The following is a 56,784-nucleotide window of genomic DNA, read 5'->3' as shown; positions in this document are numbered from 1 at the left end:
CACGTCGGGGTTGGGGCCGCGCAGGGGTCGGCCATTGCTCCACACCTGCCCTTGGCTAGGGGGGATCAAGCCGGCCATGATGCGCAGCAGGGTACTCTTGCCGCTGCCGCTGCGCCCCAGCAGAGCCAAGACTTCCCCTGCCCGCACCTCCAAATCAATCTGGCTTAAGACTGTAAACTCTCCCTTGCCCTCGGGCAAAGGAAAGCGCTTGTAGACGTTCTCAACCTTAATCAAAACAGGGGAAGTTGCCGAGCTCATAGATTGATAAAGAGATTGATAAAGACTAAAGGTGATATTTTTCCTCTGCCAATTGATACAACCGCCGCCAGAAGAGGCGATTGATGCCTACCACAAACAGACTCATCATGCCAATGCCCAAGGTAATCCGGGGCCAATCTCCCCCTGCGGTTGCTTCGGCAATGTAGGTGCCTAGGCCCGTAGCTTTTAGAGTTGTCGCTCCCCAGGTTACAATCTCGGAGACAATGCTGGCATTCCAAGCACCGCCGCTAGCTGTTATTCCTCCAGTGACCCAGGCGGAGAAGATCCCTGGGATGATCAGCTTTTGCCAGAGCTTCCATCCCTGCAGACCCAAATTCATAGCCATTTCTCGCAAATCGGTGGGGATGCTCTGGGCGCCGGCAATGGAGTTGAAGAGAATGTACCACTGCGCTCCCAGAGACATCAGCAAAATGCTGCCCCACTCAATGCTGATCTGGGCGCGGATGAAAAGCAACGTGGCAAAGGGAAAAAGAAAATTGGCCGGAAAGGCCGCTAGAAACTGCACCACCGGCTGCAGCAGCTTCGCTAGGCGTGGATTAAAGCCAATGGCCACCCCAATTGGCGTCCAGACCACAGTGGCTAAAACCAAGAGCACGCTAACCCGCAGCAGCGTGAGGATCCCCAGGCCAAAGACTAGCATCACCTCCCCAAAGCCGACGGTGGTGGATACGAAATAGACAATCCAAACCCCAAGGCCGCCAATAGCCAACCAGGAGAGCCGGGTCAATAGCCGCTCACGGCGCCGCTCAGCCTCGGGGCTGAGGGGATCTCCCCAGCGGGGGCGGGTCAGGTAGGCCAACAGCCGATCCACCCCCTCTGCCAAAGGGGAAAACCCCCTGCCAATTAGCCGCGGGATCCGGGCGGTGGTGAGCAGATCATACAGCCAGGACTCCGGCACAGCCGCCCCGGCGCTCTGTTCCAGGCGAAACTTGTCTGACCAAGCAACCAGAGGCCGCCAGAAGAGCTGATCCACCAGCAGGATCACCACTGCCATGGTTAGGATCGCCCACCCCAGTTTGGGCAAGTCCTCGGCTTGAATGGCGGCTTCCACGTAGGATCCCAGGCCCGGCAGCGTATACTCCTGGTTGAGCACGCTAATGGCCTCGCTGGCGGCCACAAAGAACCACCCCCCGCCAAAGCTCATCATGGCGTTCCAGATGAGACCGACCATTGCCGCCGGCACTTCCAACTGGGTAAAGCGCTGCCAGCCTGAGAGGCGATACAAGGTAGCAGCTTCCACGAGCTCTTGCGGCAAAGTGCGCAGGGACTGGTAGAAGGAAAAGGTCATGTTCCAGACCTGGCTGGTGAAGATGGCAAAGATAGAAGCCGCCTCCAGTCCCAGCAAGCTGCCAGGAAAAAGGGCAATGAAGCCAGTGACAGTAATGGAGAGAAACCCCAACACCGGCACTGATTGCAGGATGTCTAGCAAGGGGATCAAAATTCGCTCTGCCCAGCGACTTTTCGCAGCTACGTACCCGTAGATCAGGGTGAAAAGAGTGGAGAAGGCGAGGGCAATGAACATGCGCAAGGTGGAGCGGGCGGCATAGTAGGGCAGCTTGCGCGGATCCAAGTCGATTCGGGGCACCACAGCTGGCGGCTGAAACTGCTCAAAAGCCCCTGCCCCCACCTGGGCCACTACCGCCAGGAGAACCAACGTGCCGAGAATGATGGCTCCATCGGCAGCCCCTGCTGGCAGCCGTCGAAGCACCTCCGGCGAAGGAAAAGTCCGCATCTCCCTCGAGGCAGCCTACGCCCGCACCCAGTGTACACCTTCCCGCCTAGCCAGAGCGGGAAGCTACCTGACTGGGAGTCTAGTGGCGAAGCTTGGGGCGGAAGAGGTGGGCGTGGTCAGGGCTGTAGAGCCGCGAGCGAGCCAAGCCACCTCCTGCCAGACCCCGCAGCACTGGGCTGATGAGATAGAGCACCGTGCGCTCTAGGCCAGCTTGGCGGCTAAGGGCAGCCATCTCCGCCAGGGATCCCAGCCAGATCTGCTCGTCCGGCCACCCCAAACGGTAGCAAATGGCAACGGGGGTATCGGCGGGATAGTGGGCTAGGAGATCCGCCTGGGCCTGTTCCACGTGGCGGGCGCTCAGGTACAGACACAAAGAGGCGCGGTGAGCCGCTAGACTGGCTAAAGCTTCTGCTTCCGGCACGCGCGTTCGACCGCTGGCACGGGTGAGGATGATGGTCTGCACCACTTCCGGCACCGTCAGCTCTACCCCTAAACGAGCCGCTGCTAGCTGAAAGGCGCTCACCCCCGGCACGATCTCAAAGGGGATCCCTGCCTCAGCCAACCGAACCAGCAGCTCGTGTAGAGCGCCGTAAAGACAGGGATCCCCATCCTGCAGCCGCACCACCCGCAGCCCTGCCTTGACCCGTTCCACAATTTGCGGCAGCAACGTCTCTAGGGTAAGGGAGCGCGTGTCGATGGCCTCAACCCCAGGGCGACAGTGGGCTAGCATTCCCTCTGGCACCAAAGATCCGGCGTAGAAGACTACATCCGCTTGCGAGAGGACTCTCTGGCCGCGCAGGGTTATGAGCTCTGGATCCCCGGGGCCAGCGCCAACAATGTGGACAGGCCAGTAGGGCGAAGGTGACTTGGGCATTGACTCTCTTTCTTTACTCTCGCAGCGTGCCTCCTAACAGTAGGAGCTAGGGGGCTGGGACGAGACGCTGCTGGAGGATTTGGGCTGCCAGCAGCATATCCAAGGGAGTGGTCAGCTTGAGATTGGACTCCTCCCCTTCCACGATGTAAACCGGCCAACCCAGCTTCTCGAATAGGGCCGCATCATCAGTTACCTGCCAACCTTGGGCCAGGGCCTCCCGATGGGCTTGCCACAGCAACGGCAGGCGAAAGCCCTGGGGCGTTTGCGCTGCCCACAGTCGACTGCGCTCTGGCGTCGCTTGGATTTGGATCCCCTTGGGGCCGCTCTCGGTCACTTTAATCGTGTCTTTGACAGGGATCGCCGCAACCAAGCCATCCACCTGCTGTAGGGCAGCGCTGCAGCGATCAAAGAGCGCCGGCGTAGCCAGGCAGCGGGCTCCATCGTGGATCAGCACCCGTTCTACCGTTCCCAGGCTATAGAGATACTCAACTCCCCTGTAAACCGACTCCTGCCGCGTGGCCCCTCCCACCAGAAGCTGTACTGGCTTGGCCGGAGCAACTGCCGCTACGATGGCCTCGATGGCTGGCCAGTCGTGGGGCTGGCAGAGAATGCCAATCCACTCAATGGAGCAGGCCCGAGCTGCAGCTTCCAGCGTCCAAGCCAAAATTGGCCGCCCCAAAAGCGGCAACAGCAGCTTGTTGACCGCCGCCCCCATCCGCTTGCCACTGCCGGCCGCCGGGATCAAGAGGTGCATGAAGTTGCAAGAACATCGAGCCGCCTTCCAGTTTAAAGCAAGGGGGGGCCTCCCTTGGCCCCCTTCAGGATTGCCGGCACAGCAACCCTCGGCCCCGCCTCAAGGCTGCTCCAAATTGGCTGCAGCGCTTACAAAATCCGGGTAGGCCACGTTACCGTGCTCGCCCACATCCAAGCCGGCCAGCTCCTCTTCGGCACTGGTGCGCAGGCCAACGGTTGCCTTGAGGATCAAAAACAGGATCAAGCAGGTGATAAAGGGCCAGAAGAAATAGGCTAGAGCCCCCACGACCTGCACCCCAAATTGCTCCCAGGTCACTCCTGACTCGGCATGGGCAAACCAAGGGATCCCTGCCGCCAACAGCCCCCAGAGGCCACAGGTAGCGTGTACTGAAATGGCGCCCACCGGGTCGTCAACTTTCAGCACCGTATCCAAGATCACCACCGAGATCACCACCAGAATCCCGGCAACCGACCCAATGATCAAAGCTCCCAGCGGGTGGACGGTGTTGCAAGGAGCGGTGATCCCTACCAAGCCAGCCAGCACGCCGTTAGCGGCAAAGGTCATGTCTGGCTTGCCAAAATGCACCCAGCAGGTGATCATCGCGCCAATGGCTCCTGCCGAAGCTGCCAGCAGCGTGTTCATAGCGATCCAGCCAACATCAGGGCTGGCAGCGGTGGTCGAGCCAGCGTTGAATCCAATCCAACCCAAGGTGAGGATGAACACCCCCAGCATCCCCAGGGGCAGGTTGTGCCCAGGAATTGCCCGCGGCTCCCCGTCAGGGCCATACTTGCCAATGCGAGGGCCAACCACCATTGCCCCGGCCAATGCGGCAGCGCCTCCCACCAGGTGCACCACCCCTGACCCGGCAAAGTCGATAAAGCCCAGGTTTTCCAACCAGCCCTTGGTGCCGCCGTTGTAGTCGCCGAACAGGCCATTCCAGGCCCAGCTCCCCGAGATGGGGTAGATCAGCCCAGAGATGACGACAGAGTAGATGAGGTAGGCCACGAACTTGGTGCGCTCCGCCATGGCCCCGGAAACGATGGTGGCAGAGGTGGCGGCAAAGACCATCTGAAAGACGAAGAACGTAAAAGGCCAGTCCCCTGCTTCGTGGGCTTGCTGCCAGCTAAAAGCAAACCAGCTCCTGCCGAAGAAGCCGCCACTCTGGCCAAACATCAGGCCAAACCCAATGAACCAGAAGGCGCAGCAGCCCATGCAGAAGTCCATTAGGTTTTTCATCATGATGTTGGCAGCATTTTTGGAGCGGGTAAAGCCCGTCTCCACCATGGCAAAGCCAGCTTGCATGAAGAACACTAAGGCTGCCCCCACCAGTGTCCAGATGGTGTTGGCGTTTTTCTGGACAGCTTCGGCATCCTGAGCGAAGGCGCTCTCCTGACCAAGTAGAAAAACCAGGGAAATCGTCAGCGCAGCAGCTAAGCCCCACTGAGCTGGTCGCCAGAGCCGCTGCACTACTTGGCCTTTGAGCCTTTGGATCATCATTGTAGACATGTTTTTCGACTCACCTAGCAAGACGGTACTTTTGGCAACGCCATTACAACAAAAAGATACGCCCTGCCACCTCCCAAGCCAAGATGAGGCTGAGGTGAGAGACTGCAAAAACAGCTCCTTCACAGGGCGTCTTGGTTCATTTCACCGGTGCGGATGCGGATGGTTTTCTCGACGGGGCTGATGAAAATCTTGCCGTCCCCAATTTCGCCAGTGCGAGCTGCTGCAATTAGCTTCTCCACCACCGTATCCACCAGGTCATCATCGACCACGATCTCCACCTTTAGCTTCTGCAGGAACTCGACGGTGTACTCGGATCCCCGATAGCGCTCAGTCTGTCCTTTCTGCCGACCAAACCCCCGCACCTCGGTTACGGTCATGCCGACAATTCCGGCATTAACCAGGGCTATCTTCACCTCATCAAGCTTGAAGGGCCGAATGATAGCTTCAATCTTCTTCATTTGCTTTCTCTGCCCCAGATAGCTCGGCTCACTTCTAGCATCGCTATCCCCCGCAAGTTGTAACTTCAGATACAGTCTTGTGACGGCGAGAGGAGCTTCCCTCTGGGACTATTAGACGAAGGCTGAGTCCTGGAGGCAGCCAGCTTGGCTGTAACGAGAGCCACCGCCAGCCACCACAGCATCTGCACCTGAGGGCGGTACCAGATGGTGTCCACCAGCCCGTGGGCCATCATGCCAGTGCAAGCCGCTAAGCCTGCGGCCACCCACAGGCCCTCGGGATCCCGGGAGCTAAGCAACCTGTTCCAGCATCTCCAGCCGTGATCCCAGAGCACCAGCAAAAACCAGGCAAAAGCCAGGGATCCAAGAAAGCCGGTCTCCACGGTAAGTTGCAGCGGCACGGAATAGGCCCCGAGGGCGCTGAAGTTGCCCCGCTGGTAAAGGGGATAGACGCGGCTAAAGGCAACATTGCCGGGGCCGATCCCCAAGATGGGAAAGTCGCGGATCATGTCCAACACTGCCGCCCAGACGTTGAGACGAAAATTGTTGCTGGTATCCAGCCTTCCCCAAAAGAGACTCCGAACCCTTAGCCGCAGGGGGCGTACCGTCAAGATCGCAAGCAGCAGCGCAGCTGCGCCCCCTCCCAACAAGGTCGGCACTGTCCATCGTCGCCAGCGGGCCGGCAGGCGGGGGGTGTGCCATTGCGCCAGCAGCACCGCCATCATTCCCAGCGCTGCTAGGCCGCCAATCCAGGCGCCGCGACTGTAGGTCAGGACCAAGCAGAGGAGGTTGACGGCTGTTGTAAAACCAACTAGGAGCTTTACTCCCCAGCCTGGCCAGAGGAAAACTGCGGCCAGACCTAGAGGAACAAGCGGAACCAGGTAGCCCCCATACAGATTGGGGTTGCGCAGATAGCTGTACACCCGCGTCAGGCCCGCCAAGCCCGACTCCGGATCTACCCAGGTGGCCAGTTCTGCTGCCCCGTAAAAGTATTGCCGCAGGCCATAGACCCCCATCGCCAAGCTGACCAAAAGCAGGGATCCGACAATCCAATCCCGGAACTGGGGCTTGCGCAGCAGACGATGCAACAACAAATAGCCGGCTAGGTACAGTGTCAGTTTCAGCCAGCCCTCCCGTGCTGCGTAGGAAACCGGGGAGAGAATGGTTGCCAAGGTGGCAATTCCCCAGAAAAGGCCCAGGGGCAGGTGCAGCGGCAGACCCATCGGCATTTCCACCAAAGCGCCCAGGCCCACCAGAGCGGCCATGGCCAGCAAAATTAGCCCCAGGATGCCAGTGGAGCTTTGCGCAGAAAAGACCCAGTAGAGCAGCACCAAGCCCAAGCCAAGCCAGTCGCCAGCTTGGACAAGTAAGCTACCTTGGCCCCAGTTTCTTAAGGATCCCAACAGGCCGCCCAGAAAGCTGCCTTGCCACCAGGACTCGATGGGAAAATCCCGCAGCAGCAGAGCTTGCCACGGTTGCCTTGCTTGTTCCACAGCGCCTCTCCTGCCCGCTAGGCACCTCCTCTTCTTTTCCAAAGTCTATATCCCCAACGGCCAGGGGCAGGAAACCAAAGGCCAAAGGCTAGCTTCTTGTGCTTGGTTGGGATCTCTCCACCTCTTCAGAGTTTAGGGGCGCCGCTCCCGACTGACCTGCGTTGAAGGCTTGGGAATTGCAGTAGTGAATTTGCACGCGGGTGGGCCGTCCTAAAGCCAGAGCGGATCCCAGGCAGCGGGCCAAAACTTGGACTTTGAACTCCAGTTCGCCCCTGCTGTCCATTGCTTGCAATCCTCCCTCGGATCCCATCTCTCAGGATTAATTTAGGAAAAGATTGATGACGGTTCTTCAGTGGGAATACAGAATTTGCCCACCTAGGGAAAAGGTAAAGATCTGCAAAGCTGACACCTTGTTCCAGAGAGGGAAGAAGCTTGAACTTGGCCAGGCTTTCTCTGGGAGGTTTCGGACAAAGCATGATTTAGGTAAAATAACGCCTAGAGAAACTACGGAAAAGGGCAGTATGCCCGTTTACCTTTACTGGGGGGATGACAGCTATCGCTTGATGCAGGCGGTGCAAGAGCTGCGCGATCAAGTGCTGGATCCCAACTGGTCAGCCTTTAACTACGATCGCCTGCCTCCGGAAGCCACGCTTGCTGGTCTCAACCAAGCCATGACGCCGCCTCTGGGATCCAATGCCCGCTTGGTTTGGCTGGAAGAGACAACGCTTACCCAGCATTGCCCGGAAGAGCTATCCAAAGAACTGGAGCGGACGTTAGCCTATTTGCCTCCCACCACCCATTTGCTCTTGACCACTAGCAGCAAGCCGGATGGGCGGCTCAAATCTACCCAGCTCCTAAAAAAAGTGGCCATTGTCCGCGAGTTTTCCCAACTGGCCCCCTGGGATGAAGAGGGCATTCTCAAGCAGGTACACAGCGAGGCCCAGCAGCGGGATCTCAAGCTCAGCCCAGAGGCAGCCCAGAAGTTAGCTGAGGCGGTGGGCAACGATAGTCGCCGATTGGCAATGGAATTGGAAAAGCTGGCTTTGTTTACGGCAGGCCAACGGGATCCCATCTCCCCTGAGCAAATCGAGGCCCTGGTTCCTGCTAGCGCCTACAACAGCTTTCAACTGGCCGCCTCCCTGCGCCAGGGCAACTTGGATCGGGCCCTGCAGATCCTGACCCATCTGCTGGATTCCAACGAGCCAGCCCTGAAGATTCTAGCGGTTTTGGTGGGCCAATTCCGCACCTGGCTGTGGGTGCGGCTGCTGCTTGAAGAAGGAGAACGGGATCCCAAAGTCATCGCCCAAAAAGCAGAGATCGCCAATCCCAACCGGGTTTACTTCTTACAGAAAGAGGTGGGATCCCTAAAAAGCTCGGCGCTGCTGGGGGTGATGGAGCAACTTTTACAACTGGAATATCAGCTCAAGCAAGGTCAGCCAGAGCGAGTAGTGTTTCAAGAGGCTCTGATTCAGATCGTGGCTATTCTCCAGAAATCTTGAACTTCTCCGCCCTTGTTGCTCAGTCTAGGGACAGTTCTGACAATTCTCTGAGCTTCGGTACTCAAAGCAGATAGAGCAGGATAAATAGCACAATCCACACCCCATCCACAAAGTGCCAATAGATCTCAGCGGCCTCGACGCCAAAGTGATGTTGGGCACTGTAGTGCCCTGGCTTCAGGGAGCGCCAAAGCACCGCCAAAATAAACAGCAACCCTGCTGCCACGTGCAGCCCGTGAAACCCGGTCAAGACATAGAAGGTGCTGGCAAACAAATTGGTGGTGAGGCCAAACTCCAGGTGGCTGTACTCGTAGAGCTGCCCAGCCAGGAAGATGGCACCCATCAGGGCAGTGAGAGTAAACCACAGTCTCAGGCCCTTGACATCATCGGCCTTGATGGCCAACCCGGCTTTGTGAATAACCAAGCTGCTGGATAGCAAAATCACCGTGTTGATGCTGGGCAAAAGCAACTCCAACTCCGGCGTCCCTTCCGGTGGCCAGACTGGGGCGGTAAGGCTGTAGGCCAAGTAGGCCATGAACAGGCCCAAGAATAGACAGCCTTCCGCTACCAGGAACATCAATAGACCAAAAACGCGATGATCTGGGTGCTCAGCATGAGCGGCGTGAGCCTGAGGGTGACCGAGCATCACAGCATCAGAACTAAGGGATCCTTGCATATTCTTGCCCAATCAAACCGTTCGCGTTAGCGGGACGTAGTCCTTTTCTTGAATTCCTCCCAAGACCATGGGGGCAGGCCAGCCGAGATCAAGACAGGAATAGGGATACCCAGCCAGCAAGCCACTGGCTAAGAAGAGGTAGTCTCCGCTTCTGCCAACGCCAGCTCCCGCAAGCGCTTCAACTGGGCAGCAAAGTAATCCAGGGTTTCCTTGTTGTGCAGGCCGTAGTCGTAGGGACCAGTCAGCAGAACGGGATCCCCGTAGAAGTTTTGGGGGGGCGGTGGGGAAGAGGTCGTCCACTCCAGCGTCAAGGCCTGCCAGGGGTTGTCTCCGGCCTTGGGACCGGCCACCCAGGAGTAGATGGCGTTAACCAAGAAGGGCAGCGTGGAAATGGCAAGAATAAAGGCCCCCACGGAGCTAATCCAGTTGAGGTCGGCAAATTGGGGATCGTACTGGGCCACGCGGCGGGGCATCCCCATCAGGCCCAGCTTGTGCATTGGCAAAAAGCACATGTTGAAGCCGACAAAGGTTAGCGCAAAATGCACCCGCCCCCAGAACTCGTTCAGCAGCCGCCCGGTCATCTTGGGGAACCAGTGGTAGATGCCGGCATAGATCCCGAACACGCTGCCACCAAACAACACATAGTGCAGGTGGGCCACCACAAAGTAGGTGTCGTGGACGTGGATATCCAGGGGAACTGAAGCGAGGATAATGCCGCTCAACCCCCCGATGACAAACATCGAGATAAAGCCAAGGCTAAACAGCATGGCCGACCGGAAGTGGATTTTGCCGCCCCACAGAGTGGCTAGCCAGCTAAACACCTTGATCCCCGTGGGAACAGCAACGGACATAGTGGCAATCATGAAGAACACCCGCATCCAGTCCGGGGTGCCGCTGGTAAACATGTGGTGCGCCCAGACGATCAACCCCAAAAAGCAAATAGCCAAGCTGGAATAGGCGATGGCCTTGTAGGCAAAGATAGGTCTGCGGGCATGCACCGGCAAAATCTCGGAGATGATGCCGAAGACCGGCAAGATCATGATGTAAACCGCCGGGTGGGAGTAAAACCAGAACATGTGCTGGTACACCACCGGATCCCCGCCACCGCTGGGGTTAAAAAAGGACGTGCCCGCCAACAGGTCAAAACTCAGCAAGATCAACGCGCCGGCCAAAACTGGTGTTGCAATGAGGGTGAGAACAGACGCTGCTAGCATGGCCCAGCAAAACAGCGGCATGTCCTGCATCCTCATGCCGGGCATGCGCATTTTCAGGATGGTGGTGATGAAGTTAACTGCGCCTAAGATTGAAGACGTCCCCGCCAGCAAGATACTCAGGATCCAGAGCTCTTCCCCCACCTTGCCGCTAACTAAACTCAGGGGCGGGTAGGAAGTCCAGCCAGCAGCCGGAGCCTCTATGAACAGGCTAGCCAAAAGCAGGAGCCCGGTAGGCGGAACCAGCCAAAAGGCCACTGCATTGAGCTTGGGAAAGGCCATGTCCCGCGCCCCAATCATCAGCGGCACGAGGTAATTGCCGAAGCCCCCCACCAAAGCCGGCACAATCCACAAAAAGATCATGATCGTGGCGTGCAGGGTAAAGGCGCCATTGTACCGCTCAAAGCCAAGAAAGTCCGCCTCTGGGGTAGCCAGCTCGGCTCGTACTGCTACAGCCAGCGCTCCCCCCACCAAGTAGAAGAAAAAGGTGGTCACCAAATACTGGATCCCGATGACCTTGTGATCCGTAGAGAAGGTAAAGAAGCGCCACCAAGGTTCTGCAGGCGGATCCAGGCTGCCCCTGGGGGCAGCAGCGAGGCTAGGATTGTCCTGTAGCTGAGTCATGGCAAAAAAGCTCCTAGTTTCAGCCTGTTCCCGTTCGCGTCGGCGGGACGGAGTCCTTGTGGAGTTTGAAAGAGGTCAAATCCGCAGGCGAGACCCCCAAACGTTGGTGGTGGACTTGGGCAAAAGCCGAAGCAGCCGCAGGGGAATCAGCCGGAGGGTGATGGTGAGTGGGGGGAGAATCTGCAGCAAGAGCTAGGGCACTGCTGTTGCCACGAGCAGCTAAAAGTTGCTCCTGCTGCCAGCGCTCGAAGTCTTCTGGTCTTTCCACAATCAATTGCGTAGCCATCACCCCGTGGTAGGGGCCGCACAGCTCCGCACAAATGATGGGGTAAGTCCCCAACTGGGTAGGCACAAACTCCAGGTGGGTCTCTCGGCCTGGAATGAGATCCTGCTTTAGGCGAAATTGCGGCACCCAGAAGGCATGGTTGACATCAAGGGCCGTCATATTCAAGCGCACCCGCCTGTTGAGGGGAAGGTGCAGCTCACTAGTCACCAAGCCCGATTCATAGGTAAACAGCCAACCGTATTGCATGCCCTGCACCTGAACGACCAGATCCGGCTGGCCCATCTCTTTCCCAGGTAGCACCACAGGGGTATAGGCATAGCCCGGCTCCCCTGCCTTGGCTTCCTCGGAAGAGCCCATCCCCATGGCCGCGTGCATATGCCCGCCCACATGGGTGCCTCCGTAAATAGCCTGGTAGACATCTATGCTGGCTAGGCCCAACCAAAGGATGATCAGAGCCGGCACTGCTGTCCACACGATCTCCAACAGCACATTGCCGTGACTGGGATCCCCGTCGCCGTGATCCCTCCGTCGCTTGCGGTAGCGGATGACACAGTAGAGGAGTACCCCTTCCACCACTAGAAAGATGCCGGTGGCGATGGTGATGGTGCTGTTGAAGAGGCTATCGAAGAGGGGAGCTGAGTTGGCTGCCGCTTCGGGGAGGAGATGGTGATTCTGGCCATACCAGAGGCTGGCTAGGGCTAACAGAACCCCAATCCCCACCAAAAGGATATTTTTGAGGGCACTCACAGCTGCTCATCCCCCTGCTACTGCCTGCCCACTCCAGCAGATTCTGTCAGCAGAGCCAGAGCAGGCTTGTACTCATTTCCATTCAACTTGCAGGAGCTGGAGAGAAGTGCCTGTCCTTAGGGATCTTTTCGGGATCTCGGTCGGAGCGCCGGATCCCTAGCTTTGCAGCGGCCATCTACTGAGGAAGCGTAGCTCAGCACAAAGAAATTCTTAAAAAGCCTTCGCCAACCGCAAAGCCACATTTAGAATCCGTTGCAGAAAGACCTCCCCTCTGCCTCTGAGTGGCTACTAACCCAGCTAGTGGGCAGCTAGATAGGCTGAATTCGGTAACTGAAATTACCATTGGCTGTTGGTCTTGACTTTTTAGTGCAGAGTGTTGACCTCTCTCTAGAGGCAGATCTGATTGAAGTATTTTTTCAGCTGCAATGGACCCCTCAATTCCTCGATCTCACCTCCTCTCTTCTTGTCCCGTTCGCGCCAGCGGGCCGGAGGCCTTTCCCTTGCCAGGGAGGGAGCTTTCTCTGCGCATGGGGCGAGCTCTGCTGGGTCTAGCAGCGGCCACTTGGCTGTTGATGGGGCTAGGCAGTGCCACTCGAGTCATGAATGCTGGACTTGCCTGTCCAGACTGGCCTCTCTGCTATGGGGAGCTGCTGCCCACCGAGCAGATGAACCTGCAAGTGTTTCTGGAGTGGTTTCACCGCCTGGTGGCTGCCGGTGTGGGCTTGGCCACGCTGGTGCTAGTGGGGTTTGCCTGGCTGAAGCGCAAGGCCTTGCCCAATTGGCTGCCCTGGGGTCTGAGCTGGGCTTTTGTCTTGGTCGTGACCCAAGGGATCCTGGGCGGGCTGACAGTGACGGAGCTGTTGCGTTTTGACATTGTGACGGCTCACCTGGGCACGGGCCTGCTATTTTTTGCTACGCTGCTCACCCTCGGGTTGCTCGTTTTGCCGCGCTTTGCTTCTTCCATTCGCGCTACTCGGCCGGAGGCCTTGGAGGGGAGAGCTGCAGTTGGCTATTTGCCTTGGCTGGGTTTGGTGGCGGTGTTGCTGGTGTATGTCCAGAGTCTTTTGGGGGCCTTGGTGGCCTCGCGATGGGCTTTGCACCAGTGCTTGGCTGCGGGCGAGTTGTGTGGGGTCATGAACAGCCACTTGCTGGGAGTAGCTCCAGCCACGCTAGCGGTGGTGGGGGTGGCGGCGGCCACAGGTCGGCGGCGGGTCCCAAAGATTCTCAAGCTGCTGGGCTATGGGTCGGTGGGGCTTTTGCTCGCCCAGGTGGGAGTTGGTGTTCTCACCTATCGCTACCGGCTGCAGGTGGAGCCCTTGACAGTAGCCCACCAGATGGTTGGGGCAGCTTTGCTGGGGTGTTTGCTGGGCTTTACGGTGCTGGCCTGGCGCCTGCGCAACAGTGCCCCTAGGCAGGGAGAAGACAGGGCTCTCACCGCGGCTGTAGCAATCACTGATGAGTACTGTAGCAATCACTGTTCGCGCCAGCGGGACGGAGGCCTTTGAGTAGTTCCATGGCAGAGATCCTTCAAAGCTACCGCCCAGCCGCTTGCCAAAACGCCACGCCAGGGGCTAGTCAGTGCCCAAGCCTAGGCCAACTTTTGCGCAGCTATAGCCAGTTGGTGAAGCCGAAGATCATCGCCTTGCTGTTGGTGACCACGGCTGGCGCCATGTGGATGGCAGGCGATACGGATCCGTTCAAGTTTGGCGTCACCCTCCTAGGGGGTGGGATGGCGGCAGCAGCAGCCAATGTCCTCAACATGGTGTACGACGCCGATATCGACCGGCTGATGGAGCGAACCTGCCACCGTCCTCTGCCTGCTGGCCGCATTCAGGCGCGCCACGCTCTGGTGTTTGCCGGGATCCTTACCCTGGTCTCCTTCAGCTTACTGGCCTATTTCACCAACCTGCTGGCCGCTGGTCTGGCCATGGCAGGGATCCTAGTGTACGTAGGGGTCTATACCCACTGGCTGAAGCGCTCCAGCCCCCAGAACATCGTGATCGGCGGAGCTGCGGGGGCGATCCCACCTTTGGTGGGCTGGGCAGCAGCTACGGGCAAGCTGAGCTGGGCCGCCTGGGTGATGTTTGCCATCATCTTTCTGTGGACCCCGCCCCACTTCTGGGCTTTGGCGATTTTAAAGCGAGAAGACTATGCTCGCGCCGGCGTGCCCATGCTGCCGGTGGTGGCCGGAGAAGGGCCAACTGCCGCCCAGATTCTTCTCTACGCGCTGCTGGTGGTTCCGGTTAGTTTGTTGTTGGTCTACCCCTTGCGCGTACTGGGATCCTTGTACCTAAGCGCGGCAGTGCTGCTGGGATCCCTTTTGGTTTGGAAAGCCATGCAGCTGTTGCGGAGGCCGCAGGATCGGGAGCGGGCAGCCTCTCTCTTCACCTTTGCCAACCTCTACTTGCTGCTGTTGTGCGGCGCCATGGGCTTGGACAGGTGGTCGTTGACCCACGCCCTCTGGGAGCAAGCCCTTGCCTCCCTCCAGGGGATCTATGCCCCTCTAGTGCGCTGGCCGGCCAGCTTGTAGAAGGGGGATCCCTGGGTTGACAACTCACCGATTACCCTAGTTGGCTCAGCCGGCAGCATTGCGGGGCTTGCGAAAAACTGTTCTATTGCCCACCCTTGTTTTGCGATACTGCTTGCTACGGGTGGGTATGTTTGAGAGCAACAGCACGATAGCGATGCAGCCTCTGGTCAAAGGGCGGCCTCAACGTCTTCGAGGCCAGCCAAGCTTAGCAGGGTTCCGCCTCTCCTGGGGCCTTCTAGTCAACTTGCTCTGGGCTATGCCTGCCCTTGCCCAAGCGGAAGTGCCTGACCCTGCCCCCTCCCTCCTCTTAGATAGCCGAGCCATCCGCACTCCCAACCTGCCTCCCACCCTCTCTGTTCCTCCCGGAGCCCGCCCTGCTACTCCCCCCCCAGTCCCGCAGGGGGCCACCAGAGCGGAAGAATTAGTGGCGCCTCAATCCCCTTTGGAGGTGCGCATTGAGCGGAGGGAGGGCCTATCTCTCCAAGAGGCGCTGGAGATTGCCGTTGCCCAAAACCCGGCAGTACAGCAAGCAAGGCTAGCCGTCAAACGGGCTGAAGCCGGCCTGGCCTTGGCGCAAGCAGCCTTTGCCCCTACCCTCTCCACGCGCGTCAACTACCAGTACAGCGAACCTCCTGCCCCCGGCAGCGGGCCCAGCCGCCCATCCCATACCCTCTCGGCCAGCGTGTTGCGGCTAGACTACACAGCCTTCGACAACGGGGTCAGGGCGCAAAACCTGAAGCTTGCTGAGGAAGCTCTGCGCGTTGCCCAACTGCAGCTCGAGCAAACCCTGCAGACAGTGAAACAAGCGGTGGCCAACGCCTACTACGACCTGCAGAGCGCTGATGCCCGCGTGGCCATTAGCCAGGCTGCGGTTGCCAGTTCTGAGGCCACCCTGCGGGATGCCCAAGCCCGCGAACGGGCCGGTGTGGGTACCCGCTTCGAGATCCTCCAGGCAGAGACTGAATTGGCCAACAACCGACAAGCCCTGCTGACAGCCCAAAACGACCAACAACTGAGTCGTCGCCGCCTGGCCGAACTGCTGAACTTTCCCAGTCCCACCGATGTGCTGGCTGAAGAGCCTATCGAGCCGATGGGAGAGTGGGATCTGAGCCTAGAGGAAACCATTGTTGCTGCCTTTGCCAAGCGTCAAGAGCTGGAGCGCCAGCGCCGAGAGCTGGAGCAAGCCCAAGCTCGGCTGCGCCTAGCCCAAGCCAGCAACGGTCCCCAAATTAGTTTGTTTGCCAGTCTCGACGCGGCAAACGATTTTAGGGCCGACCGCAACAGTTTCGATGTCGGCTATTCGGTTGGCGCTAACTTTAACTTGACCTGGTTTGATGGGGGAAGGGCGGAGGCCCAGGCTCGCCAAGCCGAGATCGACAGGCAGGCGGCTGTGAGCAATTTCGTTGGCACTCGGAATGAAATTCAACGCAGCGTAGAAGAGGCCTTCCTCACCCTCAGCTCTAGCCGGGAACGGATTGAGACGGCCAAAGTGGCAATCGCCTCGGCAGAAGAAAGTTTGCGGCTAGCACGGCTGCGCCTTCAGGCTGGTGTAGGCACACAGACAGAGGTGATCAACGCCGAGGCTGCCCTCACGACTGCTCGGGGCAATCTTGCCAATGCGGTGATTGCCTACAACCGTGCTCTGACCCAGCTGCGGCGGGCCATCGGCAGCCTCTAGGGATCCCTAGAGCTTGCGGGAGTAGTACTCAACTACCAACAGCTCGTTGACGGGCGCGCAGATTTGCTCGCGCGAAGGCAGATCCTTAATGCGGCCGCGCAGCTTCTCCTTGTCAAACTCCAGGTAATCCGGCAAAAACAGCCCTGGGTACTCGGCGTAGGCAGCCACTAGCCTGCGGGAGGACTCTTTGTTCCTAACTGTAATCACATCGCCCACCTTGCACTCATAGCTGGGAATGGTTACCTTGCGGCCGTTAACTTCAATGTGGCCGTGGGTCACCAACTGCCGCGCCGCCGGAATCGTCGGGGCCATGCCAAGGCGAAACACAATGCAGTCCAGACGCATCTCTAGAAGCTGCAGCAGAGCTAGCCCCGTAGATCCCTTGGAGCGGCGTGCCTTGCGCATGTAGCGGATCATCTGCCGCTCGCTTACCCCGTAGTTAAAGCGGACTTTTTGCTTTTCTTCTAGGCGGATGGCGTATTCAGACTTTTTCTTGCGCTCTGCCCCATGCACACCTGGGGGGTTGGTGTTTTTGGGGCGCTTGCGAGTCAGGCCAGGCAGGTCAAGCCCTCCGAAACGGCGAATGATCCTCAAACGGGGTCCTGTATAGCGAGACATGCAGGCTTTCTCCAAAAGCAGCAGATAAAAGTTAAGTGAAGCGCCAAAAAATTGGCGATCTCCTATATTAAGCTCTCAGCCCCTTTTTAGGGCAAGGGAGCCGCTGCCATCAGTCGCGGCGAAGCTTCAATTGGGTGCGGATGAAGGCGCGATCCTCGCTGAGCAGGCCGTTGAGGGTGCGCCGCTCCCCCAAGATGGGATCCGGATCCAAGCCAATGGCCTCTAGATCTGCCAGCACCATCAGCTCCACCAGTTGGGCAAAGGTTATCTTGGGCTGCCACCCCAGCACCCGCTTGGCCTTGGAGGCGTCCCCCAAGAGCAGATCCACCTCCGTTGGGCGGTAGTAGCGGGGATCGATCTCAATGAGCACGCGATCCTTGTAGACTCCCTGTTCTTCCAGTCCGGATCCCCGCCAGGTAATGGGCATGCCCACCAAAGCAAAAGCCCGTTCTGCAAACTCCCGCACGCTGTGGGTTTCGCCAGTAGCCAGCACGTAGTCATCTGGCTGGGGCTGCTGCAGCATCATCCACATTCCCTCGACGTAGTCTTTGGCGTAGCCCCAGTCCCGCTTGGCATCCAGGTTGCCTAGATAAAGCTTGTCCTGCTTGCCGGCTACAATACGGCTGACGGCACGAGTGATCTTGCGGGTAACAAAGGTCTCGCCTCGCCGCGGGCTTTCGTGGTTAAACAAAATGCCGTTGCAAGCAAAGAGGTTGTAGGCTTCGCGGTAGTTGACCGTCTGCCAGTAGGCGTAGACCTTAGCACAGGCGTAGGGGCTGCGGGGATAGAAGGGGGTGGTCTCTTTTTGCGGGATCTCCTGCACCAGACCAAACATCTCCGAGGAGCCGGCCTGGTAAAACTTCACCCGGATCCCAGTGCGCTGTTGATAGTCGCGGATGGCTTCCAGGAGGCGTAGGGTGCCCATGGCTACTGAATCAACAGTATATTCCGGGGCATCGAAACTCACCCGCACGTGGGATTGGGCCCCCAGGTTGTACACCTCCGTCGGCTGCACCTGCTCCAAGATCCTGCGCAGGGTGGTGCCATCGGTGAGATCCCCGTAGTGGAGAAACAGCCTAGCCGTGGGATCGTGGGCATCCACGTAGAGGTGGTCAATACGGTCGGTATTGAAGGTGCTGGCCCGGCGGATAATGCCGTGGACTTCGTAGCCTTTTTGCAACAACAGCTCGGCCAGGTAAGAGCCATCCTGGCCAGTAATGCCAGTAATCAAGGCACGTTGGGTCATGGGGTTAGCACCCGTAGGACAGCAAATTGCCCGGCTCAAAACCTAGAGCTGCAGCTCCTAAGGCAAAAATTATAAGGCACGCCTTCTGTAGGGGAACTAACGCCTAGGAAGAGCCAAGCTGACGCTCTTTAACCTGCTGCAGGGCTGGGCTCAGGGCCACCGGCCACGGATCCGGCTGGCGCAGTTGCCGCACCCCTGGCGGTAAGCGCAGCACCGAGGCGCGGCTAGTGCGGGCGATGGCTTCTAGATCAGGCAGAGGCTCCAGCAGCACGCCCCGGCGCATGATCTGGCGCAGCAGCGGTTCGTAGCCAGGGGGTGAGGTCTCGTCAGCGTGGCCGAGCAAGTCTCCCTCTGGGCCGCGGAAGATTTGCTTACGTCCTGGCAGGGTGGCTTTGGCAAAGGAGGCCTTAGCCACGGGAATCCCGTTGATCTCCACCAATTTGTACACTCCGTTCACCCCCTCGCCGGTAACCAGGCGGGTGCCAACCCCATAGCCGCTAATCGGTGCCTGGGAGCGGTGCAACCGCTCGATCTCGTATTCATCCAGATCGCCACTGACAAACACCGGCGCCCCCTGGGGCAGGATGGCTTTGACCTGGCGGGAGAGGACTTCCAGATCTCCGGAGTCGATGCGCACGCCACCAATTTCGCCTCGGGATCCCAGTTGATCCGGCTGGGTGGCTGCAAAGAGCTGGGCGGCGGTGCGCGCCCCTTGGATGGGATCGTAGGTGTCGATCAGCAGAACCGCTTGGGGAAAGTAGCGCCGGAAAGCTTGAAAAGCGCGGGTCTCATCCCCCGAGAGGGCGGCAATGGCCATCACGAGAGAATGGGCCATCGTGCCCGCCGGCTTGCGTCTCAATTTCAGGGCTGCCAAGACATTGGAGGTGGCATTGAACCCCGCCGCCAGAGCTGCCCGCGCTGCCCACAGGCCTGCTTGGGGGCTAAAGGCCCGCCGTGTGCCAAACTCCAACAAAATGGCCTCATCTCCAGCAGCATCGCGCATGCGGGCCGCCTTGGTGGCAATCAGGGTTTGGTAGTTGAAGGTCGTCAGCAGATAGGTTTCCACCAGTTGCGCTTGCCAGAGAGGAGCCTCCACCCGCAGCAGAGGCTCGTTGGCAAAGACGGCTGTTCCCTCGGGTACCGCCCACACATCCCCCTCAAAGCGGCAGCTAGCCAGCAGCTCCCAAAAGCGTTGCGGTGCCTCGGCAAAAATGCCCGTCTCCCGTAGTGCCTGCAGGGCTTCCGGCGGAAAGTGCAACTGCTGTAGGTATTCCACCGCTTGGGCTAGCCCCATGGCGATGAGGTAGCCATAGTCCGTGGGCAAGCGCCGCACAAATAGCTCAAAGGCCGCTGGCTGATTCTCCAGGCCCTCCCCCACGTAGCAGGCGGCCATGGTGAACTGGTAGAGATCTGTCAGCAGGCCATAGTCTTGAGGCTGTAGGGAGGAAAAGTCTGGGCTGACCATGGAATCCTCAAGCAAGCCAGGGAGGCAGCATGCAAAAAGCGGTTGCCCAAGTTGGAGCTACCATGGTAGCAAGTTCAGCCTGCCAGGGATCCCTAGAAACGGGAAGCGCCATGGACACCTCTGCGCCGCAGTTGACAACTCCGGTGCCGCCACCTCTGCCTCTCCCCTCCCACTTTGATCCCGGGCGGGTGGGGGAAATTTGGCGGGTGTCCTACCAACAGCGGGCGCTGGAAGCGGAGCAGTGGGCCCGGGAGTACCGCATCCCACCAGCGGCAGCAGATCGAGTACGGGTGGGCCTGTTGCTGATTGATGTGCAAAACACCTTCTGCATTCCTGGCTTTGAGCTGTTTGTGGGGGGGCCCAGCGGCCTGGGGGCCGTGGAGGACAATCGCCGCCTGTGCGAGTTTATCTATCGCAACCTGGCCCACATCACTCAGATCGTGGCCACCTTGGACACCCACACCGCTATGCAGATCTTCCACCCCATCTTTTGGGTGGATGCCCAGGGATCCCACCCCGAGCCAGCTACAGCCATCTCGGCAGATGAGATCCGCTCGGGCCGCTGGCAAGTCAACCCTGCCATGGCCGCCAACCTCACCCAGGGGGATCTGAGGCGGCTGCAGGCCTATGTCCTCCACTATGCTGAGCAACTGGAGAAAGGGGGAAAATATCCCCTCGTGGTCTGGCCCTACCATTCCATGCTTGGCGGGATTGGCCATGCGCTGGTGCCGGCAGTGGAGGAGGCAATTTTCTTCCACGCCATTGCCCGCTGCAGCCAGCCTCGCTTAGAGCTCAAGGGATCCAACCCTTTGACGGAAAATTACTCTGCCCTCAGCCCGGAGGTCTTGACAGGGCCGGAGGGGGATCCCATCGATGAGAAAAATGCATCCCTTATCCGCCACCTCCTGGAATTTGACGCCCTGATTGTCGCTGGCCAAGCCAAAAGCCACTGCGTCGCCTGGACGGTGAGCGACTTGCTGCAGGAGATCCAAGCTAGGGATCCCAGCCTGGCCAAGAAGGTCTACCTTCTGGAAGATTGCACCTCGCCGGTAGTGATCCCTGGCTTGGTCGATTTTAGTGAACAGGCGGAGGCAGCCTTTGCCCGCTTTGCTGCAGCGGGGATGCGGCGAGTGCGCTCTACCGAGCCCCTCTGGAGTTGGCCTGACTTTCCCCGGCCTCTTTAGGATGCGGCAGGACAGCCTGTACGATCGCGTCGGCGGTGATCCCCGCCCCGAAGCCAGTTCCCTGCGCCCCCCCACTGGCGCTCGCGACTTCCTACCGCGGGAGGTTCAGCGGCGGGAAAGGCTGGAGGCGCAGCTAACTCAGGTTTTTCGCCGCTACGGCTATCAACGCATCATCACGCCCACCCTGGAGCGGCTGGAGACGCTACTGGCTGGAGGATCCATCCGCGGCGAGGCCGTGCTGCAACTGCGGGATGGGGAAGGAACGATGCTGGGGCTGCGCCCCGAGTTTACCGCTTCTATTGTGCGGGCGGCGGCTACCCGGCTGGCGGGCGGGCCCCTGCCCCTGCGGCTTTACTATCACGGCAACGTCTTCCGCAATAGCCGGCGGGAGGAGGGATCCTACACTAGCCAAGAGTTTTTCCAGTCTGGGGTGGAGCTCATCGGTGCAGGCGGGTGGCTAGCAGATGCCGAGATCTTGCTGCTTTTGGCCGATTGCGTGCGCGCTGTCGGCCTCAGCAACTGGACGTTACTTTTGGGAGATGTGGGCTTGACCGAGAGCCTGCTCAACCCTGTTGCTCCCAAGGCCCAGGCGGCAGTGCGCCGCGCCATAGCCCAGCTTGACTACGTCTACCTGGAGTCCGCCCCTTTGCCAGAAGCAGCCCGCCAAATTGGCTTGCAGATTCTGGGGCTGCGCGGCCAGCCTGACCAGGTTCTACCTCAGCTTGCCCAGCTTCCGGTGCCGTCGGAGCGGCTGCGGGATCTGCGGCAGTTGTGCCAGATCCTAGAGGCCCATCAGGTGCGGGTGGTGCTAGACCTTAGCTTGCTGCAGACTCTAGCCTACTACACCGGCATTGTCTTCCAGGCAGTGGTGGGGGGAGAGGTCATCGCCCTGGGCGGGCGCTACGACCGGCTCTATGCCCTCTATAGCCCGCAGCAACTCGAGCAGCCAGGGATTGGTTTTACCCTCCTGCCGGATACCCTGCTGCGGCTTTTGCCCCCCGATCCTCAGGCCGAGGCTGCAGCCTGCAAGCGGTTGGTGGTGCCGCTGGTGCCGGCAGGGATCCCGGCAGCCCTAGCCTTGGCTGCCCGCTGGCGGGAGTCAGAGGCGGTGGAGCTGGAGTTGCTGGATCGGACGCCCGAAGAGATCGAGGCCTACGCCCGCCAGTGCCGGATCCCCGAGATTGCCTGGGTGCAGGCTGATGGCAGCTACCACATCTCCCACGTGGACTAAATATCCAGAGCCGCCAGATCCAACTGGCCGCTGTGGGCTTCAATAAATTCCCGCCTGGGGCCGACGGCATCGCCCATCAAGATGGTGAAGATGCGATCCGCCTCGGCGGCATCCTCGACGGTGATTTGCTTGAGGACGCGCGTTGCCGGGTTCATGGTGGTTTCCCAGAGCTGCTCCGGCATCATTTCCCCCAAGCCCTTGAAGCGCTGGATGGTGTACTTGGCGTTGGCCGGTAGGCTGCGCAGAACTTGCTCCTTTTCCGCCTCGTTGTAGCAGTAGCGCACATTGTTGCGGCCCCACTCAATCTTGTAGAGGGGCGGACAGGCAATGTAGACGTAGCCCTGCTCCAAGAGCGCCTTCTGATAGCGGTAAAAGAAGGTAAGCAGCAGGGTGCGAATGTGGCTGCCGTCCACGTCGGCGTCGGTCATAAGGATAATGCGGTGGTAGCGCAGCTGGCTGGGATCAAACTCTTCCCCCTTGACCCCCAAGCCCAGCGCCGTGATCATGGCCTGAATCTCAGCGTTTTTGTAGATCTTGGCGGGATCGGCCTTCTCGATGTTGAGGATCTTGCCGCGCAAGGGCAGCACTGCCTGGAACTGGCGATCCCGGCCCTGCTTGGCGCTGCCCCCTGCCGAGTCGCCCTCGACCAGATACACCTCCGACTCTGCGGGGTCGCGGCAACTGCAGTCGGCCAGTTTCCCCGGCAGCGTGGAGGACTCCAAAGCCGACTTGCGGCGCACCAATTCCCGGGCCCGGCGGGCCGCCTCGGCGGCGTTGAAGGACTGGATGGCCTTGTCGACAATCCCCCTAGCCACGTTGGGGTTGAACTCGAGGTACTCCGTGAGGGCCTCCGAGACAATGGTCTGGACAATGCCCCGCACCTCGGTGTTGCCCAACTTGGTTTTGGTCTGCCCCTCAAACTCGGGGTTGGGCACCTTGACCGAGACAATGGCCGTCAACCCCTCCCGCACGTTTTCGCCCGCCAGGTTGGGATCAGAATCTTTGAGTTTGTTGAGCTTGCGGGCTTGGCTGTTGATGGTGAGGGTGAGGGCAGTCTTCAATCCCTCCAGGTGGGTGCCCCCTTCGGTGGTGCGGATGTTGTTGGCAAAGCCAATGACCGTATCGGTGTAGACATCTCCACACCACTGCAGGGCGGCTTCTACCTCAACCCCATCCCGCTCCCCGTGGATGTAGATAACGTCGGCGTGGAGGGGGGTTTTCTCGTGGTTAATAAAAGCCACGTATTCCCTAATGCCACCAGTAAATTGATAAACTTCGCAGCGGACGGGATCCCGCCGCAGATCGCTGAAGGTAATCTTCAAGCCGGCATTGAGATAGGCCAGCTCCCGAAAACGGCTGGCTAGCAGATCGTAGTCAAACTCCCGCTCGGGGAAAATCAGGGCATCTGGCTTAAAGCGTACCTCTGTGCCTCGCTGGTGAGATCCCGGAGGCTGCGGCTCAGCCTTTAGGGATCCCACGACTGCCCCCCGCTCAAAGCGCTGAAAGTAAACCTTGCCATCTCTCCAGACTCTGGCCTCTAGCCACTCCGAGAGGGCATTTACTACTGAGACGCCAACGCCGTGCAGCCCCCCGGAGACCTTGTAGCCGCCTCCCCCAAACTTGCCGCCGGCATGCAACACGGTCATGACCGTCACTAGCGCCGGCTGCCCTGTTTTCGGGTGGATGTCTACCGGGATGCCGCGGCCATTGTCCAGCACCGCCACTGAACCGTCGGGGTAGAGGGTAACCTGAATCTCGTTGCAGTAGCCGGCCAGGGCCTCGTCGACCGAGTTGTCCACCACCTCATGCACCAAGTGGTGCAATCCCTTTGGCCCCGTGGAGCCAATGTACATACCAGGCCGCCTGCGCACAGCCTCCAAGCCCTCTAGAACTTGGATCTGCTCTGCACCGTAGTTTTCTGTCATTCCCAACTCCAGCTAAAAAGCAATCGCAGCCTCGCTAGCACAAGTCCGGAAAAATTGACTCTTGAGGCCAGAGAAGAGGCCATTACCCAAAACACTGCCGCCATGATAGCACAAAAGCCTAGAAGGGCAAAACAGCGGCCTTCGAGGGCTGACTTAGCCAGGGGATGCAGGAGGGCTAGCTGTCTGGGCCAAGAAAGCTCTCCACCAGGCCCGGTGGCGGCTGCACCTGCAGTTGGCCTTTTTCCAGATCCACCACTGGCACCAGAGCTTTCACGAAGGGGATCAACACCTGCCGCTGGTCGGGAGTAGAGACCTCCAAGACATCTTGGCCACCAGCCCAGATGGCCGAAACATGCCCCAGCAGCCGCCCTTGATGGTAGACGGCTAGACCAATGAGATCGCGGTAGTGGTACTCCTCCGGCCCCAGGGAGGGGCGCTGGGAAGCAGGCACCAGCACCTTAGCGCCCACCCAAGCCTCTGCCGCTGTGCGATCGGGGATCCCTTCTAGCCGCACCAGGTACAGGCCCTTGTTCGGAAAAAACCGCCCCTCAACTAGAGAATGCAGGAGGGGCTCGGGGTCGCTATCCCGCTGCAGCCAGCGGGGCCCTGGCTGGGTGAGGCGCTCCGGAAAATCCGACCAGCACTTAACTCGCAGCCAGCCCCGTAGGCCGTGGGCCGCCACCACCTGTCCCACCAGCAGCCAAGCGCGATCCCTAGACATGGCGCTAACCAAAGCCAGGCCGCCACAAGAATACTAATCCTGGACGCAGACGACCTGCTGCGTCTGGGCAGATTGCTCAGCAGCTTCGGCCACAGCAAGGGCGTGGAGCATTTTCTCAGTATCCACGTAAAGAGGGCTGCCCTGCCGTAGGTGATCCAACACCAGGCGGGTATCTTGCTCAAACAGGCCGCGGCGGGAGCCGGTCTCCAGGGGGTGGGCGCTGCCGGGACGCAACAGCGTCGCCTCTTCGCCGTTGATTAACAGGCCACCGCGCTGGCCATGGAACTCCAGTAGGCGCTGGGAACACCACAGCGAATCCCCTTTGCCGTAGGTCAACACCGCCAGCAGCCCGTTGGCAAAACTCAGTTGGGCCGTGCAGTAGCAACTGCTGTAGCGGTGGGGCAGGTCTGGACCGTCGTAGCGCAGTTGACAGCTCACCCGCTCTACTTTCCCCAACAGGTCCACCAGGCGGTGGATGCGGGAGACAGCCCCCGTGAGAGGAAAGCCGAAGAGGTCGGGCCGATAAGTCCAGCGGTCAGGGGCAGGGTGGGTGGCAGTGAGGGTAATGTAGCGAACGGCAAACAACTTGCCCAGCCCTGCCAGCTCCCGTCTCAGCAACTGGTGAACGCCGCTGAGGAGCTCGATGTGCTCCACATGCAACAGCAACCGCCGTTCCGCGGCCAATTGCACCAGCGAACGAGCTTCGGCAGCGCCGAAGGCCAGGGGATATTCCACAACGGTGTGGATCCCGGCTTCCAGGGCGGCACGGGCGATGGCTGCATGATCCCGATTGATGGTGCTAACAAACACCAAATCCAGCCGCTGCTCGCAAAACAGGGAAGACCAGTCGGAATAGGCAAGAGCCCCAAACTCAGCAGCAAAGGCGGCACTTCGCTGGGGCGTTCGGCCAGCAACAGCCACAATCTTCACCTGCTCATCTTTGCGCAAGGCCTCTGCCCGTGAGCGAGCTGCGTAGCCAGTGCCGATGATCCCCACCCGCAAGGTCTGTCCCCTCTCGTAGCCCGTTTCTGTCTGTAGCATCCCATAGAGCCCCACACCAGGGATCTTGCCCTCTCCAGCTTGTCCGGGAAGATCCCTGCTCCCCCGCCAAAGCTCTAGCCCCTTAGCTTCCAAACACGCTGACAATGCGGCGCATCGCCTCCTCCACGTTGGCGCGGCTGTTAAAAGCCGACAGGCGCAGATAGCCCTCGCCAGCGCTGCCAAAGCCAGATCCGGGGGTGCCCACCACATGGCAGGTGTGCAGCAGCTTGTCGAAAAACTCCCAGCTACTTAGCCCGTCGGGGGCTTTTACCCAAACGTAGGGAGCGTTGACGCCGCCGTAGGCCTGGAGGCCGGCTTTGGCCAACTGCTCACGAATGATGCGGGCATTCTCCAGGTAAAACTGCACCAGAGCCCGCACCTGCGCCTGCCCCTCCTCAGAGTAGACAGCCTCAGCCCCTCGCTGCACAATGTAGGCTACACCGTTGAACTTGGTGGACTGGCGGCGATACCACAGGCTCCACAGATCCACCCAGGAGCCGTCGGCAGCCTGGCCTCGCAGCGACTTGGGCACCACCGTAAAGGCGCAGCGGGTGCCGGTAAAGCCAGCCGTTTTGGAGAAGGAGCGGAACTCGATGGCACATTCCCTGGCCCCTGGGATCTCGTAGATGGAGTGCGGGATCCCGGGCTCGGTAATGTAGGCCTCGTAGGCAGCATCGAAGAGGATGAGCGAGTTGTGGGCGCGGGCATAGTCCACCCAGGCCTGCAGATGCTCCCGCGTGGCCACGGCGCCGGTGGGGTTGTTGGGAAAGCAGAGGTAGATGACGTCCACCTTTTGCTCGGGCAGGCTGGCGGTGAAGTGGTTTTCCGCCGTCAGCGGCAGATAGACCAGGCCCTCGTATTCGCCCCGCTCGTTGGCTGGCCCCGTATGGCCCGCCATCACATTGGTGTCCACGTAAACCGGATAGACAGGATCCGTGATGGCAATGGTGTTGTCGTGGCCGAGAATATCCAGAATGTTGCCGCAGTCGCACTTGGAGCCATCGGAGATGAAGATCTCGGAAGCGTCGATGTCGCAGCCGCGGGCCTGAAAGTCGTGCTGGGCAATGGCCTGGCGCAGCCACTCGTAGCCCTGTTCCGGTCCATAGCCGCGGAAGGTAGCCCGATCCCCCATCTCCTCCACGGCCCGGATCATGGCGGCTCGACAGGCTGCCGGCAGCGGCTCGGTGACATCGCCAATGCCCATCTTGATGATCTGAGCTTCGGGATGGGCGGCGGCGAAGGCCTGCACGCGCCGGGCAATTTCGGGAAAGAGATAGCCAGCCTTGAGCTTGAGGAAATGGTCGTTGATCCTGGCCATAGGAGTTGAGCGCTGCAAAGAACCGTCGGCCCTCCAGTGTAGCCGAAGCCAATTCCCCGCTGCTTCACCGGCTCACAGCCCTAGCCTCTCCAGGCTGAAGGCGCCCACTGGCGAGGTCAGTTGAAACTCCCCCCGCTCTTGCGTCAGGCCCACCGGGCGACTGGGGAAGGCCACCAGGATCCCTTCGAGGCGCAGTGACCCCGCCAGGGGATCGTAGGCCAAGCGCAGCTCTAAATCCCGCAGGTCGCGGCGTACCTCAAGGCGGCGGATCCCTGCCTCCGTCAGGCCCAGGCGGAGCCGCCAGTGGTTTTGCCACTGCGTGCCGAGGGTGGCATCCAGGTCAAGGCCGTAGGTGGAAATTCCTCCCGACCGGGGATCGTAAACTGCCTGCAGCGCGTAGCTAATCCCCGGCTCATAGCTGTCTAGACCCGAGCGTTGATCCCGGTTGAAGGTGGTGCTGCTGCGCCCCCGGTACTCCAGCCGAATGGGTTGCCATTGCCCCTTGTTGAGGTCGTAGGAAGTTTGCACCTGGACGTTGAACAGCTCGGGCACGGTGTTCCAGGTAAAGTTGGCGTTGAGGGTATCCCACCTTTGGGCAACGAAATCATAGCCAAGGGTGGTGTCAAAGCGCAGCAGGTTCCTCACTTGCGCCTGCAGCTCCTGCAGGTTACGGGAGGCAATCGCTTCCAAGTCCTCCGGCGTGTCGTCGGGAAAAGTCAGGGCTATGGGCAGCTCGCCGGGCAGGTCATCTTCAAAGGCAAGGTAGCCGGGAGGCACGTTGGGCAAGAAATTGCGCGGGGTGAAGAAGCTAATGCTGGCGTTGAGGCGATCCACATCTCGGGGGCTGGCGGAAAGGGTTTGAAAGGGAGCGGAATTGTTGCCGTAGAAGGTGCGGCTGTAGCGCAGGTCGATGGTGTTCCATTCAGCAGGCTTGAAGCTAAGGCGGGGGTTGAGGCTGACGATGGACTCCTGGTTGGGAGTGGAGTACAGGACTTGAGTGTAGTCAATGGAGCCGGGCACGAAGGTGATCCAGGGGGCAGGTTGAATGTCGTTGAACTGAAGGCTGGAGCGCAGCTCGTAGCGATTGAAAAAGTTGAGGCCAGATCCCCCTTCTCGATTCGGCTGTTGCTCTTGGGTCAGGGTGAGGGCGCTGCTGAGGAAGATATCGGGACTGAGGCGGAGGGGATCGGGGTTGAAGGCCAGCTCGAAATTGCGGCGCGGCTCGGTGTCGCCGTTGGAGCTGCTGTAGGCGCGGTAGGCCAGGCGGTAGGTGCCGCCCCAGCCAGGGGGGGTGAGCTGGGTGCCCAGCGTCAGCCGCACATCGGCAAAGTCTGGCCCGTCTTTGACGCTTACCCGCTGGTTGTAGTCCAAGCGCAGATCCGACTGCAGCCAAGGCACGCCCCCATAGCGCTGCAGGTGACTGAGGGTGAGGGGAAAGGTGTAGGTGCCGTTCTCCTGGGATCCGCTGCGGTTGATGTTGAGGGTGGTGGTCGAGAGATCCCCCTGGAAGGTGGCATTGAGGCGGAGATCGGCGTTGTCGTTGCGCCCGCCGGCAGGGCGGTAGGTGTTGTCCAGGTTGAGGTTAAGCTGTCCCCGCAGTTGGCCTTCTTGGCCGAAGATGTTGGCGGCGTAGAAGTCGAAATTGTGGTCAAGGCGGAGGCGGCCGGAAAAGCGCTGCTCGTCGGCCTCGGTTACCAGGTAAAACTGGGCCCGCCCATAGTTGACGCTGTCGGGGATGGGGAGGATGTAGTCGTGGACAAAGCCAAGGCCCAGGCCTTTCTTCTGCAAGACATCCAGCCGCAGGCCGCCAAAGTTGTACTCGTTGAAGCGGTAGGCCCAACTGGACTTGACAAACACTCCTTCCGCCTTGCTCCGCCCTGGCAGCACCCACTGGTGATCTCGCAGGCTGTAAATGAAAAGGGGCAGGTAGGCAATCTGCAGCCCCGCCCGCAGTTCGCCCTCCTTGCTCAGCTCGCCGCCAGCAAAGACGCGGGCATTGTAAACGATAACCTGGTTGTCGGGAAACACCTCCACCCGATCCCCTTGCACGTAGTGGGTGATGGGCGGCTCTGGTGAGGTGGTGAGGGTTGCCTTCTCAAGGAAGATCTGATCCCCCAACAGGGCGGTGGTCTTTTGGCTGCGCACAAAGATCTTGGTGCCCGGCTCCTCCCCAGGCAGGATCACCAGCGAGTTTTCAAATTGAGCCCTGCGACCGGGAATATCCAAGTCCAGGTTTTGCCCTTCAATTTGCCGAATCCCGCGCCCCTGCGGCCCAGGAGGCCACTCCATGCGAAAAGGGCCCTCGCTGCGCAGGCGCCGTTCCCGCCGGTAAAACACCAGCCGCTCGCCGCTGATGCGGGTGCCGTCAGCCAGCTGGATCTGGGCGTTCCCCTCGGCAATGCCCACATCTTGTTCAGCAAGGTAGCTGAGCACATCCCCGCTGACATTGACTTGATCCGGGTCAAGAGGGATCTGCCGTTGGACAGTGGTGGCCAGTTGCTGGCGAATTTGGGATCCCTGGCCGGCAGGGGGAGCAGCTTCTGGGCTTAGGTCCCGCAGCAGGGGGAACCGCTCCAACAACTGGGGAGCTAGGAGGGATCCGGCAGTGGGGGTGAATACCTCCGTCCCGCTTTGAGCTGTTCTCTGAGGGCTAGTATTCAAGTTCCCACCGGCTGGCGAGGTCAATGCCGTCTTTTGCCCTTGAGCAGTGGCCAGGCCCTCGACAGGGGAGAAGCCCCTTGCTTCGTTGGGCTGCTCTTCTACCTGCAAGTCAGCAGCTCGGGAAGTTATAGGCCAAAAGGAGCGAAGGGAGTCCAGAGTAGGAATAGCTGTAGTAGGCCGGGAAGACGGTGTTGCCTGGGCCTGTTGCGCCTGCTGCCGTGCATGGGCTGCTGCCCCCTCGGCCAAGAGCCGCTGTAGCCGCTGCCGGCTGAGCTCTTTTGGCGTGAGGGCCTTTTCAGGAGGGGTGCTAGACGGCGGGGAGGATGGAGCGATGGGATCCCCCAACAAGCTGGCGCCGGTGGGAGCAGCCGGTTCTGGATTGGGAGCTCGGTGAGCCAGTTGTAGCTGCTGGGCCGAGGTTTGCGCTGCCCAAAAGCGCTGATAGCCCTCTAGGTTGGTAGGCAGGGGATCCGGCTGGGCAAAGACCGCCCTCCCCGTTCCCACCCACAGGGAGCTGCCCCAGCAAAGGGCTAGCCACCTTGCCCATGGGCTGAAGCCTTGCAAGAAGCTACCAGATCTCACCGCAAAAACCGCCACAGCAGACCGAGGCCCACCCCACCGAAAATCATGTTCGGCAGCCAGGCAGCTAGCCAGGGATCGACGTACCCAACTCGACCCATCGCACGTCCCAGGCTCATCAGTACATAGTAAACAAACACCAGAACAATCGCTAGCGCCACACTGCCGTAGCGGCCAGTCTGCCGCACCGTCTGCAAGCCCAGGGGCGCCGCTACCAAGACGGCAAAAAAGCTGGCCAAAGGAATGGCGAACTTGAGGTGGTATTCCGTCAGGCAGCGGGCCACATCGGCAGCAGGACGTTGCTCCTTCCGGTATCGCTGACATTGCTCCCACAGCTCTGCTGCCCGTTGCTCCTGGGGCACCTTTTCGGCATACACCAGGCCCACCAACTGGTTGACAATGTTGAGCTCCATCTCTGCCACGTGGCCTTCGTAGTAGGTGCGCCCCTGCTCGTCATAGCGACGGATCACCACCCCTTGCAAATGCCACACCTGGCCCACCCGTTGGGCCCTTTGGGCTGAGATCACTTGCGGGTAGCGCAGATGGCCCGTCTCAGCCTTGCGATCCAAAATCAACAAGTCCTGCATCAAGCCTGTCTTTGGGTCCATCGAGCCAACGTGAAACCAGAGGTCGCTGTCCACCCGGACCACCTCTCCAGGGTTGAAGGGAAGAGCATCCTGGGCCAGGATGAGGTTGGTGTTGAGGGTCTTCACCTTTTGGTTGGTCTGGGGCACAATCACCTCATGGGTAAAGAGCGCTAGGCCGCTAATCAGCAGGCCAATGCAGAGCAGGGGAATTAACACTTTGCGGTAGGGGATCCCAGCCGCCCGCAGCGCCGTCATCTCGCTATCAGCTCCCATCCTGCCCAGGGTAAGCAGGGTGGCAAAGAGGGCAGCAATGGGAAAGGTAACCACCAAAATAGCGGGCAAGTTGAGGAGGAGAATGTGCAAAATTGTTAGAGGAGGAGCTCCTTTTTTCACCAGCAAATCGGCATAGATAAAAAGCTGGTTGCCCAGCATCATCACTGCGCCCCCCGCCACTCCCAGGAAGAAGGGGCGGATCATCTCCTTAAAAAGATAAAACTCCAAAAAAAAGCCTCCAAGCCTCAGGGATCCCCAAAAGCTCCCCTCCCCCGCACTAGCTTTGCGCCGTTTACCCTTGGTCAATTGGGTGGACATTTGCCTTGACCACCTCAGACTGGAGTGCAACTTTAACCGCCCCAGCCGGCATAGACGACGGAAGGCAAGAGCTGGATCCCTTCAGAGAGCATCGGTGAGGCGAAATTGAACCATCCCCTGCCGCTCTCCGTCCCCTTCGACGGTGTACTCATCCTGCTTTATATTCAGGGTGACCAGCTTGCCGCTGAGGCGGTTGGCGCCTCGGCACAGGTGATCCAAAGCATCGCGGCCGGGCAGCCCCTCGGTAGTTTTGCGGGGAATTGGATTGAGCTCGCCGCGATCGCAAAGCAGAACAGGAGCCTGCTCAGCGGTAATTCTGAAAATCTGTTCTTGGTCGGAGTACTCCGCCCGATCCCCTTCGACAGCGCGGTTGGCTTGCACAATGACCACCTGACCAAAGAAACGGGCGTTGCCGCTGGCTTGCTCAATTTCCACGTGGTTGGCGTAGATCACCGTCGGTTGATCCACATCCGCTTGAGTCTGGGGGTTTTGGAGGCGCCGCGCCAGCCAGTCTCCCTCGATCTGCTCGATCACCACCTCTCCCCGCAGCTCCACCTTCTCAGGGGTGATGATGGCCTGGTTGGCCTTGGCTTTCCGCCCCCGCTGGATAAACTCGACGGCCCCACTGAACTCCGAGGTGCCGGTGCGGGAGTTGTAAACCAGGCGGGCAGCCCGCACCTCCGTTTCAGCCTGGCGCAGCTCCTCCGTCAGGGATCCGCTGCCGCCAGCCGGCGTGGAGGTGGCCATCTGCCGGTAGAGCACATTCTCTTCAAAGACGAAGATCTTGTCGCGGTGGTTGCCCTCCAAACGAGCAGCCGTGAGCACCCGCCCAGGCTCGCGCAGGGTAACTCCCCCTGTCAACAGGCTTTGGGACTCGCGACGGCGGTAGATGCCCTGAGCTGCCTGGATGGTGGTTTCCCCCTGTTGAACTTCCAGGTTGCCTTCCCCGCGGGCAACTTGCGTGTTGCGGTCGTAGGTGAGGCGGTCGGCAATGATGGTAACTTCCTGGTTCTGGGGGTTTGGAGTTGCCGCGGAAGCGGGAGCAGCCTGGGCCAAGCGCAGGTCGGCCAGGAGGGGATCCCGGCTGCTCCCAGCAGCCACCTCCTGCAACACCACGCCACCCGAGAGAATGCTTTGCGCCTGTTGGCGTAGGTAGGTGCCTTGGGGGGCGCGAATCTCAAGACCCCCTTCGCGGATGCGCAGGTTGCCCTTCCCCTCGGCCACCTGCTGGCTGCGGTCGTAGGTGAGCTGGTCAGCGGTAATGGTGGTGGAGGTGGCACCGTCCAGAGCCTCCCCCGGCAGGACAACGAGCTTGCCCTGCTCGGCCCTGAGGAGGGCAAAGGGAAAGTTAAACGAGCCGGAGCGGCCTTGCAGCACCATTTCTTGCCCTTTGACGGTAAACGCTGCTGGCACTTCTATGCGCTCTGCAGGGGTAATCCTCAAGGCGCTAGTCAGGAGCAAGCTGCCGTCGTCACTTCTAACCTCCACTTCCTCCTCCAGGTACAGCTCGTCGGCAGTGGCATCGTAGCGGGCTCGCTTGGCCCGCCAAGTCACCTGCTTGCTGCTGGCAAAAAACGGACTCGGCGCGCCTTCCCCGGCATCGACACCGTCTCCATAGAAGTAGCCCCGCGCTCCCTGCTCGAACACCTGTTGCCCGGCAGCCAGCTTTACCTGTTCGGCGATGAGTCGCCAACGACGGCGTCCCCCCTGCTGTCCGACAATGTCCACCTTGCGGCTGACTGAAAGAGGCTGATCTGGGGGAAAAGGCTCCACTTTCACTTCTTCAATTTCAAGAGCCAAGGCCCAGGCAACCAAAGCCGCCAAGAGCCCGCTCCCCAAGAGCGCTACCCCCAGATTGGAATGGAAAAATTGCCGCATCCTTACGACTTCTCCGCTTTGATCCCCAGCTCCTCAACCTGGCAGTTAGGCTGTAGCTTAGCGCAGTTTGCCAGCAGCAGGAGGATCTAGATCACAACCCCCGTCTTCCCCTTAACTAACCCAAGCGGCTGAGGATAAAGCCCAGCCCCAGAAACAGCCCCAGCCAAAAGTGGAGGCCAACAGCAATGAACTTGGAATGACTAATCCGCTGCGGCTGATTGTGATAGGTGCCCAGCAGCCGGGAAAGCCGCACGGCAGACGGGATCCCGGCACAACCCAGAAGCGTCCAAGCTGGGAAAATCCCCAGCCCCACAAACAGCAGCAGCAGGCCAAAAACACTGCCGCAGATCCAGGGGACGAGGCGGGCGGAGCGGCGGGTGCCCAGGCGAACCACTGGCGAGCGCTTGCCGGCAGCGCGATCATCTTCCACTTGATGGAAATGGGAGCAAAACAGGATCAAGCTGGTTGCTATCCCCACCACCACCGAGGCTGCCAAGGCCGGCAGCGACCAAGTCCGACTTTGGCTGTAGTGGGCAGCCAAAACCGCCAGTGGCCCAAAGCTCAAAAAGCAGAGGATCTCCCCAAGACCTTGGTAGCCCAGGCGCAGCGGCGGCCCCTGGTAGGCATAGCCTAGCCCGCAGGCCAGCAGTACCAACAGCAACACCGTGGGATCCCCCTGCCGCCAGCTCAGCCAGAGGATCCCGGCTAGCCCCAGGGCCAGAAAGGCGTTGCCGACCCAGAACACCTGCGCCGGCTTGCCCGTCAGGTTGACTAGCGAGTGGAGCTTGTTTTTGTCCACTCCTGTCTGGGCATCGAACACGTCATTGCTGAGGTTGACCCAAGCCAGGAGGCAAACGGCCGCCCCCAAAAACACCAGCAAAATCTCCACGTCCATTGCACCCACCTGGGCGTAGGCAATGGCGGATCCCACCCAAATGGGCATGATGGCCACGCTGTAGATGGGGGGCTTGAGGGCAGCCATCCACAGCTGTCGCCGCAAGGAAGAATCTCGGCTGCTCTCTTCCCCAAGCTGGCCTTGGCTAGCCTTTGGATTTGTCTTGGGCGGCTGCGGCTGGGCAGGCATGGTGGCATTGGCTTGGTTCCGTACTTTTAGGTTAGGGGGCTCCTGTTCCCATCTCCAAAGATCTAAGGAACTTTGCAATCTGTGAAGAAGCTCCTCAAGTTTCGCCCCTGGCTCCTCTCCTTGTCTTGTTCGCGGAAGCGAACCGTAGGTTCAAGCGCCCTGCCAAGTCTCTATCGACGCTTGTCTTGTTTTCGGCCAAGGTGAGATTATCTCCCTCTTTTTTGCGCATGGCTTCCTCTCTTTTCCCCTGGAATGTCCACGGCGCGGCAAGAGCCGGGCGGCCGCCGCTAAGCCCTGCTGCTTGGCCAGAGAAGGAAAAGCCCCTCCTAGAAGCCTGCCAACAGCTAGCGCGGGCAACGGGGGTTCCTCAGATTCTCAGCTTGGCCTGGCCCTTCCCCGGGCTCAATCCCCTGGCGGCCCTGGCCCAAGAGTTGAGCTTGCTTCCTCTCCAGCACCTTCCTAGCTATTGCTACTTTGCCCACACGGTGCAGGGGGAACGGGTGCAAGTGCTGGGGTGGGGATCCCTGCGGCGGGCTGATCTTGCCGGAGAGAAGCGATTCCAGGTGGCGCGAGACTTTGTGCAAGCCCTGCAGCCTCATGTTCACACCGCTCCGGCTCCAAGTAGCCCCCAGGAGCGCCTCCTGTGCTTCTGCCGTTTTGGCTTTGCCCCCCACAGTGGCGGCGGAGCAGCGCTGGTTCTGCCGCGCTGGCAGCTACTGCAGGTGCAGGGGGAGGTGACGGTGGCGCGGCTCAACCTAGAAGTTGGCCCCGACAGCGACTTGGCAGCCTTAGCTGGCCAGATCGCCACCTTTTTTGCCCACATGCAGCGCCTTGCCCAGGCCCCCTTGCCCGCCTGGAGGCCCCAGCCCCCTCTGGAGGTGGCACTGGCAGAAGAGGCCCTCTTGGCGCGAATTGAAAAGGCCCTGCAAGTCATTCGGGCGGGATCCCTTGAGAAAGTGGTGCTGGCGGAAGCGGTAGACCTGGCGTTGCCCTCTCCCCCCGCCATCCCTTCGCTGCTGGCCTACCTGGAGGCCTATCATCCCGACTGCAGCGTCTTTGCCTTTGCCTCAGAAAGCAAGGGGGATTTGCCTCCCCAAGTCTTTTTGGGAGCCAGCCCAGAGCGACTGCTTTCGGTGTGGCAAGGCCGGGTGCAGATTGATGCCTTGGCAGGCTCGGTTGCCCGCGGCTCTACCGGGCCCCAGGATTGCCGCTTGGCCGAGGAGCTGCTCCGCAGCCCTAAAAACCGCCGCGAACACCAGTGGGTGGTGCGCTCAATTCAGGAGGCTCTGGGCTGGCTGGGGATGGATCCCTGGATCTCCCCTCAGCCACGGCTGCGCCGTTTGGCCCACATCCAGCACCTGCAAACTGTTATCGAAGCGGAACTTCCCGACCACGTCCACCTGTTTGACCTGTTGGCCCAACTCCACCCCACTGCCGCTGTAGGAGGCTACCCCCAGCAGGCAGCACTGCAGTGGCTGGCGCAGCTAGAGCCCTTTGATCGGGCAAGCTATGCCGCCCCCTTGGGCTGGGTGGACTTACAGGGCAATGGCGAGTTGGTGGTCGGGATCCGCTCAGCCCTGATTGAGGGAAAGCGGGCCCGCCTGTATGCCGGCGCTGGCATCGTAGCCGACTCCAAGCCCGAGCAGGAGGTGGCTGAGATCCGCCTCAAGCTGCACGCGCTGGTCCAGGCCCTGGCCCTCCGGCCGCCAGATCCCCTGGGTCCTTAGCCGAGAGCTTGCCAAGCCGCTACAACGGTCTTCCGAACAGTTAAAGTTAGAGAGCTGGCCTTGTCCGCAGCATGGTTACCCTCAATCCCACCTATTCCCTGCCCAGGGCCGGATCCCGCGCCCAAGTGGGTCTCTGGCCCGGCGTTATCGAGCATTACCGGGAGTGGCTCCCCGTCAGTCCCAACACCCCCGTAGTGACGCTGCATGAGGGCAATACCCCTTTGATCCCTGCTCCTGCGCTGAGCCAACGGCTGGGGCGAGACTGCCAGGTTTACCTGAAGCTGGAAGGCCTCAATCCCACGGGCAGCTTCAAGGATCGGGGCATGACCCTGGCGGTGTCCAAAGCCAAAGAGGCGGGGGCAGAGGCCATCATCTGTGCCAGCACCGGCAATACCTCGGCAGCAGCCGCTGCCTATGCAGCCAAAGGGGGCTTGCGGGCCTACGTGCTGATCCCTGATGGCTATGTGGCCAAGGGCAAGCTGGCCCAAACCCTGATGTATGGGGCGGAGATCATTGCCATTCGGGGCAACTTTGACCAGGCACTGGCCATGGTGCGGCAACTGGCGGAAGCCTACCCGGTGGCACTGGTCAATTCTGTCAACCGCTTTCGGCTGGAGGGGCAGAAAACTGCCGCCTTTGAGGTGGTGGATGCCTTGGGAGATGCCCCCGATTGGCTCTGTATCCCGGTAGGCAACGCCGGCAATATCACCGCTTATTGGATGGGCTTTTGCCACTACTACCAGCGAGGCAAGGCCAGCCGTCGCCCACGGCTCTACGGCTTTGAGGCTGCTGGCGCCGCCCCCATCGTCCTCAACCGTGTCGTGGAGCACCCAGAAACGGTGGCCACGGCCATCCGCATTGGCAACCCTGCCAGTTGGGCGAAGGCCAAGGCGGCCGTCCAGGTCAGCGGTGGCCGGGTGGACAGTGTAACTGACGAGGAGATCTTGGCCGCCTATCATCTGTTGGCAAGAGAGGAAGGGATCTTCTGCGAGCCGGCCAGTGCCGCTGCGGTGGCTGGATTGTTGAAATGGCGGGATCAGGTGCCTGCCGGCGCCCAGGTGGTGTGCGTGCTCACCGGCAACGGCCTTAAGGATCCCGACACGGCCGCCCAACAGGGATCTGCTCCCATCCACACGGGGGTTGTCCCCGATTTGGCTGCTGTGGCCCGCTTGATGGGCTTTTAGGGCTGCCGGATTCGGGTAGCGGGAGCATGACCCCCTTGCCCAACACACTCCTAGGCAAATGAACTTGCCGCTGTTGCGAACGGGGACTACCAGTACAGCGCCAAGGCCCGCTTGCGCTCTTCGGGCTGTACACCTTGGCTTGCAGCAGCCTGGCTTTGGTCAGCCTGCTGAACTAGCGGAAAGTGCCGCTCTAGCAAGGCAGGGACAGCTTGCGGAGAAACACCGCTGTAGCAAACTTTGTCGGGCAGGAACACCAGGTTTGGACCCCGCTGGCAATCTTTCAGACAGCCCACCCCCTCCACGCAAATTGAGCCAGAGTAGGCAGCCAAGTGGAAGTTCAGGGCCTGCATAACCGCTCCGGCTCCGCGCCGATAACAGTTGGATTTTTGGCAGACCAGCACCTTACCTTTAGCCTTTGGAGCACCTGGCTCAGGATCTGCCTCGGCCCCGGAAGCTATACACCCTGCCCTCTCCCCGAGCGGAACCACGCGGTAGAGCACCCATTTCTCCCGCTCCTTGAGCAGATCGACTTCCCGCTCCCCCGCAATCTGCACCCTATCCCCTGGCTTGAGGGTACGGTAGAGGGCGGAACGCAGCGGCTGGGGGATCTTGCCGACAAACACTTCTGCTTCGGCCTGCCAGCGCAAGTACTTGAGCTTGCCATCCTTGTCGGGAAGAAATCCCAGGAACTGGCCCTCTACCTCAAACGGGATCCTTTGCTTAGCAAACTTGCTCATCTTGTCCGCCAGCCTCTGCGTTGAGGCGCCAACAAGCCTCTAGGCTGTCCAACAACTCCTGCCGCCGCGCCGTGTATTGGCGGATCACGCTGCGCACCTGCACCACAGCCAAAGGCGAGTCCACCTGCACCTGCAAATAGCCCTCTCCCGTACAGGTTGCTGGGATCCCCAACTCCACCAGCCGCCGCCGAATGCGCCAGCGCTCCCCTAGCGGGATCTGCAAGCAATAGCCACTTTCATAGGGCAGGGGGTTCATGGCCAGAAGCAAAGCCTCGGCAAATAAGTCTAAATGCAGCTAGGCAATAGTGATATAAGTTTTCAACAAGACGTTGCAAAAATGAGGCCTGCCTGCAAGCAGCAGGCCCCCTTGACCGGCAAGCCTGCTCTGGATCTAGGCTAGGCTCTGGCGTCCATCAAGCCAAACACTAGGCTGTCATTGGCCAGGAAGTGATTGAGGTGAAAGGCCCGATCCTCCGTCTTCAGCAAGATCTGCTCGTAGAGGTAGCGGGTGGCGCGATCCCCTAAGCTCTCCGCCTGAGCAGCCTGGCGCCGCAGCAGATCGATGATGGCCTGCTCCGCAGCCAGATCGTTCTTCAACATTTGCCGGGCCTCGAAAGCGCCATCGGGCTCAGGGGTAAAGCAGCAGAGCTTGGCCAAGCTGCTAAAGGTAGCCACTGGCACACCCCCCAAACCAGCAAGGCGCTCTCCCAGGTCGTGGACGTGTTCCCTCACCTGCTCGCAGTGATCCTTGAACAGTTGGTGTAGGGGGTAGAACTCAGTGCCCTCCACCACAAAGTGGTGCTTTTGGTATTGCAAGTACAGCCCTTGGAAGCTGGCCAGAAGGGCGTTCATCCCCTCGCAGATTGGCTGGGTGACCTCCGGGCCGAGCAGGACAGCGTTGTTGCGGACGGTGTTGAAGGCCTGACGCAAGGTTGAGGTTTCAGACATAGGGCAGGGTTCTCCAAAGTGAGGATACAGCTATCTACCCAGACTACCCAATGGAGTTGATTGAGTCGACGCAGGGGTTTTCGGTGTTGACTTTTCCCCAGCATAGGGCAAACCAGTAGCTCTTGTGAATAGCTCTCAATAAAGCTTCTTGAACAAGCGCCAGGGGCAGAAACTGTGGGGGAGAGGATGGCACACTGGATTAGGGATCCCGTACCGACCCTCACTGGGGAAAGATCATGTCGCGGACGGAGGCGAGAATGCCCTCCTGGATTGAAAGACTTATTCACGTGACCCAGCGGGCTGTTGCGCGTGCTCGGGGGCAAGAGGGGAACCCAGAAGGTTGGGCCGGCTACCTGCTCCAAGAGAGCCTGCTAGAGGCGGAGGCCGAAATGGGCCATTGCAACGTCCTGGTGATTGGCAAAAGCGGGGTGGGCAAAAGCACTTTAGTTAACGCGGTGTTTAAAGACGAGCTGGCCCGCACTGGAGTTGGCAGCCCTGTTACCCGCCACATTCGCAAGTACTCGAAGCAGGGTTGCCCAATTACCATCTACGATACACCTGGCATGGAATTGGCGGGAGAACAAAATACCCAAATCCGTCTCGAGGTGGCCCAACTCATCGACGAGCTGCGCTTTAAGGATCCCAAACATCACATTCACATTGTTTGGTATTGCATCCACCACGAGCTAAAGCGGCTGGAGGAAACCGAGCGCGAGTGGCTAAGAGAGTTAGAACTCAAAGATGTGCCAGTCATCCTGGTCTTGACCCAATGTCTGGAATACCCAAATCCCGAAGAGAGCGAGTTTTTCCAGTACTTGCAGCGCCAAAATCTGCCCGTTCGCTACATCGTTCCTGTTTTGGCCCGGGACAAGGTCATTAACCGACACCTCACCATACCCGCCCATGGGCTGGAGCACCTGATTGGCTGTACGTCGGAGCTACTGCCGGAAGCCGCTCGCCTTGCTTTCATCCGGCAGCAGTTGTTGCGGGTAGATCTCAAAGCTGATGCTGCTTTTAAGTATGTGTCGGCCTATGTGGCTAGCGCAGCGTTCATCGGGGCCGCACCCCTTCCTTTTGCGGATGCCCCTCTACTGGTAGCGTCACAAGTGGGCATGATTGCCAATATTAGCTTTATCTTTGGCTACAAAGCTTCTCCTTCTTTTTACTACTCTCTGATAGCGAGTCTGGCGGGCATTGGGGGCGCAGTGGTCACTGGGCGGGCGATTGTCTCCAACTTGCTAAAGATGATTCCTGGCGCGGGATCCCTTGCAGGCGGCATTATCCAATCCACCACAGCAGCCACCCTCACCCTTTCCCTGGGCTTGGCTTACATTGAGCTGATGAAAGCCATTGCTCGTGCTGAAATTCGAGGGATCCAGCTCTCCCAAAAGGAAGTGCAGGAGATCTTTGTGCGCGAGTACCGACAATATGCGGCCTCTAGGCGCACTGCTCTAAAAGAGTGAGGGCCGCTCCTATTGGCTAGGCAGCGAACTGGAGCTGTAGATGGATTGGGACTCTGCTGCAGGCAAAGGGGGGGAGCTCTCCAGCCCAAAGGTGCCATTGACTAGGTACAAAGGGCGGCCCTTGACCTCTTCAAAAACGCGGCCCAAGTACTCTCCAATCACGCCTAGGCTAATCAACTGGATCCCGCCCAAAAACAAGATCATCACGGCCAAAGAGGCGTAGCCAGGCACGTCGGATCCAAACAGCAAGGTACGGACGACGAGGAAAAGGCCATACAGCAGAGCGGCTAGCGAGATCCCCAAGCCCAGATAGCTCCACACCCGCAGCGGCCAAGAGCTAAAAGAGGTGATGCCTTCTATAGCCAAGTTCCACAGCCGCCAGTAATTCCACTGGCTTTTGCCGCGAAAACGGGGGGCGCGGTCGTAAAAAATGGCCACCTGGCGGTAGCCCACCCAGGCGAAGATCCCCTTCATGAAGCGGGTGCGCTCCCGCAGTTGCTTGATAGCATCCACCACCTGCCGATCCAAGAGGCGAAAATCCCCCGTATTGCGCGGGATCGGCACCTGGCTCAGCTGCTCGATCACCCAGTAAAACCCGTTGGCCGTTAGGCGTTTTAGCCAGCTTTCCCCTTGGCGACTGCGGCGCACAGCGTAGACCACCTGGTACCCTTGCCGCCATAGCTGCAGCATCTGGGGGATCAGCTCGGGTGGGTCTTGCAGGTCAGCGTCGATGGGAACAACAGCCCTGCCGGAGGCATAATCCAGACCCGCCGTGAGGGCAATCTCCTTGCCAAAACAGCGGGAAAGGTTGACCACCTTGATGCGAGGATCGCGGCGATGGAAAGCAATGAGCTTTTCTAGGGTGTCGTCCTGGCTGCCGTCGTTGACACAGATAACCTCGTAGGGGATCCCCAGGGGATCCAAGGTGAGCTGCAAGCGCTCAAACAGGGACTCTAGGTTGTCTGCCTCATTCTTGCAGGGGATGACAACCGAGAGCTCAGGAGTAAGGGGAGACATCGGAAAAAAAGTAGGGATTCTTTCTCTAGCAACTCTTGTGTTGAGCGCTGGGCCAGGGGGGACTTTAAGCCACTGTTGCCGCTTTTGGCCTCCCACCTAATTGAGCCTTTGACCCGCCCACGAGATTGGCTCTTGCCATCGGCCTGGTAAGTAATCTAGGACAAGGATGAAAGCTTGTCCACCAAGATTTGTCGACAAACTCAATCCTTACCCTCACTGGCTGGCCGACATCTCAGCCACAATCGAGCGCAGCTCGCCTTCGGAAAGGCGGTAGACCTTGTTGCAGAATTGGCAAACCACCTCCGCCCCCCCATCGGTTTGGATCATCTCCAGGAGCTCATCCCGCTCTAGCATGCGCAGTGCCCCCTTCACCCGCTCGGAATTGCAGGGGCAATGGAAGCGGACAGGGAGCACCTCTGGCGCTAGCTTGAGATCCAAGTCACCTAGCCAAATTTCTAGCAGCTCCTGCAAAGCTTTACCGCGGGCCAGTTGGGGGGTGAATTCCTCCACCTGGCTTAGCCGAGACTCTATCTCCGAGATCAAGTTGGCCGGCGCGCCTGGCAGGAGCTGCACCAGCACTCCACCGGCAGCACGGACTCGCTGGGAATCGAGGCTCACCCCCAGCAGAACCGCTGAGGGGATCTGCTCAGAGGAAGTGAGGTAGTAGCTGACGTCATCTCCCACTTCTCCTGAAACCAGCTCTACAGTGCTGGTGTAGGGCTGGCCGTAGCCTAAGTCCCGCACGACGTGCAAATAGCCGTAGCGCCCAACCGCCTGGCCCACATCCAACTTGCCCTCAGGGGTGAGGGGAAGTTCAATAGCCGGGTTGCTCACGTAGCCGCGCACTGTACCGTCCACGCCGGCATCGACGTGAATGCCACCAAGGGGGCCATTGCCCCTAATTTGCAGGCCAATCCGGGCTTGGGGTTCCTTCAGGTCAGCCGCCAGCAGTAGGGCTGCACTCATGGCTCGCCCCAGCGCCACTGTTGCTACATAGGAGAGCTGGTGCCGCTCCCGCGCTTCCTGGACTGCCTGAGTGGAAACAACGCTCACCACGCGAATGTTGTCTTCTGCCGCCGTACCTCGGATTAGGTAATCCGGAGGAGAGGGGGGAAGACTTTCAGAGATGGCTTTTGGGTTTTGCCATTGCTCTGAGCCGCAGGCGCCTTTCATCACAACCTCGATACTCCTCTCAGAAGCCAGCTTGCCGGGATCTCCTAGCGGCTGGGGCTCGCTGCAACTTCCTAGAAATCAAAGCTAGCTTGCCCCATACCATCATAGGCAGCTTATCCCCAGGGCAAAGAGAGTTTGCAATTTTTCCCTCCCCTTACTAAGGTGTGCCATCCTGAGGATCTAGGCCAATCCAACACGACTCCTTGCCTTTTGGCCTTTTATGGTGGATCACCTCACCGCCCAACTCTTACAACATGCAGCCAAGCGCCGCTGGCAAGAACACGCCTATAGCCGATTTTTGCGGGACTGGCGCCGACAAGTGGTATTGCTGCGCCGCCAGCGTGCTGGAGAGTTTGGCCAACCGCTAGGGGATCCCTCCTGTGCCTTTAGCGCTCGATCGGCATGGTTGCGCTGCGCGGTCAATCCCCAGGGGCCCTGTCAGGGCTGCCCCCACTACCTGCCTCTTATCCCTCCAGCGCCGGCCTCCCGCCACAGCGGCTCGGAGTAGCTGCAGGATAACCCCAGGGCGCGACAAGCGGCGTTTTCCGTGCTCTACACCGCTGGCGCAAGCAGAGGGGGGAGGATACGCCCGGGCCCATTTGTGCCAGAATAAAGGACGATAATTCCATCGGCAAAGGCGGGATTCATGGCCCTCTACCTTTCGGCAGAGCACCTCCACGCCATCCGCCAACACGGCGAACAGGCCTTCCCCTACGAGGGCTGCGGCATTCTAATTGGCGAGCTCAAGGGATCTGACAAGCTCGTCCACGAGCTTTGGCCGGTGGCCAACAGCTGGGATCAGGCTGAAAACCCCTTGGCGGATGGGGAGTCCAGCCGCCGTCGTTTCTTGATCGAGCCAGCTGACTTCAAGCGAGCCAGCGACTATGCTCGTGGCAAGGGCCTAGGGATCCTAGGCACCTACCATTCCCATCCCAACCACCCTGCCCTCCCCTCCGAGTTCGATCGGCAGCATGCTTTCCCCTGGGGCTTTTCCTGCGTGATCGTCAGCGTGCGCGAGGGCAAAGCAGAGGAGGTGGCCAGCTGGGTTTTGGACGAGCAGGAACAACTGCAGCGGGAGCCCATCCAGGTTTGGGCGGAGGCATCCCCTGCCTTGCTCTAAGCCTCTCTTTGGCTGGGGAGCAAAGCGGTAGTCTGGACTGGAGAGTTGGCCAGAGGATCCCAGAGCCTCAAGTGTTCCCTCAAGATCGCTAGACTCTTTTCCCGAACCCCTATGGCAACCAAGATCTTGATCCCTGCCCCCTTGCGGCCTTACACCGACAATCTGGAAGCGGTCGAAATCGAAGGTAGCAGCGTTGGCGAGGTGATGCGCAACCTAGTTACCCGCTACAGTGAGCTCAAGCGGCACCTCTACACGGAGGATGGCAAGCTGCGCAACTTCGTCAACGTCTACCTCAATGACGAGGACGTGCGCAACTTGGCCCAGGGCGATGACACCCCTGTAGGCGAAGAGGCTGTCATTAGCATTGTTCCTGCCATTGCCGGAGGGTGGTGACCATGTTGAACCTAGACACCAGCCAAGTCACGCTCTCCCGCGAGGAGATGGAGCGATTTTCCCGCCATTTGATCCTGCCGGAGGTGGGCCTGGAAGGGCAGAAGCGGCTAAAGGCGGGCAAGGTGTTGTGCATTGGCACAGGCGGTCTTGGCTCGCCCCTGCTGCTTTACTTGGCCGCAGCCGGCGTGGGGCGGATTGGCATTGTTGACTTTGATGTGGTTGACGTGTCCAACCTGCAGCGGCAGGTCATCCACGGCACCTCCTGGGTGGGCAAGCCCAAGGTGGAATCGGCCAAAAACCGCATCCTGGAGATCAACCCCTACTGCCAGGTGGATGTCTACAACACCGCCCTGAAGGCTGACAATGCCCTAGAGCTGTTTGCCAACTACGACGTGATTGTCGATGGCACTGACAATTTCCCCACCCGCTACCTGGTCAACGATGCCTGTGTTTTAACGGGCAAGCCCAACGTCTACGGCTCCATCTTCCGTTTCGAGGGGCAGGCAACGGTTTTCAACTACGAGGGCGGTCCCAACTACCGCGACCTCTACCCCGAGCCACCCCCGCCAGGCTTGGTGCCCTCCTGTGCTGAGGGGGGGGTGTTGGGGATCCTCCCGGGCATCATCGGCCTCATCCAGGCAACTGAGACCGTGAAAATCCTGCTGGGCATCGGCACGACGCTAAGCGGGCGGCTACTCCTTTACGATGCCCTGAAGATGAGCTTCCGCGAGCTAAAGCTGCGCAAGAATCCTGACACCCCGCCCATTACCCGGCTCATCGACTACGAGCAGTTCTGCGGCATCCCGCAAGCGCGGGCTGGAGAACAGGCAGAAATCCCCGAGATCACGGTAGACGAGCTGAAAGCATGGATGGATGCCGGCAAGGATTTTGTGCTTGTCGATGTGCGCAATCCCAACGAGTGGGAGCTGGGCCGGATTCCAGGTGCTCACTTGATCCCGTTGCCCCAGATTGAAAATGGAGATGGAGTGGAGCAGGTGCGGCGGCTTCTCAACGGCTCGGAGCTAGTCGTCCACTGCAAAAGTGGGGTGCGCTCGGCCAAAGCCTTGAAGATCCTGAAGGCAGCCGGGATCGAGGGGAAAAACCTGCGCGGTGGTATCCTCGCCTGGGCTGAAGCCTACGATCCCTCCATTCCCAAATACTAGTAGTCCATAGCTCTGGCCCTCCCTGGTGGTCCGCCCTAGGATAGACTGGAGGGCTCTTTTTACCCCCATGAGCGCCATTTTGCCAGCGGAGACGGAAACCCTCTTCCACTCCATCCCCGAAGCCCTGGAAGACCTTAGGGGTGGCCGCATGGTCATCGTGGTCGATGACGAGAATCGGGAAAACGAAGGGGATCTCATCTGTGCTGCCCAGTTTGCCACGCCAGAGGTGATCAACTTCATGGCCACCCATGGGCGGGGTCTTATCTGTCTAGCCATGCAGGGATCCCGCCTCGACGAGCTGAAGATCCCGCTGATGGTGGGGCAGAACACTGACAGCAACCAGACTGCCTTTACGGTCAGCATCGATGCCGGGCCAGAGTTAGGGGTTTCCACAGGCATTTCCGCTGCCGATCGCGCTCGTACCATCCAGGCGGCCATCCATCCCCATACGCGGCCGGAAGACCTGCGCCGACCGGGGCATGTCTTTCCCTTGCGGGCAAGAGAAGGTGGGGTACTCAAGCGGGCCGGGCACACCGAAGCAGCGGTGGATTTGGCCTTATTGGCAGGGCTTTACCCGGCAGGCGTGCTCTGCGAGATCCAAAACCCGGATGGCTCCATGGCTCGCTTGCCCCAGTTGGTTGAGTTTGCTCGCAAGCACAATCTTAAGATCATCACCATTGCCCATCTCATCGAGTACCGGCTGCGCACGGAGCGGTTGGTCCATCGTGGGGCTACCGCCACCCTGCCGACGGAGTTTGGCCAGTTTCAGGTCTACGGCTACCGCGACACCCTCAACCAGGTAGAACACCTAGCGCTTGTGAAGGGGGATCCGACCCAATTTGCCGCCGAGCCTGTCCTGGTGCGTGTGCAAGCGGAGTGCCCCCTGGGGGATGCATTGGGATCCCTGCGCTGCGACTGTCGTCGCCAACTGACTGCTGCCCTGAAGATGATCGACCACCAGGGCAAGGGGGTGCTGGTGTACCTGCGGCGCCCAGAGCTTAGCCTCATCGAGCAAATTCAGTCCTATGCCCGGCAGGATCTAGGTCTTGCCGAGACGGTGCCAGCAGGGGCAATGGACCTGCGCGATTACGGCATTGGCGCCCAGATTTTGCGGGATGTGGGGGTGCGAAAGATGCGTCTTATCAGCAACACCTCCCGCCACATCAGCGGCTTGAGGGGATTTGGCCTGGAAGTAGCCGAGCGGGTGCCCCTGCTACTGGAAGAGTCGGATCTCAGTTTGCAGATGGAGCCCTCCTGCTCTCTTACCGGAAAGTTTGAACCGCAGCTCCACTCCGGTCTAGGACGGTAGGGCAGTGGAGAGTCGAGGGCCCTAGCCCAAAGACGGCGCAGGATCTGCTCTCGACGCCGGAAGCGCTAGAAGAGCTCCTTGCGGCAGCAGGTGCTGTGCCAGAACGGGGACTTCGGACTGCAGTCGCAAGAAGCGAACGAAGACAGGGATCGCTGGCCAGGAAAGCCGCGCCAGTACCCCTTGGGAACTGCTCCGGCAAACCTTAGGGGATCTCCTCTCCTACCGGGAGTGGCGACGCTCCGGCTTCGTCTTGCTGCAGACCATTCAGAATCGTTACAGTAGTTTACGTTCCTTAGCAGAGCAGGTTTCCCCTATGGCCCTCCTTCAGCGGTTTCTCGGGCTGCTGACTTCTGTCCTGCGTCACGACAGCGTTGGCCCGCGGTGGTCTCAGGTGGGCTGGACAATCCTGCGGGGGGTGGCAGGGCTCTTCATGATCCACAACGGCCTCGATAAACTGGCGGATGTCGAAGGGTTTGCAGCGGCTTACGTAGAAGTCATCGGCTTGCCCTTCCCAATCTTTTTCTCCTATGTAGCTGCCTACACTGAACTGATCGCGGCTCCCCTGGTAGCCCTCGGCCTGTTCACCCGGCCTGCCGCGTTGAGCTTGGTAGCAACAATGGCGGTGGCCATGTTTCACCACATCAAGGTGGCTGGTTTCAGCGTTTCCTACCTGGAGCTATCAGCTATCTACGCGGCCATCTTCTTGGCCTTTGCTGTGAATGGTGGCGGCTGGTTTTCGGGGGATCAGCTTTTGGTGAACGCCATCGAATCGTGGCTAAACCGCGCTAGCCGAGAAAAGCTGGAGAGCTTGCAGTCTTCTTTGCAAGCGGCTACAGAGCAGGTTAGGGCAGCGGAGAAAGAAGCGGCCGAAGCCCCTCCGCCGCCTCCCTCCTGAGCTGGTCCCTTCCCTCAGGTCTGCGGGTGAGGGCTAAGCGCGACCAGCAGCCCGCTCCATCAGGCGTTGATGGGTGGAGCGCACAGGCTCTCCCGGCCTAGGCCGTCGCTGCACGTAAGTGCCGTCAGGACGCAGCTCCCAAGCCTGCCGGTTGTCTGTCAGGCAGATGTCCAGAATAACCTTCAGCTCCTGCTTCAACACCGGATCCTCCACGGGGGCAACCACCTCGACGCGGCGATCCAGGTTGCGGGTCATGTAGTCGGCGCTGCCGATGAAGTACTCCTCCTGGCCGTTGTTGTAGAAGTAAAAAATGCGGGAGTGCTCCAAAAAGCGCCCAATGATGCTGATGACGCGGATGCGCTCGCTCAAGCCTGGGATCCCTGGCCTTAGGCAGCACATGCCGCGCACAATGAGGTCAATCTCCACCCCTGCCTGGCTAGCCTCGTAGAGTAGCCGAATCATTTCCGGGTCAGTGAGGGAGTTGATCTTGATGATGATCCGCCCCTGACCCCCTGCCTGAGCGTGGCGCATCTCGCGGCGAATGAGAGCTTCCATCCCCTGGCGCAGCGTGCGGGGAGCTACCAGGAGCTTGCGGAAGTGCCGCTGCCGCGAGTAGCCAGTGAGCACGTTAAACAACTCGGTAACATCGTGGCAGAGCGTCTCGTTGCAGGTAAACAGGCCTAGGTCGGTGTAGATACGGGCAGTTTTGGGGTTGTAGTTGCCGGTGCCGATGTGGACGTAGCGGCGCAGGGATCCCTCCTCTTCTCGCACCACCAAAGCCAGTTTGCAGTGGATCTTCAGCCCTGGCAGGCCATAGGCCACGTGAACCCCGGCTTTTTCCAGCTTCTTGGCCCAGAGGATGTTGTTTTCTTCGTCAAATCGAGCCTTCAGCTCCACCAAAGCGGCCACCTGCTTGCCATTTTCGGCAGCTTGGATGAGGGATCCCACCACTGAGGAGTCTCCGGAGGTGCGGTAGAGGGTTTGCTTAATGGTGAGCACCTGGGGATCGTTGGCCGCTTCCTCCAAAAATCGCTCTACGCTGGCGGCAAAAGACTCGTAGGGGTGGTGCACCAGCAGATCCCCTTCCCGAATGACGGCAAAAATATCCACCGGCTCCTCGCTCACCGAAGCAGTGCGCAGGCGGGGCGGTGTGACGGGCCCCCAAGGCGGATCCTTCAAGTCGGGCCGGTCTAGGTTGAGGAACGCCATGAGCCCGCCCAGGTTCAGAAGGCCATCCACTTCGTACACCAAGTCGGCATCCAGGTGGAGTTCCTCACACAGCCGCTGGCGGATGGCAGGGGGCATCGACTTGGCAACCTCCATGCGCACCACCGAGCCGAAGCGGCGCTTGCGCAGCTCTTCCTGAATGGCGGCAAGCAGATCGTCAGCCTCGTCCTCCTGGATGGCTAGATCAGCGTCGCGGGTGATGCGGAAGGGATGGTACTCCAGCACCTCCATGCCGACAAACAGCGCCTCCAGGTGGTGGGCAATCACCTGCTCCAGCGGCACAAAGCTCACCCCATCCCGTAGGGGCACAAAGCGGGGCAGGGTGTTGGGCACTTTGACGCGGGCAAAATGCTCCTTGCCCGTTTCTGGATCCCGCACCACCACCGCCAGGTTAAGGCTGAGGTTGGAAATATAGGGGAAAGGATGGCCCGGATCCACCGCCAGGGGGGTGAGCAGGGGAAACAGGCGGCGATCGAAATACTCCCGCAGTTCCTGCCGCTCTGCCTCCGTCAGGTCGCTAAAGTTGCGGATGTGAATGCCTTGCTCTGCCAGCTTAGGCACCAGCTCTTGCCGAAAGCACTCGTGCAACTTTTGAATCAGGGGCCGTAGGTGCTGGGAAATCTGGCGCAATTGCTGCTGGGGGGTGAGGCCATCGGGGGTTGGCAGCAGCACGCCTGTTTCCAACTGGCGGCGGATCACTGCTACCCGCACCATAAAGAATTCGTCCAGGTTGCTCTCGAAAATAGCCAGAAACTTCAGCCGCTCCAGCAAGGGAGTGCGCTCGTCCAGGGCCTCGTGCAACACCCGGGCGTTGAACTCAATCCAACTGAGCTCGCGGTTAAAGTAATGCTCGGGCAGGGCATAGCCCTCTTTGATGGGGGCAGTTGGGATCCCACCCGGGTCAACCCCAACTTCTGCAGGGCAACTGCCTGGGCCAAGCTCAGAGGAAGGAGGGTTTCCTGGAGGCAACATCGTCATAAGGCGGGATTGGCGAGGGGGCAGCCGACCCCATCCTATCCTGCTGACTCTCCCTCAGGGGTTCTGCTCGCCCTGGACAAAAGAGAGGCATCCCCAACCGGCTGGGGCGGACGTTCCGGCAGCAGACCCTGTGGACGAGTGAGGAGAATAACCTGCAGGAGGAGCCCGATGAGCAGAATGCGCAAGGGGCCGGCCCGCGTGGCCCACTGGGGCGGCAGACGATTGGTGAACAGTTCACTGGCCGACCACACCCCCCAAATGGCCAGCGCTCCCAGCAAAGCACCGCGGTTGTTGCCGCTGCCCCCGGCAATCAACATCACCCAGACAATGAAGGTGGCAAACTCGGGCTGAAAGGCTTCCGGGCTGATGAAGTTGACAAAATGGGCATAGAGGGCCCCTGCCAACCCCATAAGCATGGATCCCAGGACAAATGCCTGGAGACGAAACTGGAGGACATCTTTGCCCGCAGCTAGGGCTGCCGGCTCGTCCTCCCGAATGGCCCGCAGCACCCGTCCCCAAGGGGAGCGATAGGCCCGCTCGCTTAGCCAGTAAACGCCTGCCAAAACCAAGAGCACCAAGCCCAGGTACAGCAGCGTATCCTGCCCCGGGATCCAACCGCGAAAGGGCCGCGGGATGCGAGTGATACCGCGTACGCCGTTGGTTAGCCAGCCCTCGTTTTTCAGGATTTGGCTGATGATCTCGGCAATGCCAATGGTGGCGATGGCCAGGTAGTCAGAGCGCAGGTTTAGGGTAATCAAGCCAATCAAAAAAGCAATGGCTCCCGCCACTACCGCTGCCACCGCAAAGCCCACCCAAAAGGGCAGCGCAAAGCCCCCCAGATGTTCAGGGCTTGGCGGCGTCGTAACAATAGCGCTGGCGTAGGCCCCCAGGGCAAAAAAGGCCCCCACGCCAATGTTGAACATACCGGCGTAGCCCCACTGGATGTTGAGGCCCAGCGCCAGTACGCTGTAGATCCCGACCAAAATCAAGAAGAAAATGGCATAGCTCAGCATCAGGCTCGCCCCCCCACTAGCCCAGTAGGCCGGAAGATCAGCAGGAGGACCAGGATAGCAAAGGCCACCCCCGTCTTGTAGGCTGGGCTAATCACCAAGGTCGAGAACTCCTCCGCTAGGCCAATCACCAACCCCCCAGCAATGGCTCCGTAAGGACGACCAATGCCGCCGAGGATGGCGGCAGCGAAAACGGGCAGCAACAGCCGCCAGCCCATCGTAGGGTGCAGCCGGGTATCTAGGCCGAGGAAGATGCCCGCCAGACAGGCCAAAGCCGCCCCGAGGGTCCAGGTCCAGAGAATGATCTGCTCCGTATCGATGCCGGTCACCTTGGCCAAGTCAAAGTTGTCGGCCATGGCCCGCATGGCTTTCCCCACCCGCGTGTGCTGCAAAAACAGGTGCAGCGCCACCACCAGCAGCGCCGTTCCCACCAAGATCACCACCCAGTCCGGCTTCATGCGCAGCCCACCCACCTCCCAGGGGATCTGGATGCCCTGGCGGTACACCTGGTTGTCGGGCCCCCAGAGAATCTGCACCAGGCTGCGCAAAATCAGGGCCGTGCCAAAGGAGGAAATGAGCAAAATAACGGGGGCCTCCCGGCGCAGGCGGCGATAGACCCATTGGTCGATCCCCACCGCACACCCTGCCGTTGCCAAGGCTGCCGGGATCCAACTGACCCCCAAGGGCCAGCCCCAGCCGACAAAGGTCAGGGCAAAATAGGCCCCTAAGGTCATCAGATCCCCGTGGGCGAAGTTGGCAAAGCGCAAAATGCCGAAGGTCAGGGACACGCCAATTGCCCCCAGGGCGTAAATGCTGCCCAACACGAGGCCGTAAATGAACAGTTGCAACAGTTGCTCCACAGCTGTGCCGCAATCCCTTGCCTGATGATGCCACAGACGGATTCCCTCAGTAGGATAGCGCTAGGGTAGGAGGAAGCGCCCAAGAGAGAGCCGTGCCGTCTCATTCTTTTTGGATGCTGGGGTGGCTCGTAGCTTTCGCTCTGCTGGGCCCTGCCTGTAGTGGGCCGGAGCTGCCGGCAAGCAGGGATCCCACACCTGCAGCGTCCCTTCCCACCCCCCAGTTACTCTACGAAGACATCACTCTTACCCAGGCCAAACCCGACGGTGGCCTGCTCTGGCGCTTGCGGGCACGCCTAGCCAAGTACGAGCCGCCGCCGTCAGAGGCTACCCCCGTGCAGTTGGGATCCGCCCACTTGGAGGCCATTGAGGGAGAGTTTTTTGACGAAGACGACCGCGCCGTTCGCGTCCGGGCCGAGCAGGGATCCGCTTACCCCAGCCAACGGCGGCTGGAATTGAGGGGGCAAGTCGAGGTGGAGTCCGAGCGGGATAACCTGCGCCTACAGGCCCAGCGGCTGGAGTGGCTGCCAGCCCAGCGCCTGCTCAAGGCCGAAGGCGAGGTAAAAGTGGAGCTGTTGGAGGATCAGGGCTTCCTGCAGGGGGATCGCCTGCTGATGGACTTTGGCCAAGGTCAGATGCAAGTGGAGAACCTGGATCCCACGCAACCGATACGGGCAGAATATCGGGCTCCAGAGCTGGAGCTAGCTGCTAGGCGCTTCCTATGGCAGTTTGGCGCGAGGAAAGTGCAGGCGGTGGGAGCAGTAGAGGTGTATGCCCCCCAGCAAAGCGTGCGCCTTAGTGGCGAGGAGTTGCGGGCTCCCCTGCCTCTAGCTGAGTTGCGCCTGGTGGGCAATGCGAAAGCCGAAACCGCCCGCGTCAGCGGGACAGCGTCCCTCGAGGCCCAGGAGATCCGGTGGCGCATCGGCTCCACCCAACTGCAGGCTCTGGGCCAGGTGCGCTACCGCCAGCCTAGTCAGGCTTTGACCGTGAGTGGCGACAGGGGCCTCCTCGACTGGCAGAGCAACACCATCCGGATCCAAGGCAACAGCCAAACCCATCTCACCCTGCCCTAGGGGCCAAAAGGCAGGTGGGAGCATGTCAAGATAGTTTAAGAACCCTCTGCGGTGGGTTGTGGTGAGGTTTCCAGAAATGGCAGAGATCCCGAAGGGGGAGCGCCCCAATATCCTGTTGATTGTGCTCGATACCCAGCGGGCGGATCGTCTCTCTTGCTACTGGTCGGAGGAAGAGCGGGCCCGCCAAGTCCCCACCAGCCCCAACCTGGATCGGCTGGCTGCAGAATCCACTCTCTTCGAACGGGCCATTGCCCCTGCCCAGTGGACGATCCCCTCCCACGCCTCCCTGTTTACAGGAGAGTACCCCAGCACCCACCAGACCATTCAGGCAGACCTAGAGCTGAGTCCTACCCTACCCACCCTGGCAGAGCTGCTGAAGCTGGTTGGCTACACCACCGTTGGCTTCTGCAACAATCCCCTAGTCGGGATCTTGAAAAATGGCCTGCGGCGCGGCTTTGACACCTTCTACAACTACGGCGGGGCTCTGCCCACCCGCCCCCCTGAGGGCAACCCTCTGCCGCCTCCCCTCAACCGCTGGCTGGCCGCCTACACCCAGTTTTGGCGCCGCCTCTCCTACCCCGTGCAAAATGCCTTTGCTCGCTCCGACACCCTTTTTCAGTTGGCCCTGCACCCCTGGTTTGCCTCCCTCTGGACCTGCTTGATGAACTTTAAGGGCAACACCGCTGCCTCCATTGCCGACCTCAATCGCTACCTCCAGCAAATGGCCCGCCGCCCTGCGGGGGCGCCTCCTTTTTTTTGCTTTGTCAACCTAATGGAGACGCACCTGCCCTACTGGCCGCCAGAGCCTTTTGTGCAGAAATACGCTCCCTACTTTAAGAACAGCCGAGAGGCCCGGGATTTCCTGCGCCAGTACAACGCTGAGCCCTACCGCTGGATGGCACCCCTACCGCAGCCGCTTTCTCCCCTGCAGGCGCGGGTGCTGCGGGACATCTACGATGCGGAAGTAGCCTACCAGGATCACCTGCTGGGATCTGTCTTTGCCACCTTGCGCCACACTGGCCTGGAGCAAAACACTCTGCTGGCCATCGTCGCCGATCACGGCGAAGGCTTAGGAGAGCACGATTTCGTCGGCCACGCCTTTGTGGTTTACGAAGAGCTCATCCGCGTGCCCCTGATCCTGCACTACCCCGGCCACTTTCCTGCAGGAAAGCGGGTGGCCACCCCCGTTTCCACCCGCCGCCTCTTCCACACTCTCCTGGAGGCTGCCGGCTTTGGCCCCAGCCTTTCTCTAGCCGACGGCACCCCTCGGGTTAGCCTCCGGCTCCGCCGCGAAGTTGCCCGCCTTAGCCTAAGCCGTACCCTGGCTGGGGAGGATCCCGAGCAAGGCGTAGTGCTTAGCGAGGCCTTCCCGCCGCAGATTCTCTTGCGGGCCATGGAAAGCCGCAACGACAGCCTCTTGCAGGCCCGCGCCTGCTACGCCACCCGCCGCGCCCTCTACGAGGGAGTGATCAAACTCATCCAAACTGGGGAGAGCCCTAGCCTCTACAACCTAGAGCAGGATCCGGCGGAGCAGCGGGATCTGCTCTTGGCTGAGCCTGGGGATTCGGCGTTGGGATCCCTTTCTCCCCAAGCTTGGCTAATTCGCCTGCAACAAGGGCTAAGGCGGTGGCTGGAGTGGGCTGAATCGCGCCGCCCCAGCTTGGCTCCTCGCAAGGTGGATGTGGAAAGCGATGCAGACTTGCTGCGGCGGATGCAGGAGCTGGGCTACCTAGAGTAGAAGCTACTCCAGCTCTCCTTCTTCCCCCCAGTGATCCTGGAGGTAGCTGTGGAGATCGTAGGCGTCAGTCTCCTCGAGATCCGGCGCTGGCCAATCCTCGTTTTGCCCGCCGATGATGACGCGGGTAAGGCCAATGTACTCTAAGCTAAGGGTGCGCAGGGCATTGATCAACACGTCCAGCGCCATTGCGTCGGCAGTGCCCAGGTCAAACCAGCAGCGGGCCCAGTTGCCCTTCTCCTCGAGGGATCCCATGTTGTGCATGAGCGAGGTGACGGGAGGCAAGTCACTGGGGTACTCCAGGTAGCTGAGATCCGCCTCAGCCTCCTGAACCACCAAGCGCTCGGCGTTAAATCCTCCCAGCTTGCCCAGCACATACCACGATTCCAGCACTTCCCTGAGGTACTCCAGCTCTGCCGGCACGGGCGGCTCGGCAAACTCAAACCAAATCCAGAGGTTGCCTGGATCGCACTCCCGAAACTCCACTTGCATGGACGGTTTCTCTGCCAGAAGCCAACTTTCTATCGTGACATACTCCCGCTCCAAGCGCTCCGCGCCGCTAGCGCGAACACCCTGGCGAGTAGAGGGCGGGGCTTCCCGGCGGGGCTAGCTAACGGGCCGTGGCCGACGGCAAGGCTCCAAAGGAAGCCAAAGCGTCCTATACTAGTGCGGCTGTCGCCCTTGCAAGGAGGCTGCTGCCTATGTCCGAACTCCTCCCCTTGCCCTCGCTCCACAACCAGGTGGCCGTGGTTACAGGAGCCAGCCGAGGCATTGGCCGGGCCATTGCCCTGCATCTAGGGGCCATTGGCGCCAAGGTAGTCGTCAACTACGCCCACTCCGCCGCTGAGGCCGAAGCGCTAGTGCAGGAGATTGCCGCCGTGGGAGGGGAGGGGATGGCCCTGGCTGCCGATGTCTCCCAGCCCCTAGAAGTGGAGCGGCTCTTTGAGCAGGTGATGGAGCGGTGGGGCCGGGTGGACGTGCTGGTTAACAATGCTGGCATTACCCGCGATGCCCTCTTGTTGCGCCTAAAGCCGGAAGACTGGCAGGCAGTGCTGGATCTCAACCTTACGGGAGTCTTCCTCTGCCTGAAAGCAGCCGCCAAGATCATGGTCAAGCAGCGGCAGGGACGCATCATCAACATCACCTCAGTGGTGGGCTTGGTGGGCAACGCCGGCCAGGCCAACTACAGCGCTGCCAAAGCGGGGGTAATTGGTCTAACCAAGACAGCAGCCCGCGAGCTGGCCAGCCGCAACATCACCGTCAACGCTGTCGCCCCTGGCTTTATCACTACCCAGATGACGGAAAAACTGGATCCTGGCCCCATCCTGGCCCAAATTCCTCTGGGGCGACTGGGATCCCCGGCGGAAGTGGCGGGGCTAGTGCGCTTTTTGGCGGCTGACCCGGCGGCGGCCTACATCACCGGCCAAGTCTTTGCCATCGACGGCGGCATGACGATGGGCTAGAGCCTTCCGGTTCTGGAAGACTTGTCCTGACTCCACGATTCTTTCTACTCCAGCTCCAGAAGTTCTGCCAATTCGGCAAAGCTGTCCACCACAGCATCGGCGCCTGCCTGACGCAGCTCTGCTGGTGTAAAAGCAGTGGTGAGGCCCACCGCAAGGCAGCCTGCCCCCTTAGCCGCGCGGATCCCGTGGGCAGAGTCTTCAACCACCAAACACAAGCTGGGATCCAAGCCCACTTTGGCAGCTGTTTTCAAATAGGGCTCGGGGTCGGGCTTGGCTCGCTGGATATCTTCAGCGGTAATCACGGCGTCAAACCAGCGGCCTAGGTCAAAGCGTTGGAAAATCTGCTCCTGATCCCGACGGGTAGCAGAGGTGGTGAGGGCAAGGGCTGAAAAGCGACGGCGGCTGAGCTCCAGAAACTCCAACACCCCCGGCACCAAGAGCACCTCTTCCAACAGCTCCCCGAAAGCCCTGGCCTTTTCCTCAATCAAGCGCTGCACCAGCAGGGGCCGCTCTGCAGGCGGGGTGTCCGTCAGGTGTTCCACGAGATACTCAAACATGTCCCGGTCAGTGCGCCCCTTAAACTGCAGGGAGACGGGAGCCAGATCTAGAGCAAGCCGGCAGCGCTCTATGGCAATGGCACCGGCGCGGGCGTGGATTGGCTCCGAATCCACGATTACCCCGTCCATATCCAAAAAGAGGCCGGCAGTTGCCTCAGCGGCACGGAGCACTTTGGGGGGCAGCATGGGGCTGAAGGACGTTGGGGGGCCAAAACGGCAGATAGGCTAGGAGGGCGTTTCCGAAGGCAACTGGGACCAGCCACAGAAGCGGCTGACCACCTCCCA

Annotated in this window: 48 protein-coding genes and 1 pseudogene (1 of these 49 only partly in view); 18 read left to right on the top strand and 31 right to left on the bottom strand. The window is 60.1% G+C overall.

Annotated features, from left to right (window positions below; translation table 11 throughout):
- The 7 genes from NW806_RS08825 to NW806_RS08795 all read right to left on the bottom strand — a co-directional run.
- Positions 1-258 carry the 5' portion of a nitrate/sulfonate/bicarbonate ABC transporter ATP-binding protein gene (locus NW806_RS08825; protein ID WP_414395524.1) on the bottom strand. The gene continues 1,071 nt to the left of window position 1, outside the view, so only the first 258 of its 1,329 coding nucleotides appear in the window; the start codon lies at positions 256-258; its stop codon lies beyond the left edge, outside the window.
- A 25-nt stretch (positions 259-283) separates the two neighbouring features.
- Positions 284-2,011, bottom strand: coding sequence for an ABC transporter permease (locus NW806_RS08820; RefSeq protein ID WP_414410820.1), 1,728 nt, complete (start codon positions 2,009-2,011; stop codon positions 284-286).
- Positions 2,012-2,090: 79 nt separating this feature from the next.
- Positions 2,091-2,885, bottom strand: a complete 795-nt coding sequence (gene cobM, locus NW806_RS08815; RefSeq protein WP_414406135.1) for a precorrin-4 C(11)-methyltransferase — start codon at positions 2,883-2,885, stop codon at positions 2,091-2,093.
- A 46-nt stretch (positions 2,886-2,931) separates the two neighbouring features.
- Entirely contained in the window at positions 2,932-3,639 is a 708-nt protein-coding gene (ispD, locus tag NW806_RS08810; RefSeq protein WP_414410819.1) for a 2-C-methyl-D-erythritol 4-phosphate cytidylyltransferase, read from the bottom strand.
- Between the two features lie 99 nt (positions 3,640-3,738).
- Positions 3,739-5,145, bottom strand: coding sequence for an ammonium transporter (locus NW806_RS08805; protein ID WP_414410818.1), 1,407 nt, complete (start codon positions 5,143-5,145; stop codon positions 3,739-3,741).
- Positions 5,146-5,264: 119 nt separating this feature from the next.
- Positions 5,265-5,603 (bottom strand): P-II family nitrogen regulator, encoded by a 339-nt coding sequence (locus NW806_RS08800; RefSeq protein ID WP_414410817.1) that lies wholly within the window; start codon positions 5,601-5,603, stop codon positions 5,265-5,267.
- A gap of 65 nt (positions 5,604-5,668) precedes the next feature.
- Positions 5,669-7,093, bottom strand: coding sequence for an IctB family putative bicarbonate transporter (locus NW806_RS08795; protein WP_414410816.1), 1,425 nt, complete (start codon positions 7,091-7,093; stop codon positions 5,669-5,671).
- Between the two features lie 521 nt (positions 7,094-7,614).
- On the opposite strand from NW806_RS08795, the gene holA reads away from it, so the two are divergent.
- Positions 7,615-8,592, top strand: coding sequence for a DNA polymerase III subunit delta (gene holA / locus NW806_RS08790; RefSeq protein WP_414410815.1), 978 nt, complete (start codon positions 7,615-7,617; stop codon positions 8,590-8,592).
- Positions 8,593-8,653: 61 nt separating this feature from the next.
- Here the strand turns inward: holA and NW806_RS08785 are convergent, their stop codons facing one another.
- The 3 genes from NW806_RS08785 to NW806_RS08775 all read right to left on the bottom strand — a co-directional run bounded on the left by NW806_RS08785 (position 8,654) and on the right by NW806_RS08775 (position 12,133).
- A complete protein-coding gene (locus NW806_RS08785) occupies positions 8,654-9,265 on the bottom strand; it encodes a cytochrome c oxidase subunit 3 (RefSeq protein ID WP_414410814.1) in 612 nt (203 codons plus the stop codon).
- Positions 9,266-9,393: 128 nt separating this feature from the next.
- Positions 9,394-11,100 carry a cytochrome c oxidase subunit I gene (gene ctaD, locus NW806_RS08780; protein ID WP_414410813.1) on the bottom strand — a complete coding sequence of 569 codons (1,707 nt, stop codon included), beginning with the start codon at positions 11,098-11,100 and terminating at the stop codon, positions 9,394-9,396.
- A 19-nt stretch (positions 11,101-11,119) separates the two neighbouring features.
- Positions 11,120-12,133 carry a cytochrome c oxidase subunit II gene (locus tag NW806_RS08775; RefSeq protein ID WP_414410812.1) on the bottom strand — a complete coding sequence of 338 codons (1,014 nt, stop codon included), beginning with the start codon at positions 12,131-12,133 and terminating at the stop codon, positions 11,120-11,122.
- A gap of 527 nt (positions 12,134-12,660) precedes the next feature.
- Between NW806_RS08775 and NW806_RS08770 the strand changes: the two genes are divergently transcribed.
- From NW806_RS08770 to NW806_RS08760, 3 genes are all read left to right on the top strand, one after another.
- The gene (locus tag NW806_RS08770) at positions 12,661-13,638 is read left to right on the top strand and encodes a COX15/CtaA family protein (RefSeq protein WP_414410811.1); all 978 of its coding nucleotides are present in this window, start codon (positions 12,661-12,663) and stop codon (positions 13,636-13,638) included.
- Positions 13,639-13,646: 8 nt separating this feature from the next.
- Entirely contained in the window at positions 13,647-14,663 is a 1,017-nt protein-coding gene (locus tag NW806_RS08765) for a heme o synthase (RefSeq protein ID WP_414410810.1), read from the top strand.
- 256 nt (positions 14,664-14,919) lie between these two features.
- Positions 14,920-16,341: a TolC family protein gene (locus NW806_RS08760; protein WP_414410809.1), complete on the top strand. Its 1,422-nt coding sequence runs from the start codon at positions 14,920-14,922 to the stop codon at positions 16,339-16,341.
- 6 nt (positions 16,342-16,347) lie between these two features.
- Here the strand turns inward: NW806_RS08760 and rpsD are convergent, their stop codons facing one another.
- From rpsD to NW806_RS08745, 3 genes are all read right to left on the bottom strand, one after another.
- Positions 16,348-16,959 carry a 30S ribosomal protein S4 gene (gene rpsD, locus NW806_RS08755; protein WP_414395495.1) on the bottom strand — a complete coding sequence of 204 codons (612 nt, stop codon included), beginning with the start codon at positions 16,957-16,959 and terminating at the stop codon, positions 16,348-16,350.
- A 109-nt stretch (positions 16,960-17,068) separates the two neighbouring features.
- On the bottom strand, positions 17,069-18,205 hold the full coding sequence (gene gmd / locus NW806_RS08750; RefSeq protein ID WP_414405144.1) for a GDP-mannose 4,6-dehydratase: 1,137 nt from the start codon (positions 18,203-18,205) through the stop codon (positions 17,069-17,071).
- A gap of 103 nt (positions 18,206-18,308) precedes the next feature.
- A complete protein-coding gene (locus NW806_RS08745; protein ID WP_414410808.1) occupies positions 18,309-19,670 on the bottom strand; it encodes a nicotinate phosphoribosyltransferase in 1,362 nt (453 codons plus the stop codon).
- Positions 19,671-19,780: 110 nt separating this feature from the next.
- Here NW806_RS08745 and NW806_RS08740 point away from each other — a divergent pair, with 110 nt between their 5' ends.
- Both NW806_RS08740 and NW806_RS08735 read left to right on the top strand, forming a co-directional pair.
- Positions 19,781-20,854 (top strand): isochorismatase, encoded by a 1,074-nt coding sequence (locus tag NW806_RS08740; protein ID WP_414410835.1) that lies wholly within the window; start codon positions 19,781-19,783, stop codon positions 20,852-20,854.
- Between the two features lies 1 nt (position 20,855).
- Positions 20,856-22,085: an ATP phosphoribosyltransferase regulatory subunit gene (locus NW806_RS08735; RefSeq protein ID WP_414410807.1), complete on the top strand. Its 1,230-nt coding sequence runs from the start codon at positions 20,856-20,858 to the stop codon at positions 22,083-22,085.
- Here the strand turns inward: NW806_RS08735 and gyrB are convergent.
- From gyrB to menA, 8 genes are all read right to left on the bottom strand, one after another.
- Positions 22,082-24,010, bottom strand: a complete 1,929-nt coding sequence (gene gyrB / locus NW806_RS08730; protein ID WP_414410806.1) for a DNA topoisomerase (ATP-hydrolyzing) subunit B — start codon at positions 24,008-24,010, stop codon at positions 22,082-22,084. The genes NW806_RS08735 and gyrB overlap by 4 nt on opposite strands.
- A 175-nt stretch (positions 24,011-24,185) precedes the next feature.
- On the bottom strand, positions 24,186-24,731 hold the full coding sequence (rimM, locus tag NW806_RS08725; RefSeq protein WP_414410805.1) for a ribosome maturation factor RimM: 546 nt from the start codon (positions 24,729-24,731) through the stop codon (positions 24,186-24,188).
- Positions 24,732-24,764: 33 nt separating this feature from the next.
- Entirely contained in the window at positions 24,765-25,772 is a 1,008-nt protein-coding gene (locus NW806_RS08720; RefSeq protein WP_414410804.1) for a Gfo/Idh/MocA family protein, read from the bottom strand.
- Positions 25,773-25,854: 82 nt separating this feature from the next.
- A complete protein-coding gene (locus tag NW806_RS08715; RefSeq protein ID WP_414410803.1) occupies positions 25,855-27,090 on the bottom strand; it encodes an LL-diaminopimelate aminotransferase in 1,236 nt (411 codons plus the stop codon).
- 72 nt (positions 27,091-27,162) lie between these two features.
- Complete coding sequence (locus NW806_RS08710; protein ID WP_414410802.1) at positions 27,163-30,255, bottom strand: hypothetical protein; 3,093 nt, start codon at positions 30,253-30,255, stop codon at positions 27,163-27,165.
- Between the two features lie 74 nt (positions 30,256-30,329).
- Positions 30,330-31,508, bottom strand: a complete 1,179-nt coding sequence (locus tag NW806_RS08705; RefSeq protein WP_414410801.1) for an LptF/LptG family permease — start codon at positions 31,506-31,508, stop codon at positions 30,330-30,332.
- 81 nt (positions 31,509-31,589) lie between these two features.
- Positions 31,590-33,332, bottom strand: coding sequence for a hypothetical protein (locus tag NW806_RS08700; RefSeq protein ID WP_414410800.1), 1,743 nt, complete (start codon positions 33,330-33,332; stop codon positions 31,590-31,592).
- A gap of 169 nt (positions 33,333-33,501) precedes the next feature.
- On the bottom strand, positions 33,502-34,368 hold the full coding sequence (gene menA / locus NW806_RS08695; RefSeq protein WP_414410834.1) for a 2-carboxy-1,4-naphthoquinone phytyltransferase: 867 nt from the start codon (positions 34,366-34,368) through the stop codon (positions 33,502-33,504).
- Positions 34,369-34,697: 329 nt separating this feature from the next.
- Here menA and NW806_RS08690 point away from each other — a divergent pair, with 329 nt between their 5' ends.
- Positions 34,698-36,197, top strand: coding sequence for an isochorismate synthase (locus NW806_RS08690; protein ID WP_414410799.1), 1,500 nt, complete (start codon positions 34,698-34,700; stop codon positions 36,195-36,197).
- 71 nt (positions 36,198-36,268) lie between these two features.
- Positions 36,269-37,381 carry a threonine synthase gene (thrC, locus tag NW806_RS08685; protein ID WP_414410798.1) on the top strand — a complete coding sequence of 371 codons (1,113 nt, stop codon included), beginning with the start codon at positions 36,269-36,271 and terminating at the stop codon, positions 37,379-37,381.
- Between the two features lie 86 nt (positions 37,382-37,467).
- On the opposite strand, the gene NW806_RS08680 is transcribed toward thrC, so the two are convergent.
- The 3 genes from NW806_RS08680 to NW806_RS08670 all read right to left on the bottom strand — a co-directional run bounded on the left by NW806_RS08680 (position 37,468) and on the right by NW806_RS08670 (position 39,066).
- Positions 37,468-38,118, bottom strand: a complete 651-nt coding sequence (locus NW806_RS08680) for a (2Fe-2S) ferredoxin domain-containing protein (protein ID WP_414410797.1) — start codon at positions 38,116-38,118, stop codon at positions 37,468-37,470.
- The gene (locus tag NW806_RS08675) at positions 38,102-38,374 is read right to left on the bottom strand and encodes an Asr1405/Asl0597 family protein (RefSeq protein ID WP_414410796.1); all 273 of its coding nucleotides are present in this window, start codon (positions 38,372-38,374) and stop codon (positions 38,102-38,104) included. Before NW806_RS08675 ends, NW806_RS08680 begins: the two co-directional genes overlap by 17 nt.
- Positions 38,375-38,514: 140 nt before the next feature.
- Positions 38,515-39,066, bottom strand: a complete 552-nt coding sequence (locus NW806_RS08670) for a Dps family protein (protein WP_414410795.1) — start codon at positions 39,064-39,066, stop codon at positions 38,515-38,517.
- Positions 39,067-39,302: 236 nt separating this feature from the next.
- Between NW806_RS08670 and NW806_RS08665 the strand changes: the two genes are divergently transcribed.
- Complete coding sequence (locus NW806_RS08665) at positions 39,303-40,529, top strand: YcjF family protein (RefSeq protein WP_414395465.1); 1,227 nt, start codon at positions 39,303-39,305, stop codon at positions 40,527-40,529.
- A 9-nt stretch (positions 40,530-40,538) separates the two neighbouring features.
- Here the strand turns inward: NW806_RS08665 and NW806_RS08660 are convergent, their stop codons facing one another.
- A complete protein-coding gene (locus NW806_RS08660; RefSeq protein WP_414410794.1) occupies positions 40,539-41,546 on the bottom strand; it encodes a glycosyltransferase family 2 protein in 1,008 nt (335 codons plus the stop codon).
- A gap of 213 nt (positions 41,547-41,759) precedes the next feature.
- On the bottom strand, positions 41,760-42,719 hold the full coding sequence (hslO, locus tag NW806_RS08655; RefSeq protein ID WP_414410793.1) for an Hsp33 family molecular chaperone HslO: 960 nt from the start codon (positions 42,717-42,719) through the stop codon (positions 41,760-41,762).
- Between the two features lie 220 nt (positions 42,720-42,939).
- Here hslO and NW806_RS08650 point away from each other — a divergent pair, with 220 nt between their 5' ends.
- From NW806_RS08650 to NW806_RS08625, 6 genes and pseudogenes are all read left to right on the top strand, one after another.
- Complete coding sequence (locus tag NW806_RS08650) at positions 42,940-43,227, top strand: DUF6464 family protein (protein WP_414395459.1); 288 nt, start codon at positions 42,940-42,942, stop codon at positions 43,225-43,227.
- Between the two features lie 138 nt (positions 43,228-43,365).
- The gene (locus NW806_RS08645; protein ID WP_414410792.1) at positions 43,366-43,839 is read left to right on the top strand and encodes a M67 family metallopeptidase; all 474 of its coding nucleotides are present in this window, start codon (positions 43,366-43,368) and stop codon (positions 43,837-43,839) included.
- Between the two features lie 111 nt (positions 43,840-43,950).
- On the top strand, positions 43,951-44,232 hold the full coding sequence (locus tag NW806_RS08640) for a MoaD/ThiS family protein (protein ID WP_414395455.1): 282 nt from the start codon (positions 43,951-43,953) through the stop codon (positions 44,230-44,232).
- A gap of 2 nt (positions 44,233-44,234) precedes the next feature.
- A complete protein-coding gene (gene moeB, locus NW806_RS08635; protein WP_414395453.1) occupies positions 44,235-45,395 on the top strand; it encodes a molybdopterin-synthase adenylyltransferase MoeB in 1,161 nt (386 codons plus the stop codon).
- Between the two features lie 67 nt (positions 45,396-45,462).
- Positions 45,463-46,626 (top strand): annotated as a pseudogene (ribB, locus tag NW806_RS08630) (3,4-dihydroxy-2-butanone-4-phosphate synthase); the annotation flags it as partial.
- 391 nt (positions 46,627-47,017) lie between these two features.
- Positions 47,018-47,599 carry a DoxX family protein gene (locus NW806_RS08625; RefSeq protein ID WP_414395451.1) on the top strand — a complete coding sequence of 194 codons (582 nt, stop codon included), beginning with the start codon at positions 47,018-47,020 and terminating at the stop codon, positions 47,597-47,599.
- A 33-nt stretch (positions 47,600-47,632) separates the two neighbouring features.
- Here the strand turns inward: NW806_RS08625 and NW806_RS08620 are convergent, their stop codons facing one another.
- The 3 genes from NW806_RS08620 to NW806_RS08610 are packed head-to-tail and all read right to left on the bottom strand — an operon-like array spanning position 47,633 to position 51,662.
- Positions 47,633-49,804, bottom strand: coding sequence for an RNA degradosome polyphosphate kinase (locus NW806_RS08620; protein WP_414410791.1), 2,172 nt, complete (start codon positions 49,802-49,804; stop codon positions 47,633-47,635).
- 35 nt (positions 49,805-49,839) lie between these two features.
- Positions 49,840-50,817, bottom strand: a complete 978-nt coding sequence (locus tag NW806_RS08615; protein WP_414410790.1) for a branched-chain amino acid ABC transporter permease — start codon at positions 50,815-50,817, stop codon at positions 49,840-49,842.
- Positions 50,817-51,662, bottom strand: coding sequence for a branched-chain amino acid ABC transporter permease (locus tag NW806_RS08610; protein ID WP_414410789.1), 846 nt, complete (start codon positions 51,660-51,662; stop codon positions 50,817-50,819). The genes NW806_RS08615 and NW806_RS08610 overlap by 1 nt, the downstream gene beginning before the upstream one ends.
- Before the next feature lie 104 nt (positions 51,663-51,766).
- On the opposite strand from NW806_RS08610, the gene lptC reads away from it, so the two are divergent.
- Both lptC and NW806_RS08600 read left to right on the top strand, forming a co-directional pair.
- Positions 51,767-52,744 (top strand): LPS export ABC transporter periplasmic protein LptC, encoded by a 978-nt coding sequence (gene lptC, locus NW806_RS08605; protein WP_414410788.1) that lies wholly within the window; start codon positions 51,767-51,769, stop codon positions 52,742-52,744.
- 76 nt (positions 52,745-52,820) lie between these two features.
- Positions 52,821-54,482, top strand: coding sequence for a sulfatase (locus NW806_RS08600; RefSeq protein ID WP_414410787.1), 1,662 nt, complete (start codon positions 52,821-52,823; stop codon positions 54,480-54,482).
- 3 nt (positions 54,483-54,485) lie between these two features.
- Here NW806_RS08600 and NW806_RS08595 read toward each other — a convergent pair whose 3' ends face one another.
- The gene (locus NW806_RS08595; protein WP_414395441.1) at positions 54,486-54,971 is read right to left on the bottom strand and encodes a DUF3531 family protein; all 486 of its coding nucleotides are present in this window, start codon (positions 54,969-54,971) and stop codon (positions 54,486-54,488) included.
- Between the two features lie 227 nt (positions 54,972-55,198).
- On the opposite strand from NW806_RS08595, the gene fabG reads away from it, so the two are divergent.
- Complete coding sequence (gene fabG / locus NW806_RS08590) at positions 55,199-55,942, top strand: 3-oxoacyl-[acyl-carrier-protein] reductase (RefSeq protein WP_414395568.1); 744 nt, start codon at positions 55,199-55,201, stop codon at positions 55,940-55,942.
- Positions 55,943-55,986: 44 nt separating this feature from the next.
- On the opposite strand, the gene NW806_RS08585 is transcribed toward fabG, so the two are convergent.
- Positions 55,987-56,685 (bottom strand): HAD family hydrolase, encoded by a 699-nt coding sequence (locus tag NW806_RS08585; protein WP_414410786.1) that lies wholly within the window; start codon positions 56,683-56,685, stop codon positions 55,987-55,989.
- Positions 56,686-56,784 lie beyond the last annotated feature (99 nt).

The organism is Synechococcus sp. W65.1, assembly GCF_047461615.1.
Taxonomy (GTDB): domain Bacteria; phylum Cyanobacteriota; class Cyanobacteriia; order Thermostichales; family Thermostichaceae; genus Thermostichus.
The sequence above is the reverse complement of the archived record's forward strand: the minus strand, read 5'-3'. Positions and strand labels throughout refer to the sequence as shown.

Excerpts from the sequence above, each read along its gene's own strand:
- NW806_RS08805 (WP_414410818.1), bottom strand. The coding sequence starts at position 5,145 with ATGTCTACAATGATGATCCAAAGGCTCAAAGGCCAAGTAGTGCAGCGG.
- NW806_RS08715 (WP_414410803.1), bottom strand. The coding sequence starts at position 27,090 with ATGGCCAGGATCAACGACCATTTCCTCAAGCTCAAGGCTGGCTATCTC.
- ctaD (WP_414410813.1), bottom strand. The coding sequence starts at position 11,100 with ATGACTCAGCTACAGGACAATCCTAGCCTCGCTGCTGCCCCCAGGGGC.
- NW806_RS08785 (WP_414410814.1), bottom strand. The coding sequence starts at position 9,265 with ATGCAAGGATCCCTTAGTTCTGATGCTGTGATGCTCGGTCACCCTCAG.
- NW806_RS08620 (WP_414410791.1), bottom strand. The coding sequence starts at position 49,804 with ATGACGATGTTGCCTCCAGGAAACCCTCCTTCCTCTGAGCTTGGCCCA.
- menA (WP_414410834.1), bottom strand. The coding sequence starts at position 34,368 with ATGGCTGCCCTCAAGCCCCCCATCTACAGCGTGGCCATCATGCCCATT.
- NW806_RS08720 (WP_414410804.1), bottom strand. The coding sequence starts at position 25,772 with ATGCTACAGACAGAAACGGGCTACGAGAGGGGACAGACCTTGCGGGTG.
- NW806_RS08765 (WP_414410810.1), top strand. The coding sequence starts at position 13,647 with ATGGCAGAGATCCTTCAAAGCTACCGCCCAGCCGCTTGCCAAAACGCC.
- moeB (WP_414395453.1), top strand. The coding sequence starts at position 44,235 with ATGTTGAACCTAGACACCAGCCAAGTCACGCTCTCCCGCGAGGAGATG.
- hslO (WP_414410793.1), bottom strand. The coding sequence starts at position 42,719 with ATGAAAGGCGCCTGCGGCTCAGAGCAATGGCAAAACCCAAAAGCCATC.
- NW806_RS08735 (WP_414410807.1), top strand. The coding sequence starts at position 20,856 with ATGCGGCAGGACAGCCTGTACGATCGCGTCGGCGGTGATCCCCGCCCC.
- rpsD (WP_414395495.1), bottom strand. The coding sequence starts at position 16,959 with ATGTCTCGCTATACAGGACCCCGTTTGAGGATCATTCGCCGTTTCGGA.
- gyrB (WP_414410806.1), bottom strand. The coding sequence starts at position 24,010 with ATGACAGAAAACTACGGTGCAGAGCAGATCCAAGTTCTAGAGGGCTTG.
- NW806_RS08625 (WP_414395451.1), top strand. The coding sequence starts at position 47,018 with ATGGCCCTCCTTCAGCGGTTTCTCGGGCTGCTGACTTCTGTCCTGCGT.
- NW806_RS08595 (WP_414395441.1), bottom strand. The coding sequence starts at position 54,971 with ATGCAAGTGGAGTTTCGGGAGTGCGATCCAGGCAACCTCTGGATTTGG.
- NW806_RS08705 (WP_414410801.1), bottom strand. The coding sequence starts at position 31,508 with ATGTCCACCCAATTGACCAAGGGTAAACGGCGCAAAGCTAGTGCGGGG.
- NW806_RS08820 (WP_414410820.1), bottom strand. The coding sequence starts at position 2,011 with ATGCGGACTTTTCCTTCGCCGGAGGTGCTTCGACGGCTGCCAGCAGGG.
- NW806_RS08640 (WP_414395455.1), top strand. The coding sequence starts at position 43,951 with ATGGCAACCAAGATCTTGATCCCTGCCCCCTTGCGGCCTTACACCGAC.
- NW806_RS08740 (WP_414410835.1), top strand. The coding sequence starts at position 19,781 with ATGGACACCTCTGCGCCGCAGTTGACAACTCCGGTGCCGCCACCTCTG.
- cobM (WP_414406135.1), bottom strand. The coding sequence starts at position 2,885 with ATGCCCAAGTCACCTTCGCCCTACTGGCCTGTCCACATTGTTGGCGCT.
- NW806_RS08675 (WP_414410796.1), bottom strand. The coding sequence starts at position 38,374 with ATGAACCCCCTGCCCTATGAAAGTGGCTATTGCTTGCAGATCCCGCTA.
- NW806_RS08745 (WP_414410808.1), bottom strand. The coding sequence starts at position 19,670 with ATGGTCAGCCCAGACTTTTCCTCCCTACAGCCTCAAGACTATGGCCTG.
- NW806_RS08660 (WP_414410794.1), bottom strand. The coding sequence starts at position 41,546 with ATGTCTCCCCTTACTCCTGAGCTCTCGGTTGTCATCCCCTGCAAGAAT.
- NW806_RS08690 (WP_414410799.1), top strand. The coding sequence starts at position 34,698 with ATGGCTTCCTCTCTTTTCCCCTGGAATGTCCACGGCGCGGCAAGAGCC.
- NW806_RS08650 (WP_414395459.1), top strand. The coding sequence starts at position 42,940 with ATGGTGGATCACCTCACCGCCCAACTCTTACAACATGCAGCCAAGCGC.
- NW806_RS08670 (WP_414410795.1), bottom strand. The coding sequence starts at position 39,066 with ATGTCTGAAACCTCAACCTTGCGTCAGGCCTTCAACACCGTCCGCAAC.
- NW806_RS08760 (WP_414410809.1), top strand. The coding sequence starts at position 14,920 with ATGCCTGCCCTTGCCCAAGCGGAAGTGCCTGACCCTGCCCCCTCCCTC.
- NW806_RS08770 (WP_414410811.1), top strand. The coding sequence starts at position 12,661 with ATGGGGCGAGCTCTGCTGGGTCTAGCAGCGGCCACTTGGCTGTTGATG.
- NW806_RS08585 (WP_414410786.1), bottom strand. The coding sequence starts at position 56,685 with ATGCTGCCCCCCAAAGTGCTCCGTGCCGCTGAGGCAACTGCCGGCCTC.
- holA (WP_414410815.1), top strand. The coding sequence starts at position 7,615 with ATGCCCGTTTACCTTTACTGGGGGGATGACAGCTATCGCTTGATGCAG.
- NW806_RS08665 (WP_414395465.1), top strand. The coding sequence starts at position 39,303 with ATGTCGCGGACGGAGGCGAGAATGCCCTCCTGGATTGAAAGACTTATT.
- NW806_RS08680 (WP_414410797.1), bottom strand. The coding sequence starts at position 38,118 with ATGAGCAAGTTTGCTAAGCAAAGGATCCCGTTTGAGGTAGAGGGCCAG.
- NW806_RS08615 (WP_414410790.1), bottom strand. The coding sequence starts at position 50,817 with ATGCTGAGCTATGCCATTTTCTTCTTGATTTTGGTCGGGATCTACAGC.
- NW806_RS08600 (WP_414410787.1), top strand. The coding sequence starts at position 52,821 with ATGGCAGAGATCCCGAAGGGGGAGCGCCCCAATATCCTGTTGATTGTG.
- gmd (WP_414405144.1), bottom strand. The coding sequence starts at position 18,205 with ATGACCCAACGTGCCTTGATTACTGGCATTACTGGCCAGGATGGCTCT.
- NW806_RS08645 (WP_414410792.1), top strand. The coding sequence starts at position 43,366 with ATGGCCCTCTACCTTTCGGCAGAGCACCTCCACGCCATCCGCCAACAC.
- ispD (WP_414410819.1), bottom strand. The coding sequence starts at position 3,639 with ATGCACCTCTTGATCCCGGCGGCCGGCAGTGGCAAGCGGATGGGGGCG.
- rimM (WP_414410805.1), bottom strand. The coding sequence starts at position 24,731 with ATGTCTAGGGATCGCGCTTGGCTGCTGGTGGGACAGGTGGTGGCGGCC.
- NW806_RS08800 (WP_414410817.1), bottom strand. The coding sequence starts at position 5,603 with ATGAAGAAGATTGAAGCTATCATTCGGCCCTTCAAGCTTGATGAGGTG.
- thrC (WP_414410798.1), top strand. The coding sequence starts at position 36,269 with ATGGTTACCCTCAATCCCACCTATTCCCTGCCCAGGGCCGGATCCCGC.